Below are 46,726 nucleotides of genomic sequence, written 5' to 3' on the forward strand. Positions count from 1 at the left end.
CCACAGACAGGAAGTGCGCCTGTCTCTGTCTCCTTACTTCGCCTACCACAGCAGGCGCCTTCGTTAGATAGTGTGTAGGACAGTTCATACACTTCACTCGCAAGAAACAAGTGATAGCTATCACCATGTCACTGTTTTTCTCTTTGCTAGAAACACAAACTAATTCATTCACCCACAGTAGCACAGGCACAACTGCGGGGGAGGCCGTGGCCATGAGACAACTGGCAGCCCCATCGCCAGCTGGCTCATGGCTGTAGGCAATCCCCTACGTGCCTGCGCGGGTCCGAAAAGCAAAGACTCGCTAATGTTAGTACCCAACAACCAGTCGAGCGACGACCCCAACAAAAAGTGAGCAAGAAATACATGATAGCTATCACAATGTCATTGTTTTTCTCTTTGCTAGAAACACAAACTAATTCATTTCCCCACAGTAGCACAGGCACAACTGCGGGGTAGGCCGTGGCCATGAGACAACTGGCAGCACCATCGCCAGCTGGCTCATGGCTGGAGGCAATCCCCCACGTGCCTGCGCGGGTTCAGAAAGTGAACACTCGCTAACTTCAGAATCCAAAAATAAGTCGAGCGACGTCCCCAACAAAAGTGAGCAAGATGGGCAGCGGGGTAATAGTTCTGCCAAAAGCGTTTCAAGGTTGCATAATAGCTGATGTCCCTTGTTTTGCTAGCATCTTCGGGGCACTTCATTCGCAAGAAACAAGTGATAGCTATCACAATGTCACTGTTTTTCTCTTTGCTAGAACCACAAACTAATTCATTACCCCGAAGTAGCACAAGCACAACTTCGGGGTAGGCCGTGGCCATGAGACAACTGGCAGCCCCATCGCCAGCTGGCTCATGGCTTTAGGCAATCCCCACGTGCCTGCGCGGGTCGAGAAAGTGAACACTTGCTAACTTCAGAACCCAAAAATAAGTCGAGCGACGTACCCAACAAAAGTGAGCAAAAAATGCATGATAGCTATCACAATGCCGCTGGTTTTCCTCTTGTTAGAAACACAAACTAATTCATTACCCCAAAGTAGCGCAGGCACAACTGCGGGGTAGGCCGTGGCCATGAGACAACTGGCAGCCCCATCGCCAGCTGGCTCATGGCTGTAGGCAATCCCCCACGTGCCTGCGCGGGTCAAGAAAGTGAACACTCGCTAACTTCAGTACCCAAAAATAAGTCGAGCGACGTCCCCAACAAAAAGTGAGCAAGACGGGCAGTTGCATAGACTTTGCACCAACCATGTTTCCGGGTTGGGTAGGGTACACAATTTATCATTTTATTATCCTACTAAGAACCAAAACCAAATTAAATCCCCCACGTGCCTGCGCGGGTCGAGAAAGTGAACACTTGCTAACTTCAGAATCCAAAAATAAGTCGTGCGATGTCCCCAACAAAAGTGAGCAAGAAATACATAATAGCTATCACCATGTCACTGGTTTTCTTTTTACTAGAAACACAAACTAATTCATTCCCCCAAAGTAGCGCAGGCACAACTGCGGGGTAGGCCGTGGCCATGAGACAACTGGCAGACCTACCGCCAGCTGGCTCATGGCTGGAGGCAATCCCCCACGTGCCTGCGCGGGTCCAGAAAGTGAACACTCGCTAACTTCAGGATCCAAAAATAAGTCGAGCGACGTACCCAACAAAAAGTCAGCAAGACGGGCAGCCGCGTAGTGCTTCTGTCAAATAGATTTCTAAGTTGGGTAACGTAAAAAGTCTTTTTTTCTAGTACTATCATCCACATCATCACTACTCAGTAGCGCAAGCAAAACTGCGGGGTAGGCCGTAGTCATGCATCTGCAAGTTTGAATCATGAAACTTTCTCTTGCCAACTAATCAGAAAATTCGTAGTATAGAGAAGAAGGAGTGTGAAGGCCTTGTTAACAGCTCTTACAAATGGCGAGAAGCAAGTCGTGCTAACACGGCAGTGGTCCCTGGCCGACTTACGAGAGTGGCGTAAAAACGAAACCTTTCATTGTCCACAGTGCAAAGAACAAGTACTCCTGAAAGTCGGCGATATTGTAATTCCACACTTTGCCCATCTGAAGCAAACCACTTGCCGGGACAGTTTCTCAGAAGGGGAGTCCCCAACCCATCTGCTCGGTAAAATCCAACTCTATGAACTATTTTCACGTCTGCATCTACAAACAGCAATGGAACCTTATTTGCCTGACATCCGGCAACGTCCCGATCTGCTTGTAACATGGCGAAACGAGCAAGTCCCTATTGAATTCCAATGCAGTACGATTCCCATAGCCCGTATCCTTGAGCGTAACGCAGGCTACGATATGGTAAATATGACGCCAATTTGGATAGTACTAACACCTCAAAAAGTGCAAGACTCTTCAGCGTTTGTTCTTACTCATCGATTCACGCAATTCCAACAACACTTTATCCGTCAACTTCATTCACCTAGTAAAGAAGTTTTATCCGTGTTCATAACGTACAATCCGCTAAAGCAACAATTTCACTACCTTAGTCATTTCATCCATCTTCGAGGCACCGCGTTTGCGGTATGTCACTCCATCATGCGAAGCAAACATCAAACCATTCCATTTGCTATTCCTGCCACTCCATCCATAAAAGATATTGAAGAACTGGCGCGTCAATATCAATCTGCACGCCGAAAGTATCTTCGGTCGGTAATTGGGTATAATCAAAGAGGTATCCAACATCGTTTTTTGCGTGCGTGTTATGAAATGCGTGTGCAACCCATTCAATTGCCTGCATGGATTGGCGTTCCGACATTTGGGCAAGCGGCATTTACAGAGTCTGATAGTGAATGGCAATTGCTACTTATTGCGGTTATGCGACAAATGAGGAATACACCCTTCCAACTAAATCTCACCATCCTTCATTCATTTGTCAAAACATTTGAAGGGGATTCAATCCAACAAGTGGAAGCTTGTCAAAGTTATGTGGATTTCTTGAGAGAGCAGCGCATAGATATCTATCGAATGGATAAATTCATGGGTAGAGATTTTGTGCTGGAAATACTTTCAGGGCGATTTCTTGCAATGCATGCCAGGAATTGAGAAAATACAAGAGAATCAAATAACGGTAAATGCAGGAGGAGGAATTGGATTGACGAATGATAACAAAGTATTGATGCGCGATGAAGTATCTGAAGAGGAAACATGGCGCTTGGAAGATATATTTTCATCTGATGAAGAGTGGGATAAAGAGTACAGCAAAATTGAAGAGATGGCCAAAGAAGCAGAACAGTATAAAGGGACTCTTGGAAATGGAGCACATCCACTTTTTGAAGCGTTAACATATCGTGACAAGTTGGCAGAACGTCTGCGAAGATTGTACACGTATGCGCATCTTAAAACAGACCAGGATACGACGAACAGCTTTTATCAGGCAATGGATGGTCGAATTAGAACATTAGTCGTGAAAATATCAACAGCGTTATCTTATTTCACTCCAGAATTACTCTCGATCGATGAAAAGAAATTGAATGAAACGATTGAATCGCATGAAGGCTTGCGTTTATATAAACAAGAATTTGAAGAGTTGAATGCAGAACGCGCTCACGTTCTGTCTTCCGAACAAGAGCAATTAATCGCGCAGTTATCTGAAGTAACGGGAAAGTCTTCTGAAACATTCAGTATGTTAAACAACGCGGATTTGACTTTCGGTATGGTCAAAGACGAAGAGGGCCGTGACATTCAATTAACACATGGCCGTTATTCACAATTTTTAGAGAGTAAAGACCCGAAAGTTCGCGAAGCGGCATTTAAAGAAATGTATGCAAGGTACGGAGAGTTCAAAAATACATTTGCTTCGACATTAAGCGGTAATGTAAAAGGGCATAATGTAAACGCAAGAATTAGAAATTATAGTTCAGCGAGAGCGGCAGCATTATCCAATAACCATATTCCGGAGCAAGTGTATGAAAACCTGTTATCTACCATCAATAAAAACCTAGGATTATTACATCGTTATGTAGCGCTGCGTAAAAAAGTATTGAATGTGAATCAGCTTCATATGTGGGATATCTATACACCACTAGTCGAAGATACAAAGATGAAGTACACATACGATGAAGCGAAAGAAACCATGCTTGAGAGCTTCCATCCGCTCGGAGAAGATTATCGGGCTGTTGTAAAAGAAGGGCTTGATAATCGCTGGGTTGATGTTCGTGAAAATAAAGGAAAACGTTCAGGTGCGTATTCTTCAGGTTCTTATGGAACAAACCCGTACATCTTAATGAACTGGCAAGATAATGTAAACAATCTATTTACGTTAGCACATGAGTTCGGACATAGTGTACACAGCTATTATTCCCGTAAGTATCAACCATTCATTTATAGTGGGTATTCTATATTTGTAGCGGAAGTTGCATCAACAGTTAATGAAGCATTGCTGAATGATCACTTATTAAAAGTGACGACTGACGAAGATCAGCGAATTTACTTGTTAAACTATTGGCTGGATGGATTCCGTGCGACGGTGTTCCGTCAGACAATGTTTGCGGAATATGAGCACTTAATTCATAAGCTGGATCAAGACGGTGTACCGTTGACTGCTGAAAAGTTAACAGAAGAATATTATGCTTTGAACAAAAAGTATTACGGAGAGGCGATTGTTAGTGACGAGGAAATTGGTTTAGAATGGGCACGTATTCCTCACTTCTATATGAATTATTATGTCTATCAATACGCGACAGGATATAGTGCAGCCGTAGCGCTCAGCAAGCAGATTTTAGAAGAAGGAGAGCCGGCAGTAGAGCGTTATATTACGAACTTCTTGAAAGCAGGGTCATCCGATTACCCTATTGAAGTACTTAAAAAAGCGGGTGTCGATATGACATCTGAAAAGCCTATTGAGGAAGCGTGCCGAGTATTTGAAGCACGATTAAATGAGTTGGAACAACTATTGGCAAAGAGAGGGTAATTTTTGACTACATGTTTCGACAGCGATCTGCGAAGACCGTGACATTTGGATGAAAGCTGTTATAATTTGTTGAAGTCATTAATCATTTATGATATGGTGTAATTGTGGAATAAATCACATACCAAACATACACCCCTTTTGTTTGAACGTGAACATTTCTCCCATTCCCTTTGAAGAAGAGCATTCACTCCCCCCCAGGAGAGGATGCTCTTTTCTTTACGTAAAAAAGCCGAAGTCCCAAGAAATGGTTGGACTTCGACTGGTATAAGGGCTATTTAATTAGCGAACAATTAGGTTGCTTTTTACGCCATAGCGTACGATCTTGGAAGGGAATCCGTTCGATTTCCTGTTTTAGTAAGCGTTTCTTTAATTCGCGTTCAGCTTCTTTTTCTGTCATATGACACATTTCCGCAATTTCTTTCGTTGTGAGTAAATCAAAACGATTGAATAACAAATCAATTGAAGGAGGTATTTCTGGTAGAAGTTGTCCTCCGGTTAGTTCTTCTAAAATCTGTTCGTAAATTGCATAGTCATAGAGGCCGCTCACTTTCAATCCTTCGTCTTCAATATTGCTATTGAAGAAGACAAAAGTGGGTGCTTCATCCACTTCCATTTCGTTACCTAAATACATATCGACTTGCAACGCACGCGATGTTTCTTCAGAAGTAAAATCTGCGATAAATTCATCTACGTCTAAATTAATGCGTGCAGCAATTTCAACAAGTACTGAATAGGATGCCACATCACGCTTCTTCAAAAAGGAATACTCAAGTAAACAGGATAAGTAACGGAACCCAGCTCGCTTACCTTGGAACTCTGCAGCTTTTACTGCAATATTAGGGAAACAAGGGTTTGACCGCTTCGTGGACTTGGCATCGTTTGGATCAAGTAAAGAAGGTGGATTCAATTTTGTCATCGGTGTTCGTAGCGCGATGCGTAACGTGAAATAGTGATCGTATTCGACTTGCATTTTACGTAGCAATGGTTGCAGTGACCAACAATCTTTACAATACGGATCAAGAAATACATAGAGTTCAATGGGCTTTACTGAAGCAGAGTAGTGTAACGTATCATCAATAACAGTTAGATAGTTCACTGATCTTCCTCCTCGTTCCTATTTACCATATGGTTGGCTGTTAAGACAAGGCGTTTATAGTAGACTTCCCGAAGTGGACCCTCCAGTCCTACATCGTCCATTGCCTCAGCCATGCATGCTAGCCATGCTTCTGCGCGTGTAGGTGTTATAGGGAAAGGGTTATGTCGAGCTCTCATCATAGGATGTCCGTGCTCTTCCGTGAATAGGTTAGGACCACCGAGATATTGTGTTTGAAATTGTTTTTGTTTCCTAATGGTTTCGGATAAATCATTAGGGAATATTGGAATGAGATCTGGGTGAACAGCCACTTTTGCGTAAAATGTTTCAATCAGTTCGTGTAATTTTTTCTCGCCGATCTCCTCAAAAGGGATGACAGGTTTTCGAGTCATTGAATTCACACCCCTTCGTGCTTTGTATCTGTATTCTATCAACGAACGAATTTCTATACAAATAAAAGAGCTTATTTTGTTTCTTGTTATATAGCAGATTGGATCGCTAAAGTCGGATTAACGGCGTAGCTAATCTTCTCGTAGTCGCCTTACGCTTACAATTGGCTAGATAGTGGTGGGGACACATTGTAAAAAAACAACGAAAAGTTTACACCGTTTGGTGGTAGTAGTTCATGACTTTTTTTACGTAGTTCTGGGTTTCTTTGAAAGGCGGGATGCCTCCGTATTTTTTTACGTTCCCAGGTCCTGCGTTGTAGGCTGCTAGTGCCATTTCGTTTGAGCCGAATTGGTTGAGCATGCTACGCAAGTATTTCGCTCCACCCATGATGTTTTGCTCCGGATCCATCGGGTTGGACACACCGAGGTATTTAGCTGTGCCTGGCATTAGTTGCATAAGTCCGGCTGCGCCTGCGTGACTTTTCGCATTACTTTTGAAGTTGGATTCTTGTTTGATGACGGCGGCAATTAGTTTTTCTGGTAGCTGATATTTTTCTGCAGCTTGTTTGATAATGTCTGCGTATGGATTATTGGTTGCTAGTGACGTGTTGTCTGGTGATACAGCAGCCGATTCTTTACCTGGCTTTGTCGATATATCAAATGGTGGTATGCTGCTTCCTTGGCTAAATAGTTGTGCGGATTGATTTGCGAGTTCAGGGCTTATGATATTGTCGTCCAGCAATTGCGTAAGCATCGTTTGGAACTGATTGGAGCTGGTCGGTGGATTAGTACTGAAGGATTGAACCGCTCCAAGAGTTTGTAGTGTATTGATTTCAAGGAGTAACCGAGTGTTAATGGGGGCGAGATTCATACTTTTTCCTCCTGTTTATTGAAGATAGTAAATGGGTTCGTTTATTATATCTATTATACCAACTTTCTTATCATAATGCACAATAACGAAATGCAACTACGTGTGGCATATGGTAGACTAAACGTAAAGACTTTAATTAAGGAAGTGGATGTCTTGGATATAAAAAATGAAATCATTGGAACAAGTAAAAATGGTAATGAAGTTCAATTTATATTGAATCCGGAGGCAGAGTGGCCGTTAGGTTCTCCAACTGGAAAAATGTTAACAGACACGGATCGTCAATCGTTTGTATATATTTTTGATCACGAAACAGGCTATCGGTATGCGTATTTCCCGATGGACAGTTGGAGTGGACTGGTCGATATGTTGTTGCACCAAGCAGAACCTGTGTTGATGTGGCAAGATGAGAAAATTCTATTAACAGGTGCTGCAGACGAATTGCAGGCGTTGATTTTTAATATTGAAGGTAATGATAACTACGGCGAGGAATTCAGTACAGCTGTAGAAGAAGTATTCAAGCCGGTGCTGGAAAAGGTGAATTGATATATGGCAAAAGAAATTCACAAAAAGAATGGAAGTGATGTTATGAAATTCACAATTCAGTCGCGAAATGACGAGATATCCAATAAGTTAATGAAAGAAGCACGTGTGTATTTACGCGATTTCGGCTTGAAATATGATGAAGAAGAACCGGATATTGTGTTGTCCATTGGTGGGGATGGAACGCTATTGCATGCTTTCCATAAATACATACACCGCTTGGATAAGACATCGTTTGTGGGAATTCATACGGGTCACTTAGGGTTTTATGCGGACTGGAAACCTTCTGAAATAGAAAAGTTGGTGATCTTGATCGCACGACAAGAGTACGAAGTCATCGAGTATCCTTTGATTGAAGTCACGATCAATTATCGTCACTCTGAAAAAAGTGCATCGTATTTAGCATTGAATGAATCCACAGTAAAATCACCTGAAGTTACGTTGGTGATGGATGTTGAATTAAATGGAGAACACTTTGAACGTTTTAGAGGAGACGGGCTTTGTATGTCGACGCCGTCAGGGTCAACTGCTTACAGTAAATCTCTTGGTGGAGCGATTATCCATCCTTCATTGCCATCCATGCAATTGACGGAAATGGCATCGATCAATAATCGTGTATTCCGTACAGTAGGATCTCCGCTCATTTTACCCGATCATCATATCTGTACACTGACACCTGTAAAAGGTCCCGATTTCATGGTGACAGTCGATCATTTGCAACTCCTGCATAAAGATGTCAAATCTATCGAATATAAAGTGTCCAATGAAAAGATGGGCTTTGCGCGCTTCCGTCCTTTCCCATTCTGGAAACGTGTAGAAGAGTCATTTGTAGCGAGTGATTTAATCTATGAACGTGAAGATGATGAAAAGAAAAAATAATACGCTGTTTCAATTACAATTCGTTGTGAAGGAAAGTGGATTGCTTCGTGAATTTTTAGCGCAGCATGAAATTTCCAAAACGACGTTAACGGCTATTAAATATCGCGGTGGCGAGATCTTGGTGAATGGACAGTCTCAAAACGTGCGTCATAAGTTGCAACCTGGTGATCAAGTCACTGTATTATTCCCTCCGGAACAAGTGAGTGATGGATTGATTCCACAAGAGGGCGCGTTATCCATTTTATATGAAGATGAAACCCTTTTGATGCTTGATAAACCAGCTGGACAGAGCACGATCCCTTCTCGCAATCATCCTTCTGGAACGCTTGCGAATTTTGTCTGTGGAAAATTTGAAACAGAAGGTATTCTATCAACAGCTCATATGGTGACGCGTCTTGATACAGATACATCGGGTATTATTTGTGTGGCAAAAAACCGCCATATTCACCATCTATTAAGCAAACAAATGGCGCAAGATTTGTTTCAACGTCAATATACTGCATTCTCGGAAGGTATAATTACTACGCCATTCTTGACTATCGAACAACCGATTGGTAGAAAAGAAGGCAGTATTATTGAGAGAATTGTGCGGGAGGATGGACAGTATTCAAAAACCGATGTGTCCGTAAAAGCGCATTATCGTAATGAAGCAGACTGTTTCTCCGTTATAGACTTGACGTTGCATACAGGCCGTACGCATCAAATTCGTGTGCACATGCAATGGCTTGGTCATCCACTCATAGGTGATGATTTATACGATGCGAATCCAGACGTATTCCCACGCCAAGCATTGCATTGTTCTAGCGTTAGTTTACTTCATCCGATAACGAAAGAGAGAATGCACTTTACTAGTCCGTTGCCGGAAGATATGCAATACTATTTACGGCAAAGTCAGCAAGTGTGCGGATTCTCTCAACAGCAACCACTCTGTTAATATAAAGCAGTACTCACGTTGTATAGAAACTTACTAGTACGTGTTAGCGTACCGTATGTACAGAAGGGAAGGTGTGAAATCATGACTACTCAACCAGAACAAATGAAAAGTGAGATCGTTTTGGATGCAGTGAAGTTGCGAGAATTGCTGAGCAACGAGGACATTCATTCGTTCAGAAAAGAATATTTGGTACTTCATCCGTATGATCGAGCGACTTTTTATGAAGAAGTTGGTGCAGAGCTTCGGGAGTTGATGTATTTTTATTTATCGCCAAAAGAACTTGCGGAAATATTTGAAACAAGTGAAATTGAAGAAGATGAATATGAAGAGTTCCTTGAGGAGATGGACGCGACATATGCCGCAGAGATGATTTCATACATGTTTGTGGATAATGCGGTAGATGTCCTGAAAGAACTAGATAAAAAGAAAGTCGTTAGCTATCTAACATTGATGGATAAAGAAGCAGCGATTCAAATTAAAGCATTACTACACTATGAAGAATATACAGCTGGTTCGATCATGACGACGGAATTCGTGACGGTTTCCGAAAATTCCACTGTTCGTTCCGCTATGACAATTTTACGTAGTGAAGCACCAAGTGCTGAGACGATTTACTATATTTTCGTTGTGGATGACTACCAGCGTTTAACTGGAGTCGTTTCATTACGAGACTTGATTATTGCCGATGAAGATACATTAATTCGCGCCATTATGAGTGATCGTCTCGTCAGCGTATCGGTTTCCGACGACCAAGAAGACGTTGCCCGAACGATTCAAGATTATAACTTCCTAGCTGTTCCAGTTGTCGACTTCCAGCAACATATTTTAGGGATTATTACAGTCGATGACATTATTGACGTTATCGATGAAGAAGCATCGGATGATTATTCCAAACTTGCCGGTGTCTCGACGATGGATACTTTTGATAAAAACCCATTTTCTGCTGCCAAAAAACGGATTCCATGGCTACTGATTTTATTGGTTCTTGGAATGTTAACGGCGAACTTAATTGATTTATTTACTGAAACGATTTCTCAAGTTGCTTTATTAGCCGCATTTATCCCCTTGATCGCCGGAACTGCCGGAAATAGTGGAACCCAGTCTCTTGCTGTTGCGGTTCGTGGTATCGCAACACGTGATATTGAAGATGAAAGTAAATTGAAGTTATTGATACGAGAAGCGGGTACTGGAATTATTACAGGTGTAATTTGCGCAATATTTGTCGTTTTATTAATTTTTATCTGGAAGCATGAACTGGTGATCGCTTTATTAGTAGGAGCAGCAATGATGGTTTCGATTTTCGTTGCAACGATTTCGGGATCATTTATTCCGTTATTTATGCATAAACTGAAAGTAGACCCGGCTGTGGCCTCAGGACCATTTATTACTACTCTTAACGACGTTATCAGTGTCGTCATTTATCTAGGTCTTGCAACAGTATTCCTTAGTTCTTTATGAACTGGGAATACTGTTTTTTTTTATATTTCGGAACGTTAGGCGTTTTACTTACATATGTTACTTAAAAGGAAGTGATGAAAATGCGTCATGAAAAGCCGTTACTGTTCATTTCAAGCCCTGTTATTAGAAGATATCGATATACCCCCATTGCCGAAGAAGAAAGCACATCCGTTTTTGAGCTAGAACACTCAAGAGGATTGGAGCATCCCGTCGTCTTACCCATTGCAGAAAGCTTGTCGGCACCAGAGTCACTAGAGGTCCAACAAGAATTATTAGCAACTCAACTCATTCGTCAAAGATTAGAATACTTGCAACACCCATTCCGTAAAGAATTATATGCTCCTTTAGAAATCATCACTGAAAAAGGTAGTATCAAAGGAAAGTTGCATGATTTAGAAAATGAAGTCGTCTGGATCAAATCGGACAAAGAAATCACTACAGTCCGCATTGAAGAAATCTTAGATATCCTTTGGAAACAGCAATCATTCACTATTTAATTCTTACTAGTAACAAGGCGAACCCGTTAAATGGGTTCGCCTTGTGTTGTTTACCGTGAAGATAGTGCAACGATGCATCCATTCTTCTGACATTACTATTGCTAAAACAAAAAGACGAACCCTATTCCTATAGGGTCCGCCATTTAGCATTGCAAGTAACAAATTAATCTTCGTCGCAGAAATTGATAAACACATCATCAATACACTGAATACCGCAGAAGCAACTCAAGTCGACCGTCAAGCATGTATTCGTAGGTCCGAAACCATTCACCTTACAAATTTTCTCGTAACAGATTTTTCCGTCTGTAGTAATATCAAACGGGTGTCCGTTATACAAAGGCTGCAATACTTGAATGGTAGCACAGCAAGAATCAAACACTGTCTGCACACGGAAAAAGACGGAAACGCAACTCGTATGCTTATGATGTGTTGACTTATGATTAACCAGTGATTCTTCTGCCGTCATTTTAGGATAATGCTTCCGTTTACCACCTCTGAATACTGCCTTGAAATAGTCCCCGTTACCCGTCAATAAACTGAATACGCGGGTGTTGACGCGTCCTCTAACCGGACTGACTAAACTGCCGAGCGGTGCCATGAAACAATCGGTATCACACTCAACACAATCCACTTCCGGACACGTATTCTGAACGCGTTGGATAAAGCGTACTACTTCACAAATACAATTCGACTTATGACAGCCACCATGTTTGCTGTCTTTTTTTTCACATCCCACTACTGTCCACCTCCTGTTTGTCGTTCTCTATACTTTATGCATAGGTAAACGACATGACAGGGCGCTTTCCTCAATATGCATAAATCCGACATAAAAGATACATGCTAGATAGAAGGGAGGCGTCGATTGTGAAGAAACTCAGTCTATTGTTACTTATTGTTGGTCTACTCACTGGTTGTAGTGAGAAAGGAACGGATATTAAAAATACTACTTCGTACGATGAGCGTTCGATAGAGAAAGTTTTAATGAATAATGAACATGTGAAACTAGCAAAGGTACTGCTATATGAAGATGAATTGCTTGCCGGGATCCGTGTCAATACGTTTTCCCGATTTCAAAAGAAGACTATTGCTGGAAAAATTCAAAAGAAATTGGAACGTGAATATCCTGATTTGAAAATCACGGTGTCAGCAGACAGTAAAATCTTGATGGAGACGGAGAAGCTGATAAATAAAAAAAGCGAAAAAAATTATCGAAAGAAAATAGATAAAATCAAATCAATCGAAAAGGAGCAAACCTAATGCAACAGGAAAAGTATGCCCAAATAGAGAAAGAGTTATCACCTAAACCACCTATTATGAAAAATGTAATTAGAGCGTTCTTGACTGGTGGATTGATTTGTTTGATTGGACAGTTTATTGCACTATTTTACATTACGTACTTTGACTTTACGGAACGCACAGCGAGTAATCCAACAGTTGCCACTATGATTTTTATTTCGATGCTGTTAACGGGATTTGGATTATATAAAAAGATTTCTCAATTTGGCGGAGCGGGCGCAGCGGTGCCGATTACGGGATTCGGCAATGCGGTCGTCTCAGCTGCTATTGAACATAAATCGGAAGGATATGTCCTAGGGGTTGGCGGGAATATGTTTAAATTAGCGGGTTCAGTTATTTTATTCGGTGTATTCTCTGCCTTCGTCGTAGCGCTGATCAAGACCATCTTAGTGAAATTTGGTGTGGCTTCATGGTAAAACGAGGCGTGTTGACCTTTCAATCCAAGCCGAGTCTTTATGCTACAGGTGTAACGGCAGGTCCACTGGAAAAAAAGAAAAGCGTGTTTGCACAGAAATTCGATAAATTATATGAAGATGAGCGATGTGATTTACCGACAAACGAAGACGGTCATAAGCAACTAATGTATGATGCTGTGTTGATTGCACTTAGTAAAGCGAAGAAACAACCGGATAAAATGGATTTTTTCTTAACTGGTGATTTGGTCAATCAAATGACACCTTCTAATTTTACAGCCCATGCCCTAGCGATCCCCTATATCGGACTGTTTTCCGCTTGTGCTACTTCAGTATCTTCTATGATTACTGCGGCATTACTCGCGGATGCGAAGCACGCAAATTGGATCATTGCAGGTTCGTCTAGTCATCATAATGCAATTGAACGACAGTTTCGATATCCACTTGAGTATGGTTCGCAAAAAGGAGCAACTGCACAATGGACGGTCACGGCGGCTGGGGCAGTGTTGATTGGACAACATAAACAAGGAACGCCCGTGATTAACTGCGCCACTGTAGGAAAAGTGATAGATATGGGGATGACAGATCCGTTGAATATGGGATCTGCGATGGCTCCAGCAGCCAGTGATACATTGATGAATCATTTAATAGGACATGGTAGGACGATCGATGATTATGACACCATCATCACAGGGGATTTAGGAAGTAATGGTTTCAACATCTTTAAAGCGTTAGCGAATGAAAATGGTTTACCGCATACGAAAAACTTTCGGGATGCCGGAGAAGAGTTTTATGGAAATGACCCGTCCTTTAAAGCAGGAGCCAGTGGATCTGGGTGTTCAGCAGCGGTATTTTTTTCCGATGTCTATCAAAAAATGCTGGCAGGTGAGTATAAGCGGGTTTTATTGCTAGCAACGGGTGCTTTACTATCCCCCTTGTCATTTCAACAAGGAGATACGATTCCGTGTATCGCTCACGCTATTGAACTGACAATGGATGAGGTGACGGCAGAATGATATCTATATACATTACATCGTTTATAGTGGGTGGCTTGATTTGTGTCATCGGGCAATTACTGATGGATGTCGCAAAGTTAACGCCTGCTCACACATTATGTTCATTGGTTGTGGCGGGATCGGTCCTCGATGGTATTGGCTGGTATGAACCATTTATTGATTTTGCTGGCACTGGCGCTACGATTCCAATTACTTCATTCGGTAACGCATTGACACATGGCGCGATGGCAGAAGCTGAGAAACATGGCCTAATCGGTGTGGTAACTGGCATGTTTGAAGTGACAAGTTCGGGAATCAGTGCGGCAATCATTTTCGGCCTAATCGGCGCATTGCTCTTTACTTCAAAAGGAAATATTTAAACTACTCAAACGCCCTCTCCAATTCGTTCTCCTCTGCATATAGTAGAGAAGAAAGGAAGGAGGGGTTTTTCATGTACGGATGTTATCCATCTCAAGGTGGCTACGGATACGGCGGAGGATGTGGTGAACGTTATGGCGGTTCTTCATTCGTCTTGATTGTAGTTCTGTTTATTTTATTAATCATTGTAGGCAGAAGCTATTTCTAAGGAGGAGAACTGAATATGAACGATTCATTCTTTAAAAAAATAGAATCTAAAACGGGTGTGCCGATGGAGGAAGTATTCGCATTAGCCAACGCAATCCAATATGCCGATTTCAAAGACGAAAAACAAGTAAGAAAAATCATTCAAAAAGTTAGTCAAGTAGCTAAAAAAGATGTGCCACAATCAGTAGAAGATGAATTAGTTAACTCCATTGTGACAAGTGGTAAAGGACTGAATTTGAACGATATATCACAAATGCTAGGTGGTAAGTAAAATAAATATACTAAAACATGTTTAGAATGCTTGTAAAGTGGATAAACTACTAACGAAGCTAGATTGAAAAGGGAGGTGCACGTCGTGGGTTATATACTACCAATACAAAATTACCAAGCGCAACAGTATGCAGAACGCATGAACAATGAACGTCATAATTTTGCTTATATCGGACGAGTGAGTCCTGTGCGACTGAACAATGGAGAATCGAGCTATTGGGAAGATGTTCTGGCAGACGAGGAAAGACGTCGTGAAGAGCAGATGAAACAACGAAAAAATCGTGCACCTCAACCTTTAGTTAAAAAAGGATTTATTGCGCCAAATCCAGTCCAATTATCATCTGAAATTGCAGATGTAGTTGGAAAGGGCCAATCGATTAACACGTATGTCTGACGCAATAAATAAAATACCCTTTACCACTAGTTATTAAAGTGGTAAAGGGTATTTTTTACTGTCCAATCAGTTGTGCAACAAACTCTTCTCCATGGCGCGATGAGGTATATCAGCGTCCATGAATTCAGGCGATATGACGACGTAGCCCAGCTTTTCGTAAAAAGGCACAGCATAGGACTGTGCATTCAAAATCAGTTTTTTCATAGATTTCTTTATTGCATGTTCTTCTAATGTATTCATAATCAAACTCCCAAGATGTTTACCACGGTGTTCAGGTAAAATACAGATTCTCTCTATTTTACCGTGGGCATTTACTAACCCTCTCATGCGGCCAGCACCGATTGGTTGATCCGCCCCGTCGTAAACAACGAAGTGGATCGCTTCTTGATCGTGTTCGTCCAGCTCGAGGATCAGCGGGACGCCTTGTTCTTCCACAAACACTTTTTTGCGGACGGAATACGCGTCTTGCTGACCTTTTTCATCTGAGACGATTTTTACTGTCATCTGCAAATCAAGACTCACGATCAAGACGGAACGTTTCATACACTGTCCACGATCCGTCTTCTAATTGATAGAGTAAATGAATACGATCGATGACTTCGGTGTGGTCGACACCTACCATTTTCATTTGGTTAATCACATCATCGTGTTCACCGGAAGTCAGGTTTTGCGCAATGGTAATATGCGGGACAAAAGCATAATTATTTTCATCATGATAAAAGTCTACATTTAAATCCTTATGCAATGTAAGAATTTCTTCATTCGGTACAACTTTAAAGTAAATTGTGTTCGTCGTTGGCGCGAACGAGCTAACTTTTGTAACCTTCATCTCAAAAGGACTGTTTTTGATGGTGATTTCTTTTAATGCATTAGCTACTTCTTCAATTTCCTTATCATTCGCTTCGAATGGATTTTTCAGCGTCATGTGAGGTGTGATCAGCGCATAATGCGGATCATATCTCTTCCGATAACCGTTTGCTAAGTCTTGAAGTTTCTTTGAAGGGAATGCAACAATACCGTATTTCATTTAAGATTGCCTCCTTGTGAATTGACTGAATTTTAGGTACATCTATTTTAGTATATCAGAAAATAGTCTAACATGTCTCCTTCTATTACTAAAGGCTATTTATTTCGATCAAAGCGCGGCGAATATCAGGTTGCCATGATTTCCATGTATGATCTCCATCCAGTTCTTCATAATAGTAAGGAAAACTTTTTTCTTTAATAACTTTATGCAACTCGCGGTTAGGCGTTAAAAAATCCAATCTACCGTCAGCTGTTGTAGGTACATCCGTTTCTTTATCACCGATCACATGGTAAATAGAAAGGTTGGCAGGGTTTTGATTGGCTTTAACTGCTTCGAGTACTTGTTCGTTAACAAATGGTGAATGTAACACTACCTTTCCAAAGCAGTTTGGATATTTCAAAGCGGTTAATAAGGAAATCGATGCTGCCAATGAATCGCCCATTAGCATTCTTGAAGAGCCCATTTGGTATGTTGGGTAGGTTTCATCAATATACTGAATTAACTCGTGCGCTAAAAAACGGATATACGCTTTGTGTCGATCACCTTCTGGATGATACATACGTCTGCGTTCTTGCACGGTTTTGTATGGAATACCGACGATGATGACTGGTTCAATGATTTCGTCTTCCATTAATTCATCGGCAATTCGGCCAATCCGTCCAAGTTGAAAATAATCTTTGCCATCAGAGACGAGCAGGACATTATGTTTGTATAAAGGAGAGTAGCGTGAAGGTAAATATATTAATAGTTCCATTTCTTCCTGTAGTTCATTACTGTAAAAACGGACTTCTTCAATTTTTCCTGGATTCATTTTGTAGGACCTCCATAATTAATGTACACTTACTAAATATCATACCGATAAATAACAGTGTAAAGCTAGTGAAAACTATTGCTTATGAAGAGAGAGAGGGGAAATAGTATGGATGAAGGTAAGAATATTGTTCATTCGGACGTTGTGACAGCTGCAACAAAAGACGCGTTGATTCGCCGTGGGGTTAAGATTGAAGATATTGCAAAAATTGTTTATGAATTGCAAGTGCCTTATAACAAAGGATTGTCACTGGAACAATGTATCGACTCTGTAGAAAGTGTTCTTCGCAAACGTGAATTGCAACACGCAATATTGGTCGGGGTGGAATTGGATGAAATCGCTGAACGAGGTCAGTTATCGCAACCACTTCAGCAAATTGTTGAATCAGATGAAGGCTTATTTGGGGTGGATGAAACGATCGCGTTAGGTGCGGTCTACACGTATGGTTCAATCGCAGTTACTACATTCGGTCACTTAGACAAAAACAAAGTCGGTATCATCAACGAATTGGATACAAAAAAAGGAATTGGTATCCATACGTTCTTAGATGATTTAGTGGCCAGTGTAGCGGCGTGTGCGGCATCTAGAATTGCGCATAGAACGCGCGATTTGAAAGAAGCGGGTCTAACGTTTAAAGATGTACAAAATGGCAAGAGATCATAACCGAATCGAACTGCTCTAGATCATCATGTCTAGCGGCAGTTTTTTGTTTTAAATGAAGTTGTCGGGTGCGTACCGGATTGCAGTTCTGTTAGGAGTTTGTGGTTTTGCTGGCGGTGAGAGTTCATTATACCCACTACACCTACCACAGCAGTTGGGTAGGTGTTTGGCAATACCTGATAAAAGCTATATAGACGAGGGTGAATAGCTTAAATGGAACATGCGATAATATATAATTTAATATTATATTGACAAGTTAAAGCGCTTTCATGGTAGAATGGTAGTGTCTATGACTACAAAATGTAAAGGGGAGATGGTCACATGAAGAAAAACTCAATTCGCCTACTGGCGTTAGTTTCCATGCTCGCGCTTCTTGTGCTCGCGGCTTGCGGTACCGACGAAAAAGCTGACGGGAACAAAGATGCAGACGGAAACAAAGATGACGGTAAGACAGAGCAAGACTACAAGTTCTTGAGTTTACTTACTGGGGGAACACAAGGAACTTATTATCCACTAGGTGGATCTTTTGCTGAATTCATTACTGAAGAGACAGGAATCAAAACGACTGCTGAAGTATCTCAAGCATCTGCTGCGAACATGACAGCGCTTAAAGATGGAGATGCAAACATTGCATTCGTACAAACAGACATTGCATATTACGCTTCTAAAGGTGAAATGATGTTTGACGGAGATGTAATCGACGAAGTATCTGCTATTGGTGCACTTTATCCGGAAACAGTTCAATTGGTTACGTTGAAGAAAAACAATATCAAGACATTTGAAGATCTAAAAGGCAAAAGCATTTCGATAGGAGCGCCAGGTTCAGGAACAGCTGCTAACGCTGAGCAATTGCTTGAAATCCATGGTTTAGCTTTAAGCGATATTAAAGCACAAAACTTGGACTTCGGTGAGTCACAAGAAAGTCTACAAGCTGGACAAATAGACGCAGCATTCATTACAGCTGGAACGCCAACAGGTGCTGTTGAAGGTCTAAACGCTACTTCAGAAGTTTTCATTATTCCAGTAGAAGACGACAAAGCTGACGAATTAATCGAGAAATATCCGTATTATACTAAAGAAATAATCCCTGCCGGAACTTATGGTTCTGAAGTAGAGACACCTGCAGTATCAGTAGGTGCAATGCTTGTTATGCAGAACGATATTTCTGAAGAACTTGGTTACCAGATCACAAAGGCAATTTATGAAAACGCTTCGAAAATCCAACATGCTAAAGGTGCTTTGATTAAAGCAGAAAACGGTTTGAATGGAATTGGTATTCCTGTACACCTAGGTGCACAGAAGTACTTTGACGAAGTGAACTAATAAACTGAGTAAGTCATCTGATAGGATCATGAGGGACGGTAAAGCGAAAGCTTTGTCCGTCCCATTCTTAATTTTTTAAAAACAATTGGCTGAATACATAAATTACTATGCTGATTGCAAGTAAGGGAACAGAAAGGATTAAGCGGATGAAATTACGAAAAATCGTTCTTCTGCTGACATTTCTAATAGGAATTGTAATGGTGATCGTATGGTTTTATCCATATAAACAAATGATCATACTTGAAGAGGTTCGGAGCGAACAGCCAAAAGCTTATTATCTTCCATTACACGAGAATCGAAATTTTCAAATACACTATATTCACTCGATCCATTTGTCCAATGTGAAGGAGCAATATCGCATTACTGACAATGGAAAGCTCCGTTTCGAATTTATGCAGTATGAAGACGTAGCCATCGGACTGCCAGGTTATGCAGAAGAAGGTGAAGCACTGCAAGTAGAAGATGGTGTTTATACGCTTACATTCGAAAACCGCGTGATCGATTCGTTTATTCTCTATGTAGGTAGGGTGAATACAGATCTGTTTTTGCGATATGAGCAACAAGATTATCATCTAAAAGAATTTCTTCAAAAGGGGCATTCTTATGAATTTCATGTGGCAAAGGTGTCAAATTATAAGATGTTTAAAGGAGTCAGATTAAATGGAAAACAATAAACATCGGGAAAAAGATATTCCCGCCATCTCCAATGAAGAAATGGGTACGCTTTCTGAACAAGAGCAACTCGAAATTCTTCAAAAGTACGACCCAGAATCTAATACAAGAGATCTAAAAGGCCTTATTGGCAAGATTGTATTTTTCGGTTTATTGGCTTTTTCAATTTTCCAGTTATATACGGCCATTGGTAAACCATTTACAGCTCAAATTCAGCGATCTATTCACTTAGGATTTGCTTTATCCCTTATTTTCCTGTTGTTCCCTGCTAGAAAGAAAATTGGTGTGCGTCGTGACAAAGTACCGTTTTATGATATTATTCTATCTTTATTGGCGGTAGCAGTTGGTTTATACTGGCCGCTATTTATCGACGAGCTAGTATTTCGTGTGGGACGCGTATCCGATCTCGATTTAGTTATCGGTATTTTAGCGGTTTTACTGACACTAGAGGCAGCGAGACGTGCGGTAGGAATGCCGATCACGATCATTTCAGTAGTGTTTTTGGTGTATGCGTTCTTTGGACCGTATTTCCCAGGGTTCCTTGCACATAGAGGGCAAAGTGTAGAAAATCTCGTTCAACTAATGTTCTTTACAACGGACGGGATCCTCGGTACGCCAATTAGTGTATCCGCGACCTTCATATTCGTCTTCTTGTTGTTTGGAGCGTTCTTAGTGAAGACTGGCGTTGGTAATTACTTCAATGACTTGGCAGTAGTATTGGCGGGACGTTTGACTGGTGGACCAGCAAAAGTCGCCATTTTCTCAAGTGCTTTGCAAGGTACAATTTCAGGTAGTTCCGTAGCAAATGTTGTTGGATCCGGTTCATACACGATTCCGATGATGAAGAAGTTAGGTTATCGAAAAGAATTCGCAGGCGGAGTAGAGGCAGCCGCGTCTACAGGTGGTCAGATTATGCCACCGATTATGGGGGCCGCTGCATTCCTGATGGTTGAATTCATCGGCGGCGTTACCTATTGGGAAATTGCCAAAGCGGCAGCTATCCCTGCATTGCTGTACTTCACTGGAATTTGGATCATGACTCATTTCGAAGCAAAGCGTGTTGGTTTGCAAGGAATGGATGCGTCGCAAATTCCTAATCGAAAAGAAACGCTGAAAAAGATTTATTTATTACTACCGATTATAGGTATTATCGTTTTCCTCTTGGTGGGTATTCCAACGATGAAAGCGGCATTACTCGGTATCGTGCTAACCATTGCAGTGAGTGCAATCAGTAAAGAAACAAGAATTGGATTTAAAGATATGATTGATGCATTAGTAGACGGTGCTCGTACAGCATTAGCTGTAGCAGCAGCGACTGCTTGTGCAGGTATTATTGTCGGTGTTGTCGTCAAGACGGGTCTCGGGCTCAGCTTGGCAACGGGCCTGATCTCAGCAGCTGGCGGTAACATCTTGCTCACATTGATTTTCACGATGTTTGCAGCGATTATTTTGGGGATGGGTTCTCCAACGACAGCAAACTATGTTATTACATCTACAATCGCAGCACCTGCCATCATTACGCTATTGATGATGGATGAGCCTACAGGTGCCGCTGTGCCGATTGTAGTGGCGGTATCTGCCCACTTATTCGTATTTTACTTTGGTATCATTGCGGATATCACACCGCCTGTTGCATTAGCTGCCTTTGCAGCTTCGGGTATTTCTGGCGGAGATCCGATCAAAACGGGTGTCACGTCTGCAAAACTAGCGATTGCTGCCTTCATCATTCCATATATGTTCGTCTTTAATCCGGCTATGCTGATGCTCGACTCGAGTATTACGGAGATTGTATGGGTGACTGTGACCGCCATTATCGGTATGGTTGCAATCGGGGCAGGCATAATTGGCTTCTGGTATAGTAAACTGAACTGGCTTCTACGAATTATCACGATATGTACAGGTATGTTGTTAATCTACCCAGAAACTATTACAGATATTATCGGTTTAGTATTATTCACTATCTTACTGGTGTCCCAGTGGATGGGGAATAAGAAAAATAATACGCCTACATTCGCTTCAAATTAAATAGCTTTTAAAAGACTTGTCGGCTTGAAACTGAGCTTGCAAGTCTTTTATTTTACTAATGAAAAAAGAATTTTCAGAGAATATATATGTTTTTTGTTATTTACTATTCTAGTTGAGTGAAAAGAACTAGAGTAAATAGATTTTTTACTAGAGGACGAGTCTAGGATGTACAAGGGTTTCCTAAGGAAAATAAATTTCGGAACACATGACAAAATAAAAGTCAAGAAGCCGAAGGACTAAAAGTGAATCGAATTATTTTGGACTAATTACGCAGTTTTACCAACGCGGGTTCTGTATATACTACATATAAGCGAATAAGTCATAACGAATAAAATATATAGATCGGTACAGAAACCAATCAAATCAAAAAGGAGAGAACATACTATGAATACACAAGAGACATGGTGGGAAAACGTATTTGAAGGGCATTTGGCACATGGTTTTAACAAAGAACGTATGAGTGAGCTGGATCATGAAGAGTTTTTATATTTTGAGAATGAATCAGTTGAAGAACAATTAAACCCCATGCAGTAAGTGAAAGGAGAAGCGTCTCTGAATAATGTAATGAACTTCCATAAAAATCGGTAATTTTTCTGATAGCATAGAAAAATTATCGATTTTTAATTTCGTTGTTTACAACTAGGAAAGAAAATGCTATTATAGTATTTGTGCTTGAGAGCCTAACTGGCTCACTTCAAAACGCACATCCTAGTAAGATCGATTCCGTAGCTCAGCTGGGAGAGCGCCACCTTGACAGGGTGGAGGTCGCTGGTTCGAGCCCAGTCGGAGTCATAGGTGCCAAACCTAAGTTATTTACCGTAGGAACACGGTTTATAACAATAAGCAGTCCTATTAGACCGAATGTCTAGGGGCTGTTTTTTTTATGTCTAGATTTATTTTTCGCAATTACTGTCAAATGATATTCGAGCGCACCACCCGTCAAGCGGTGTATACTTATCATGCGAGTACCTATTTAAATAAGCAGGAGGCTAACATATAATGAAAAGAAAACAAGTAACATCTAATGTAAAAGAATATACAGTGGAACAACCGATAGAGTTATTGCCATACTTATTGAAGGTAATGTCAAAAAGCAGTAGAAATTCGGTAAAATCCATTCTTACGCGTGGTCAAGTTATGGTGGATGGTCAAATGACAACCAAACATAATCAGCCGTTAGCGCCTGGACAAAAGGTGGAAATACAAAGTAATAAAACAGCTATAAATGTCTCGAAGTTAGTCGGTGTATCTATTCTCCATGAAGATGACGATATCATCGTGATCAATAAAGAAGCGGGTATTCTTTCTGTAGCTTCTGAAAAAGAAAAAGATCAGACAGCCTATAGAGAAATCACAAAGTACGTGAAGAGGAGCCATCCTGAAAACCGAATTTTTGTTGTGCACCGTCTGGATCGAGATACATCAGGTGTGATGATGTTTGCCAAAAATGAAGAAACCCAGAAAGCTTTGCAAAGTACATGGAATGAATCGGTAAAGGAACGTTTGTATACTGCGCTTGTCGAAGGAAAAGTACGAACAGAATCAGGGACTATTTCGTCTTGGTTAACCGAAAATAGTGCGTTTAGAGTATATTCAAACCCAACTGATAATGGCGGCCAGCATGCCATTACACATTATAGAAGAGTACAAGCGAATAAAGATTGCTCATTGCTAGAAGTACTTCTAGAAACGGGTCGGAAAAACCAAATCCGTGTGCATATGGAAGAATTGGGTCATCCAGTGATAGGTGACAAAAAGTATGGTGCTACAGGTAACCCTTTGCGCAGAGTGGGACTTCATGCCACAGCTCTGTCTTTTCTACATCCACGTACAGGAGAATTAGTCCGATTTGAAGCAGAAATACCTCAGATCTTCATTACGCGCTCAAAATAATAAACCGTTCATTTTGCAGTTCCTTGGATTATCTAAGGAACTGCTTTTTCACGTCATTCATTCAAATAATCATTTGAATGAAGAAATTGACAAAATATCTAGAATTGCATATACTAAATTAAACAATCAAACGAACGATTGAATGATTAATTTGTTAAAATGAACGATTTTTCGAGGGGACTGATCACATGGCTTCAGAGAAAAATGTCTATCGCCTGCAAAATTTATCATGCACAAGTTGTGCTGCGAAATTCGAGAAAAATGTCCGACAAATTGATACTGTGGAAGATGTACAGTTAAACTTTGGCGCTTCCAAATTAACGGTGGCGGGAAATGCTTCTATTGTACAATTAGAAGAAGCGGGTGCATTTGACGGTATTAAAGTGTTCCCTGAAAAACAGCGGATTATTAAACAGCATACTCCTTTTTGGAAAAAACGTGAAAATCAAACGACTATGGCTTCGTTAGTTTTATTGCTAGCAGGGTATGCGGTATCTACCGCGAATGGTGATAATAATTGGCTATCGATCGCTCTGTTTCTCTCTGCCATTATAATCGGTGGATTCAGTTTGATGAAGGAAGGATTAACGAATCTTTTCAAACTTGAATTTGATATGTCTACATTGATGACCATCGCAGTCATTGGGGCTGCACTCATTGGTGACTGGGCGGAAGGGGCGGTCGTGGTCTTCCTCTTCTCCGTCAGTGAAGCATTGGAAAGTTACTCGATTGATAAAGCCAGAAATTCCATTACCTCACTCATTGAAATTGCCCCTACGACGGCCACTGTACTTCGCGGGAATAATGAATTTGAAGTAGATGTGGGAGATTTACGTATTGATGATGTGATTTTGATTAAACCGGGACAAAAGATTGCGATGGATGGCGAAGTGATTCAAGGTGATTCATCGGTTAACCAAGCCGCCATCACTGGTGAGTCTGTGCCTGTCCATAAAGTGCTTGGAGACGAAGTGTTTGCAGGGACTTTGAATGAAGAAGGCGCAATGCACGTCCGTGTGACGAAGCTTGCTGAAGATACTACCATTGCCAAAATCATTCACTTGGTCGAAGAAGCACAGGCGGAAAAAGCACCGACACAACAATTTGTCGATCGCTTTGCGAGATTCTATACACCAGCTATTTTAGTTATTTCTTTACTGATTATGATCATACCACCACTTTTAATGGGTGGAGTATGGGGTGAATGGTTCTATAAAGGTCTTGTCGTATTAGTAGTTGGTTGTCCTTGCGCTCTAGTCATTTCAACACCTATTGCGATCGTTACAGCCATTGGAAACGCTGCACGTAACGGTGTGTTGATCAAAGGCGGCATTCATTTAGAAGAGACAGGACAAATCAAAGTCGTGGCCTTCGATAAAACAGGTACGTTGACTGAAGGGCGTCCCGAAGTAACAGATGTCGTGACAGTTTCTTCATTGACTGAAGATCAAATCGTGCAAAGAGCAGCTTCTATCGAGAAGTTCTCCCAACACCCATTAGCTTCATCGATTATGCGAGCAGCGAAGAAATTACCGCTTGGATTACTACCGGTACATCAATTCCAATCTATTACAGGCAAAGGTGCAAAAGCTATGATTGGAGAGCATTTGGTGCATGTTGGCAGCCCTAAATTATTCAGGGAAATGAACACAGTGGAAGAATCCATTGAACAGCAGATTCTTACATTACAGAAACAAGGCAAAACAGTTATGCTCGTCTGGTCAGAAACAGGTCTAGAAGGAATTATAGCGGTTGCTGACCAAGTTCGTAAAAGTAGCTTGAATGTAATCCAGAAGCTTCATGAGATGGGCAAGAAAACAGTGATGCTAACAGGGGATAACCAATCGACCGCTTTAGCAATTGGAGCGCAACTCGGCTTAACAGAAGTCAAAGCAGAATTATTACCTGATCAAAAAGTCGAAATGATTAAATCGTTGAGTCAATACGGTAAAGTGGCGATGGTGGGTGACGGAGTGAACGACGCGCCGGCATTAGCTACCGCAAATATCGGTATTGCGATGGGTGGTGCGGGAACAGATACTGCACTTGAAACGGCGGATATCGCCTTGATGGCAGACGACTTGGAGAAACTTCCATATACAATTAAATTAAGCTCACGCACTAAACAAATCATTCTCCAAAATATTTCGATCGCACTTGGTTTAAAAGTGATTGCACTGCTTCTTATTATTCCAGGCTGGTTGACATTATGGATGGCAGTCATGTCGGATATGGGTGCAACTGTCATTGTAGTATTAAATTCATTGCGACTTATGAAAAATAAAATATAAGTATATAAATTGAATTAAAGATTTTAGAATACACTAAGTTGATTGGAGAGGAAGGCGGCGACTCCAGCGGGAACAGCACGAGCTGAAAGCCCCGCAGGTAGCGAAAGCCGTAACGAAGAACGGTTTTTGCGAGTAAAAGCGAAGCGTTAGGAGCACGTCTTTGCACGTAGCGGACGAGGAGATTGAGGCCGTGCCCGCGGAACGCGTCCGCCTGGAACGGAAATCAACGGTTCCCATGAGATGATTACTTCTTAAGTTAAACTTATATAGAAACTTCAGTCGAATCAATCGTCTGAAGTTTTTTCTATTGAATAAAATGGTAGACTGATAATAAGAATAATTATGAGGAGTGTGGATAATTTGGCAATGACCGGTCTAGAACTTGAAATGATTATGAACAAACAGAAACAATATTATGTATCAGGAGTGACGCGTAGTATTTCATTCCGAAAAATGATGTTGGAAAAACTGTATAAAGCGATTCAAAAGCACGAAAAAGAAATCTCGGATGCATTGCATAAAGACCTACACAAACCTCCGCTCGAAGCGTATGTGTCAGAAATAGGCTTCGTGTTATCTAGTATTACTCATATGATGCATCACTTGGAAGAATGGGCAGAGCCTGAAAAGGTGAAGACACCACTCCATTTACAACCAGCGACGAGCTTTATCGTAAAAGAACCATATGGCACCGTATTGATTATCGGACCATTCAACTATCCGTTCCAACTATTGATTGATCCGTTAATAGGTTCGATCGCAGCAGGGAACTGTACAGTGTTAAAACCTTCGGAAGATGCATTGCATACAGCTGCTGTCGTAGACAAAATCATTGCAAGTGTATTTCCGGTGGAGTATGTATCCGTTGTGCATGGTCACAAAGAAGAAACGCAACTGTTACTTGGCGCACCATTTGATTATGTATTCTTTACCGGAAGTGCAAAAGTAGGGAAAATTGTCATGAAAGCTTGTGCGGAGAGATTGACTCCATTGACACTAGAGTTAGGCGGGAAAAGTCCAGCCGTTGTTGACCATACTGCGGATATCAAAAAAGCAGCGGAGAAAATCGTTTGGGGTAAGTATATGAATGCAGGTCAAACGTGTGTAGCACCCGACTATGTGCTAGCTGACGTTTCGATTTACGATGAATTATTAAATGAAATGAAGAGTGCGATCCAACGCTATTACGGGAAAGACGCACAGAAGAGTGCTGACTACGGTCGCATCATTGCGGATCGTCATTTCGATCGATTAGCGAAAATATTAGATCAAGATCAAGCATATATCGTAGAAGGCGGAAAGACAGACGCTGCGGATAAATACATCGAGCCGACGATTTTAGCGCTTTCGGATTGGAATAGCGCAAGTATGCAAGAGGAGTTATTTGGCCCGATCTTGCCAGTCCTTCCGTATGATAATTTAGGTGTTGCAATTCAACAAATTAGCATGTTGCCAAAACCACTAGCAGCATACCTATTCACAGAGAACGATGAAGCAGCTAATCATTTCATCGAAGTTTTACCATTTGGCGGTGGTTGCATCAATGACACCATCTCACATGTTGCCAATATTCATTTACCATTTGGTGGAGTAGGACCTTCTGGAATAAATCAATACCATGGAAAAGCAAGCTTTGAAACATTCTCCCATTCGAAATCGATGATGAAAAAGAGTACTGCGGTATCGGTGCCTATAGCATTTCCTCCATACAAAGGAAAATTATCATTAGTAAAACGGTTCATTCGCTAACGGTAGGGAAATCCAAACTTTTGACCACGCGCTTTGCTGGCTGTTGACCAGCAAAGTGCCTTTGTGGTGAACAATAATTTTTAAGCAATTTAGCGGCATTTAATAGAAATTTCATTCTATAGTCCAGGCTGGATGTGATAAGAAAAGACGGGTATGATAGGAATAATAGATAAAGTATATAACACTTTATTTTCCAAAATAAAAAGCCTTTTTGAATTACGATTCGCTTATTTGTTATAATTACAAGAGTTATTCACCAACATATTGGAGGAACCCATATGAACACGAAAGAATTATTATCCGTACTCCCTGTAAAAACAATAAAAGGAACATTGCCGGAAAATGTGACAGACGTGGCAGTGGACTCAAGAGCAGTTCAAGATGGAGGAGTATTTGTTTGTTTGAAAGGCTATACAGTGAACGGTCATCAATTCGTCAAAAGTGCATTGATGAGTGGCGCACGAGTTATTATCGCATCAGAGCCTATTATGATAGATGAAGACCGTACAGCGGTTGTGTATGTAGAAAACACATCAAAAGCGATTGAGTTATTGGCATCTAAGTACTATCAGTATCCTTCGAAGAGAATGACAATGATCGGGGTTACTGGAACTAATGGAAAAACGAGTGTCGGCAATATCATTCATGATATGCTACGACAGAATGATGAAAAAACAGCCGTTTCAGGTACGATTGGTTTTAAATTAAACGACATCCTCTATGAAACGGAAAATACAACGACTGATGTTTTGACTACACAGCAAATGATTGCGCAAGCGGCCAATGAAGGTTGCGAATCGATGATCATGGAAGTTTCTTCACACGGATTAGTTGAAGGACGACTGGCAGGAACGGAATTTGATATCGCGATTTTCACTAACTTAACACATGATCATTTGGATTATCATAAAACGATGGAGAATTACAGTGCAGCGAAAGGTTTACTGTTTGCTCAACTGGGTCAGCAACTTGATCAACAAAAATTTGCCATCATCAATGCGGATGATCCGTGGAGCAGTAAAATGATCGAAATGACTTCTTTCCCAATTTACACATACGGTATTCACGTGAAGTCTTCATTCCAAGCAACAGCGATTGAAATGCAGTCGAACTTTACGAAATTCGAATTGCAAGCACCGGATGGAACGTTCCTCGTTAAAATGCCGTTGATAGGAGAGTTTAACGTCTATAATTCCTTGGCCGCCATTGCAGCGTTATATGCTAAAGGAATGCCGACAGCAGATATTTTGCCATTACTAGCGAATGTATCGACAGTGAAAGGCCGTCTGGAAAAAGTAGAAACCTCTCTACCACTGACCATTTTCATTGATTATGCACATTCGCCCGATGCAATTGAAAAAGCGATTGCTACAGTACAACCATTAAAAAAGGATGGTAACCGTCTTCTATTCTTAATAGGAACGGGAGGCAATCGGGATCGTCTTAAGCGTCCGATCATGGGAGAAAAAGCGGCAGCGGCAGATTATGTCGTCTTTACGACAGATGATCCACGTGATGAGCCATATGAGTCCATCCTATCGGAACTCAGTGCTACTATGCCGCATAATCAGTACGCATGTATAGGAGATAGAGAAGAAGCAGTACGTCATACTATTATGCAAGCGAATGCGGGAGACATCATTATATTTGCGGGAAAAGGTCATGAAGATTTTCAAATTATCGGCAACACGAAATATGCGCATTCGGATGCAACTATTGCACTTCTTGAAGCAGCTAAAAAGTTCGGCGATACACCCATCAATAAATGAAGTACAGTTTGGATTTGAGAGTTTATAGTTTTTTAGTCAATTCAATGAAAACCATTGAAATGCATCCCTATTCTCTCTATGATAGAAAACGTAAGCAAAAGGAGAGTACGATTGATGCAAAAGAATAAACATGATGAAATTACTTCGCGACGAACATTTGCGATTATTTCTCACCCCGATGCCGGTAAAACGACCATTACTGAAAAGTTACTATATTTTGGCGGAGCGATTCGCGATGCAGGAACAGTTAAAGGAAAGAAATCAGGAAAGTTCGCTACGTCTGACTGGATGGAAATTGAAAAACAACGTGGAATATCTGTAACTTCTTCCGTTTTACAATTTGACTATGCAGGCAAACGTGTCAATATTTTGGATACACCAGGACACGAAGACTTCAGTGAAGATACGTATAGAACATTAATGGCAGTGGATGCTGCTGTCATGATGGTCGATTCGGCGAAAGGAATCGAGCCCCAGACAATCAAATTGTTCAAAGTATGTAAAATGCGTGGAATTCCCATCTTCACATTTATCAATAAAATGGATAGACAAGGTAAAGAGCCATTGGAGCTAATGGAAGAATTAGAAGAAGTTTTAGAAATCCAATCTTACGCAATGAATTGGCCGATTGGTATGGGAAAAGAGTTCCTAGGTATTTACGATCGCTTTAATGAACGTATAGAGCTGGCGCGTCCAAATGCAGATGAAGAACGTTTCCTCCCAATCGACGAAGAAGGCGAGCTTGCAGTAGAACACTCGATGAAAGAGACTTCTTATTATAAGCAGGCACTAGAAGATGTCATGCTATTAAATGAAGCTGGAAACGACTTCGATGAAGAACGTATCGCTAAAGGCGATTTAACACCTGTCTTCTTCGGTAGTGCGTTGACTAACTTTGGGGTTCAGACATTTCTTGAAACATTTTTACAGTTCGCACCTGAACCTCAACCTAGGTTAACGAAAGATGCTGAATACGTAGATCCTGAGTCTGAAGTTTTTTCAGGCTTCATCTTCAAAATACAAGCGAACATGAATCCAGCGCATCGTGATCGGATTGCGTTTGTTCGGATCGTATCAGGCGAGTTTGAGCGTGGCATGACGGTAACGGTTCCACGTCTTTCCAAAAACTTCAAGTTAACACAAACGACTCAATTCCTTGCAGATGATCGAGAGACTGTCAATCAGGCAGTAGCAGGCGATATCATTGGGTTATATGACACGGGTAACTATCAAATTGGTGATACGGTCATCAGTGGTAAAGCGAATTTCCAATTTGAAGCACTTCCTCAATTTACTCCCGAGCTATTCGTTAGAGTAAATGCTAAAAACGTGATGAAATCCAAACAGTTCCACAAAGGGATTTTACAGCTTGTACAAGAAGGAGCCATTCAATATTACAAAACATTGCATACAGAAGAAGTCATTCTCGGTGCAGTAGGGCAACTTCAATTCGAAGTTTTTGAACATCGTATGAAAGCGGAATACCATGTAGAAGTTCAGATGGAGACAATGGGATCCAAAGTAGCACGCTGGATTGAAAACGAAGAAGATGTAAAAGAGTCAATGGCAGGACAACGGGCATTACTCGTAAAAGATCGACATGATCACAAAGTTTTCTTGTTCGAAAACGATTTTGCGATGCGCTGGTTCCAAGATAAATTCCCAGATATCAAGCTGTATAACCAATTATAAATTATAAAACAAATAACCCGGTCGGATTCATTGTAATCCTTCCGGGTTATTTGTTAAAATTGTGAATAATTTTTGTGTTTATTCATTAATATTCGAGCATATTACGGTGAAAGTAAGCTATTCAGGTGTTATGGTGGAAAGATGAACAAGTTTCTCCAGCTAGAGCGCTGAGTAAAGAGAGGAATAGATCAATGAAGATTAGTAGTTTTTCAGTCAAACGACCCGTTTTTACGTTAGTCACTATGTTTCTCGTCATTATTTTAGGTGCAGTATCTTTCTTTAAAATTCCCGTTACACTAATTCCTGACCTAAATCCGCCTGTAGCGGTAGTTGTTACGAATTATCCGGGCGCTTCACCAACGGAAGTGAGCGAGAAAATCACCAAGCCGTTGGAAGAAAGTTTATCAACAGCACCTGGATTAAAGTCCATGCAGACTTCTTCCCAAGAAGGAGCCAACTTAGTATTCCTGCAATTTGATTGGGATTCTTCGATTGATGATGTTCAAATGGATATCCTCCAACGGATTGATCAAGTAGAAGTGCCCGATGGTGCTAATAAACCGCGTTTCATGAAGTTTGATCCATCTCAATTCCCAGTCATTCAATTATCTTTACGTTCCGTCGATAAAGATACGAATATCCGGAAGATTGCAGAAGAGCTGGAGAAAGAATTACGCCGTATTGAAGGTGTAGCCAGTGTGAACGTGTCAGGTAAGATCATTGAAGACGTTCAAGTTATTTTAGATCCCGATAAATTAAAAGAATTTGGTTTAGCGCAATCAGATGTCGTGCAGGCAATACAAGCTAGTAATGTATCTATGCCGGGTGATCCGATTGACACGAGTGATGGAAGAAAGTTGACTACGAGAATCTTAAGTACAGTTCAAAACATCTCGGATGTACGAAGTATCCAAATAGGTGCTAATCCCAAGACAGGTGACATGATCAACGTCTCTGACGTGGCGGATGTAGCATTGTTGGAGCCGAAAGTACAAACGGAAACACGGGCTAATGATGAGCAGGCCGTATTATTGTCTGTACTTCAAGAATCAGGAGCGAATACTGCCACTGTATCTAAAGAGTTTAAAAAATCATTGGATACGTTATTGGAGAAAGACGCATACAAAGATATTGAATCTGATGTTATTTTTGACCAAGGGGACTATGTACAGCTTGCAATCGGCAATATTGGTCAGTCACTAATTCTCGGTGGCTTGTTCGCAATGCTCGTATTATTTGTCTTCTTACGTGGAATTAAAAGTCCGATTATCATTGGGGTAGCGATTCCTTATTCAGTAATTGTTACGTTTGTCCTTATGTATTTCTCAGACTTCTCGTTAAATATCATGACACTTGGTGCTCTTGCATTAGGAATTGGTATGTTAGTTGATAATGCCATTGTCGTAATAGAGAATATTGAGCGACATTTAGCAATGGGGAAAACTCCAACGGAAGCAGCAAAAGATGGGTCCAAGGAAGTGGGCGGAGCTATAACCGCTTCTACGTTAACTACTCTCGCTGTATTTGTACCGATTATCTTTATTACGGGAATCATTGGTCAAATCTTCACCGAGTTCGCGTTAACGATTTCATTCAGTTTATTTGCATCACTAGTCGTTGCATTGACTGTCGTACCAATGCTTGCGAGTCGTTTATTGAAGACGCCTACTGAAGAAATGCTTGAGAAAAAGAATCGTGTAAAGAAAAATCAGAGATTCGAAAACTCTGTCAAGTGGGCTTTGAGCCATCGTCTACTTGTGTTACTAATCACAACTGCTTTACTTGTAGGAAGTGTATTCGGAATTCTAAAAGTAGGAACGGAATTCCTACCTGCTACGGATGAAGGATCTTTCAGCATCAATGTTAAGTTACCAAACGGTGCTTCATTGGATGCGACAAACGATGTAGTAGAACGAATTGAAGAAGAGATGAAGAAACAAGACGACGTCGAAGTGTATGTCAGTCTAGTGGGCGGAACCCAACAAAGTATGGCCCAGGGTGGATCAGAGAGTAATATGGCGGAAGTGTATGTGAAACTTATACCATTAGATGACCGTGACCGCTCTGTCTTTGAATTCGTAGACAAAGTACAACCGATCGTAGAAGACGAAATCGGTGATGACGCAGAAATTAGTTTCAACTTGCAGACTGCTGCTGGTTCGAGTCCGAATACGTTAGCATTCTCCTTAAACGATACGAATGAAGAACGTTTAAGTAAAGCAGTGTCACAAATTGATGAGAAGTTGCGTGAGATGGATACTGTGACTGAAGTCACAAATGATTTAGTGGATACGGTAGAGGAAATAAAAATTGAAGTAGATCGTGAAAAAGCTTCAGAAGTCGGATTAGCTCCTTATCAAATAGCGCAAACGGTTAGTGACGTTACGCGAGGTGTCTCTGCTTCACAAATCGTCTTCGAGAAAACAGGCGAAGTAGTTGGAGTTAACGTTAGCTATGATGAACGTTTCCGCAATAGTGTAGATAAGTTAAAGGAATTGGAGTTAAAAACCCCGCTAGATACATTTGTTAAGTTGAAAGACGTAGCGGATGTGGAAATCGCAGAAGGTCCTGCAACGATTGTACGCGTAGATCAGGCACACTCCATTGCATTTACTGTGAAATATCTATCCAGTGAATCATTAGGAGATATGACGAAAAAGGTAAATGATATGGTAGAGGATCTAGACCTACCAAGTGAAGTGGAACTTTCATACGGGGGAGATCGCGAACTATTTGAAAATGCGATTGACGATATGCTATTGGCAATTATACTGGCAGTGGTATTAGTATATATCGTAATGGCTGCACAGTTTGAATCGTTCAAATATCCATTCGTTATCATGTTCTCCGTACCCCTTATGCTAATCGGTGTAGCGTTAGCGTTATTCTTCACGAATACACCAGTCAGTGTAACGGCAGTCATAGGTCTTCTCATATTGGTGGGGATTGTGGTCAACAACGGAATTGTGTTGGTTGATTATATCAACCAGCGTAAAGAAGCAGGACTCAGTTCGTACGACGCTATCATGTCGTCTGTACGTGATCGTGTGCGTCCGATCCTTATGACAGCCCTCACCACTATATTGGGCTTACTACCATTAGCGCTGGGCTTAGGTGAAGGTTCTGAGTTGAATCAACCAATGGGGATTGCAGTAATTGGCGGATTGATTAGTTCCACGTTCCTGACGTTGTATATTGTTCCGATCATTTACAGTTTGTTGGACCGGGAGACGCGTCGAGGTAGGAATACGCCTAACAGAGAACAAGCAGTAACGGTAGATCAACCTGTCAAAGTAACAGAAACTGTAACCGTGACAGTAACGGAAACTGTAACTGTAAGAGAGACCAAGTAATGCATATTGCCGGCAGATGGAACTTTCATTTGCCGGCTTTTAACATTGTGTAGAATAAACGGTGCGATAGGAAAGTATAGTAGTATGAGTGATCTGTAAAATAGGGAGTAGCTTAACGATGCAACTGACTTTACTTCATACTAGTTATGCACATTTAATTTAATAGTACGGCGGCGTCATTTTAATCATTTGCAAATCAAAGTTATCATGTTATAATACTTTAACAGTATCTGATATCTTAATAACTTTTGACGCAATGTCAAAGGGGAGTAGCTATAGGGAAACCTATTTCATAATCGTCAATACGTGACTGCCACAATGGTCATCGGTTATGATAGCTGGATTTTGAACGTGAAATTCCGACTTAGCGAGACCTTTGCCTATTTTATTAGGTGGGGGTCTCTTTATTTTGTAGAAAACAAGGAGGCATTATGTTGGATCCGATTTTATTAGAATATGCATGGGTACTCTTAGTACTAATCGTACTCGAGGGCCTATTAGCAACAGACAACGCAGTAGTAATGGCTGTAATGGTCAAACACTTACCGAAACCCCAACAAAAGAAAGCACTATTTTACGGTTTATTAGGGGCATTCGTCTTCAGATTCACCGCACTTTTTATGATTACGTTTTTAGTGAAGTTCTGGGAGATCCAAGCAATCGGTGCCATGTACTTATTGTTTATATCCGGTAAAAGTATATATGATAAAATTACCCATAAACCAGAAGGGCATCCGAATAAAAAGCCTAAAAAACAATCTGGGTTCTGGATGACCGTATTAAAAGTGGAACTTGCTGATATCGCATTCGCATTGGACTCTATGCTTGCCGCTGTTGCACTTGCGGTAACGTTACCTGAGTTAGGTAACTTCCATATCGGTGGTATCAATGGTGGACAGTTCGCTGTCATGTTACTAGGTGGTATGATTGGTTTAATCATGATCCGTTTTGCAGCGAAACAATTTGTAGTAATGCTTGAAAAGTATCCAACATTGGAAACAGCAGCATTCTTAATTGTTGGGTGGGTAGGTGTAAAGCTAGTTGTGTTAACTCTTGCACATCCTGAACTCCTAATCATTCCAGAAGCATTCCCACACTCTACATTGTGGAAAACGACATTCTGGGTTGTATTGTTAATCTTGGCAATCGGCGGATATCTACTGGCCGTGGCAAAATCTAAAGTGAAAGCTAATAGATAATACGAAAACAGTCTCTTCTATGTGAATTGAAGAGACTGCTTTTTTTTGCTACTTTAGTTTAGAATTGTATAAAGAGTGTAAAGTTCTGTGTATAGCTATCTTTTCACCAAGGGATTTGATAAAGTAGGAAAATGAAGTTTCCGTTATGAAAGGAATTTGAAAAAGATGAGGCTTTCCAGGGAATTTTTTCATAAGTTTACTCCAGCACAGATTATCGCTTTCTATTACTTTTTGGCCATTGCGTCCTCTTTTCTCTTATTGAATTTGCCAGGTGTATATAAACCAGGTGTGAAGGTGGCCTTTATAGACAGTTTATTTACCGCAGTGAGCGCAGTGAGTGTCACGGGGTTGTCACCTATTAGTATAGGGGAAACTTACTCTGTATTCGGCCTTTGCATGATCATGCTCGTACTTCAGCTCGGTGGTATCGGCATCATGTCGTTAGGAACGTTTTTCTGGCTACTTGTGAAAAAGAAAATCGGCATGAGAGAGCGACAACTGATTATGATTGATACGAATCAGTACACATTACAAGGCGTCGTTCAATTAATTCGTCAAATCATCCAAATTATCGTTGCCATCGAGATTATTGGTGGTGGTATTCTAACGTTATATATTTATCGTTTTTATAATTCGTTTAGTGAAGCACTATTGAACGGCATGTTCATGGCAGTGTCTGCAACTACAAATGCAGGTTTTGACATTACCGGTTCGTCGATGGTGCCTTATCATGATGATTATTTCGTGCAGCTCATCCTCATGATATTAATTATTTTAGGTGCGATTGGATTCCCAGTACTGATTGAAGTAAAAAGCTTTTTTTCGAAAAAAGTACCACATTTCCGCTTTTCACTTTTCACCAAGATTACGACTGCGACATTCGGGATTCTGTTACTGGTAGGTACATTAACCATTTGGTTACTAGAATCATTTAATTCATTTAAAGGAATGAACTGGCACCAGCAGTTTTTCACAGCGTTATTCCATTCAGTTTCTGCACGATCGGCAGGCCTCGTGACTTATGATGTGACGCAATTTAGTGAAGCAACAGATATTTTTGTCAGTGCGCTCATGTTTATTGGGGCTTCACCAAGTTCAGTAGGCGGTGGTATCCGTACGACGACCTTTGCTATTGCGCTATTATTTCTTATTAACTTTGCAAGAGGGAATGACGTCATACACATTTTTAAACGCCAAATCAAACTGATTGACGTATTCCGATCGTACGCGGTTATTCTCGTAGCATGTTTTATGGTGTTGGCGGCTTTATTGTTGCTGTTACTTACGGAGCCAGGGATACCTGTCATCCCGCTGTTATTTGAAATTACATCCGCCTTCGGAACGTGTGGTATGTCGCTTGGTATTACAGGTGATTTATCAGTGACCGGCAAATTGATCATCATGGCACTCATGTTCATCGGTCGAGTAGGACTGATATCGTTCATCTACACGATAGGTGGCAAGTCGAATAAAACACCTTATCATTATCCGCAAGAGCGTGTTATTATTGGGTAATATAAAATATAAAACCGCAGCAAGCGAATTTTCGCGTGCTGCGGTTTTATTATGGATAAACGGTTTCTATCACCTGTTCAGACAGATGATAGTGCTGTGCTTTTTCACCTGGCGTGTATTGGACAATAAGATAACCAGGATCTTTAATTATGGAGAGATCTTCTTTCAATTTAGCTGAGGTCTTCGTGACGAAAACTTGCTTTCGAATCGTTCGTTCAGTATAACTACTTGACTCAAACGTATCACCGAGCAAATGTGGAGAACGTAAGAGTAACTGATAGACCTCTTTTAACTCTTCTTCGGGCACCTCGGAATTCCACCATATCTTTCTTGGTAAAAACTTTTGATGAAGTAAATAATCCATCTTCAATAGACTTTCTGCAATGGAAGTATCGATGTTTAATATTTCTTCTAGGAAGCGTTCCAAGCGGGTGAATAAGTCTTCGAACTGATGGCCGATTCGTGACCAGCCTTGCTTCTCCCAATAAGCTCCGAATAATTGGAAAAAGTCAAATGGCGTATCGACCAATTCTGTGACAATATACTCCATAGAGTGTATGAATCGACCTGAATTCCAATATTTCTCGAGAATGTCTTCTGTTTGTTTAATCTTCAGCATATCATCAAAAGACAGCACATTATTTGATACAATTTCATAAGGAGCGGTGTCGATGTAACGATAACCATATTGCTCGGCTTGGATACGTAAACCGGTTCCACGTAATAGCTTCAAAAAGCCTAACTGTAATTCTTCGGGGCGTAAAGCAAATACTTCGTTGAACGTATCACGGAAAGATGCATAATCTTCTTCAGGGAGTCCGGCAATCAAATCAAGATGCTGATCAATTTTTCCGCCTTCTTTTACCATTGTGACTGTTCGGGATAATTTAGTGAAGTTTTGTCTTCTTTTAACCAATTCATTTGTTAAGTCATTAGTGGATTGGACGCCAATTTCAAATCGGAATAGGCCTTTAGGTGCATTATCATTTAAAAACTGAATTACTTCTGGTCGCATGATATCGCCTGTGATCTCAAATTGAAAGACAGTTCCGGGTAGATGTTCATCTATTAGGAACTGGAACATTTCCATGGCATAACTTCTACTAATATTGAATGTACGATCGACGAATTTAATCGTTTTGGCGCCGTGTTGCATTAAGTAGCGAATGTCTTCTTTTATAGCGTCTCGATTGAAGTATCGAACACCTACTTCAATTGAAGAAAGGCAAAATTGACAAGAGAATGGACAGCCGCGACTTGTTTCGATGTACATTACACGATTTGATAGTTGTGGAACATCCTCCGTAAAACGAAAAGGGGAGGGGAGTTCACGAAGATCCAATTTAGGACCTGGAGCTGTAATTTTTAACTTTCCTTCTGCACGATATGCAATGCCTTGTACCGAAGAAAGATCAGTTTGTCCATCGACCGCTTGAAGAATATCCTTAAATGTCTTTTCGCCTTCTCCTATCGCAATAATATCGATTTCCGGTACTCTTTTTAACCATTGATCATAGTCATACGTTACTTCAGGTCCGCCACAAACTATAACGGTTTTAGGACTCGTCAGTTTCAGCAGACGGATTACTTTTATAGTTTCTTCTATATTCCAAATATATACACTAAAACCCACGACGTCTGGAGAATGTTGATATAGCTCTGAAACGATAGAAAGTGTAGGATCATGAATGGTAAATTCATCCAGTTCACAATGGAATTCAGGTTCTGCATATGCTTTCAAGTAGCGAATTGCGATATTGGTATGTATATACTTAGCATTTAAGGTAGATAAAACGATGTTCATGACAAAACTCCTAATCTGAAAATAATATAAGTAGATGAAAAAAACAAAATAGACTATAAGCCTATGTGAACAAGTACGTCATTATGGCATAATTAGAATCAATCAGAATTCACTTCCAAATAAGAATAAATTTACAAGTAAGTGGTTGATAGTTGCTATTTCATTGAGGGGGTACTGCTATAGTGCTAAATACACTAGATATCAATCGTTATCTAGAAAGTTCGCTTTTTAAGATCGTCTTAGATGAAGATGGCGATATACTTGATATGACGGAAGCTGTTAAATTACTCATACCTAAAGATTTCATACCACACCATATATCTGAAATATTTGATCCTAATTTGTCTGAACAAATAGAGAGACGGTTGTTTCTGTTGAAGACAGAAACGATAGCCGATCAAACTGTATTGACTGGTCATTTACATGTGCCGAATAAAAATCTTGAACCTTGTTATATTATATACCAGCAATATAACGGAAGGGCGATATTAACAATAAAAATTGGTGAACAAAATCACAAATTGCATCAACTTTATGAAAGTGCTTATTTAACAGCCACTATCCCAATGGCGCTAGTGAATGAATCGGGGTATATTATTTCGACGAATGATTTGTTTTCGGAAATGTTCCCAGACCAAATTTCTAATGAATTATTACATCTACAAGATCTTTTTAATTTAATGGTTCCCACCTCTTCATTTTCTTTTGAAGAATATATCCTAAAAGCATTAACACAAGAATCTTCGACAGTGAAAATGTCTTACACATATAATGGAATACAACGTTGCCAAGAAGTAATGTTGAAATTGGACTGTAGAACACAAATGTTCGTCTTACGAATTGTTGACATTACTGAAAAAGAACGTCTATTTGAGCAACTGGCACACTCCGACCAATTATGCACGACTGGAGAAATTGCTGCAAGCATTGCACATGAAGTACGCAATCCGATGACAACGTTACAAGGATTTCTCCAACTACTGGAACACGAAGTAACCGGAAATGCACAAATGTATGTAAACGTCATTCAAGATGAAGTCAAACGTATGAACGAAATATTGAACGAAATGCTGGCACTATCAAAACCAGTTGTTGACGAAATCACGATATTTTCATTATCCGTTTTAGTAGAAGACGTACTTATATTGCTTCGCCCTAAAGCATTGTTGGATCAAATTCATTTAGTGAACGAATTTAATGCAACGGGGTCATTATTAATTAAAGCAAATCCTAACCGTATTAAACAAGTATTCATTAATCTTCTTAAAAATGCAATGGAAGCCATGAGTGCAAATGATACATTGTCTGTCTTGATAAGCGAAGGTGATCATCGTAATATAGATATCTTTATATCTGATACAGGGATTGGAATGGAAAAAGAACAACTTGATACTATTTTCTTACCGTTTATTACAAACAAACCGGGAGGAACGGGTTTAGGCCTTCCATTTGTTAAGAAAACCATTCAAGAGCATGGCGGTTCTATATCAGTTACTAGTGAAGTAGGTAAAGGAACGGTTTTTCATTTGACATTTCCAAAAATCTCCGTCCCAGAATCAGAATGATTGAAAGTCTATATAGAAAAAAGGCCTATCCTATGGGATCGGCCTTTTCTATATAGAAATATCACTTAATTGTAGCTGCCATATCTTTAAAATCTTTTATATGTTCGTTGTCTTCTTGTGCGTAAATTGTTACACGAATTAACTTGTCTTCACGCTCGATGACATAGCCTGTAAAATATCCTTCAGTAGAATCTACTACTGCACCTTTAACAGACTGGATACCATCTGCTTGTGGAAGATCTGTTTGCTCTGTTATCTCAACAGGTGTTTCACCGTCACTTGAAGCTGTCAACAATTCTTCCATATTTTCATAGAGTTCATCAAAAGTATAAGATTCCTCGTCTTTAGGCATAGTCTCGATTCGCATGAATGTTTCGCTGTCCTCTTCTACATATAGACTATCTCTACCTGGTTCTTCACTTGTAAGTGTATATCCAGGAAGTACCTGCATCGAGTAATCTTGTTCATCGCTTGTTGTTTCCACAGCATCTTTCATGGCATTTTCGCCTGTTTCTGCTTCATTTTCGGGAGAAGTGCTATCTTCCACATCTGTTTCGGGAGCAGCAGGTTCTTCGATAGCATTACCTGTTGTATCTTTTTCCGGTTCTGCATCAGATGTTCCGCATGCAGCAAGCATGATAGAGGCTGTCAGTGAAGTGAAAATTATACGCCATTTGTTGTTCATATCGTACCACTCCTTCATATACTATACTATTCTATTGGACGGATCACAGGGAGGAAGGTTTCCTTTTTGCGAATTACTACTCAAAATGATATAACGTTTATGATTCACCACGGTTTTCTCCTGCATTAGCAATTCATCGAAGTTCTCCATATACGTTAAGTCTACAATTACAGAGTTTTCGTTCACTTTCTCAACAATTCCTTGTAAGCCCTCTTTGAATTCTATGATATCACCTATTTCTGCAATCGTCATGCTAACCATCCTTTCTTCAAACATCATTTACATTAAGCAAAGTGATGAAATGATAATATTGGTAATTCCATTATAGTTTGCCTTATAATGTTCAAAACGTAAAGTCTTATTTCTAGAACTAAAGGAAATATATGCATATACATCATGTCGTAAAGTGTCGATAATATTTCGGTTTAATAAAATTAAGTTGTTGGTATATTACAGAATAGAGTAATTATAGATGAGAGGTGTGCAAGTAGTGCATAATTGCAATTTAGAAATTGAACGTGTGAGAAAACAACTAATACAGACGGCCGAAAAACATGGTATGAACGCTAAGAATACCATTGAACTTAGTCGTAAATTAGATATATTAATTAATGAATTTAACAACAAGAAAAAAACACAACTACCTTAAGTTAATGTGGAAATGAATGTTTAACTTAAAGTAAAAGGGGGAAAGATATAAATGAACACAGCAACATTCTCATTTCCCCCTTTTGTGGACCAATCTTGTATTGGTCCTCTTTTTTTGTCTCCTCAATTGTAAAAATATTTGAAATTCTGTACGATGGAGATGATCGTATACAATGAGGAGTGAGAATGTGCGAAAAGAAAAAATATCATTTATTGGTACGGGTGTTATGGGTTCTAGTATCATTAAGCATTTGCTTAACGCATCATATGAAGTAACAGTATTCACTAGAACGAAAAAAAAGGCCGAACCACTGGTAGCTTTAGGAGCAAAATGGGCCGATAACGTTGCCGAAGCTATTCAAGATGCGGACATTATTTTCACGATGATCGGCATGCCTTCCGATGTGGAAGAAGTTTATTTATCAAATCAAGGTATATTTGCAAATGGTCGACCTTCTCAGATCGTAGTAGATATGACAACGTCAAGTCCAGAACTAGCCATTGCCATAGCAGAAAAGGCTGCTTCTTTACAAATGAATTCTCTTGATGCTCCTGTATCTGGTGGAGATATAGGGGCTCGGAATGGTACACTTTCTATCATGTGTGGAGGTCAAAAAGAATTATTTGAAAAGGTATTACCTATTTTGTCTGTTTTCGGCAAACAAATTGTCTATCAAGGACAAGCTGGAGCTGGGCAACACGCCAAAATGTGCAACCAAATTACTGTCGCTGGAAATATGATAGGGGCATGCGAAGCGATTGCTTACGCAATGAAGTCGGGCCTTGATCCGGACACGATGTTACAATCCGTCACTTCGGGTGCGGCGAATTCCTTTAGTTTATCGGATCTGGGCCCACGAATTATTAACGAAAATTATGAACCAGGATTTTATGTAAAACATTTTGTAAAGGATCTAAATATTGCCTTACAGGAAACGGAAAGACTGAATCTGAAATTGCCGGGATTACAACTAGCCCGCGATATGTATACAGAGTTACTCGCTAAAGGTTATGGGGAAAATGGAACGCAAGTCTTGATTAAAAAGTATATAGAATGAAATAGAAGCAAATCATAAAAACTTCTTTATGCATATTTTATAAAAAATCGCAAATAACTATTTGCGAATGATTTGCTGAAAGTTCAGTACGCATACTTACTCACTTATTGCACATGCTCTTTACTATAGTATGTGCGAAAAGGAGGGAGTTATGATGTGGGATATTTGGTTGTGGCCTATGGTGTTTGTCTCCGCCATTATGCTTGGAATTGGAATAGCTGGAGTAAGGAAAACGAGTCGTTCATTCCAGTTAAATGAAAAAGATCGTATACCAGATGTTGTAGCTAAGAATCCATATACTATGAACCCATTACTGTGGATTATCATAGTCGCTTCTATTTTTATCTTTATCATCATATTTTATTATTGGGCCTCTTTCTATTAAAGAAAGAGGTTTTTTGTTTTATGAATCCGCTTTCTTTTGAGGTGATAAATGGCTTTTTGTGGTATGATGGATGGGAAGCAGTGAACGGACTTTTAGGTAAATGTATGTAGATGAAGAACAGAAGGAGCGATCACCTATGGTTTCTATAAACAATAAAGATTTTCTTACCGCGCCCATCGCAAATCAAATTATTTCTTCGGAAAAAGTTGCTCATGTACAAATTGGCAATAATGCAGAGCATGCGCTGCTTGTCTTGACGAAGACTGGCTATTCTGCCATTCCTGTATTGGATAATCAATATCATTTGAAAGGGCTTCTTGGCATTGGTATGATTACAGATTCTATTTTAGGTATGGAACGCATTGAATATGAGAGATTAGAAGATATAAAAGTAGATGAAATTATGGATACGAATCTGCCGACGATTCGTGTGAATGATCGTTTTCAACGTGCAGTAGATCTATTGATTAATCATCCGTTTTTATGTGTCACTGAAAAGGATGGAACATTTGCGGGTATTATCACAAGACGTGTAGTGATGAAAGAATTTAAAAAGTATATTTACAGCATCTAATGAACTTATTTAGATAAAGCAGCGAAGCAAATGCTATAGTAAAATGTTAAAGGGCTCCGATACAGGGGTCTTTTTCTAATAGAAGGAGTTGAAATAGCTGTGCGTAAAGAAACTAATCGGCCCTTTGTGCTCGCTGCTGTTATGCTCGCTATGTTTGTGGGGGCAGTGGAAGCGACTATTGTTACTACTGCGATGCCGACTATCGCCTCTGAACTAGGTGGGTTTTCGCGATATAGTTGGATATTTTCATCTTATTTATTAATGAGTACTGTGACGGTATTGATTTATGGAAAGTTAGCCGATTTATTTGGTCGAAAGCCGATTTTTTTTATGGGCTTGACGATTTTTTTGATTGGTTCCATCCTTTGTGGATTCGCCGGCTCTATGGAGCAATTGATTGTCTATCGTCTCATACAAGGTGTGGGAGCGGGAGCCGTTATGCCCATTGCGACTACGATCATTGGTGATATTTATTCAACAGAAGAACGTGCGAAAATACAGGGGTATTTGTCGAGTGTATGGGGCGTTTCTGCAGTTTTAGGTCCTGTTATTGGTGGATTGATTGTGCAATACGTTAGCTGGCAATATATATTTTGGGTGAACGTACCACTTGGACTGCTTTCGATGGGTGTCATTTATTTCTTTTTGCATGAACCAAAAGAAACCCAAAAAGCTTCTGTCGATTACAAAGGTGCTTTTTTCCTGACATCTGCATTGTCGACGATCTTAATCTGGTTGGTAGAAGGAGGTCAAGGGTTTGGCCGTTTTTCAGCTTTCGGTGTTGCTTTGATCATACTGTGCGGAATTTCATTTTGGTTATTTTTCAGACAAGAAAAGCTGGCGGAAGATCCACTTATCTCTTTTAGCATTTGGAAAAATCCCGTTATTTTATATGCGAATCTTGTCTCGCTAACTACTGGAGTTATTTTAATAGGGGTTTCTTCTTATTTACCTACTTATGTATCGGGAATTATGGAACAACCAGCGATCATAGCAGGTTTCACATTAACTGCTATGTCAATTGGCTGGCCTTTAGCTTCCTCATTGGCGGGGCATTTACTCATACGTTTCGGCCCGTTTCTCGTATCGTTTATCGGTGGCGTGTCCCTTGTAATTGGCACAACGATGTTTGTCTTCATGAACGCGACGCTGGGACCGGTATGGGCGGGATGTTCTAGCTTCTTCATTGGTGTCGGAATGGGGCTGACTAATACATCCTTCATTGTAACGATTCAAGGAGCTGTGCCGCGTCAACAAAGAGGCTCGGCTACTGCCACTAATATGTTTATGAAAAATTTTGGCAATACAATTGGCGCTTCTGTGTTTGGAGCCATTTTGAATGCTACACTTATTGCCTATTTTGCCAAAGAAAAATTGCCTTACACGATTGATGACGTCAATACATTGTTAACGAAAGACGGACGCTCAATGATTACATCACAAGAGCTAGTCAGTTTACAAAGCGGTTTAGACATCTCCTTGCACTGGGTGTACATAGCGATTACTCTATTTGCCGTCATCAGTTTATTATTGATTTTACGAATTCCACGGGGGAAGGTGCAGGATCATGTCAACAATTGAACTGGATATTATTAAAGCATTGGCTGAAGAGGGCAACATGCGTAAAGCATCAGAACGCTTGCATTTGTCTCAGCCTGCTTTGTCACAACGCCTCCAGACGATTGAAAAAGAATGGGGCATGCAGTTGTTCATCCGTTCACAAAAAGGTCTGGAACCAACGCCAGCAGGTGAACACGTCATTAACTATGCGAAGGAATCCTTGGCAAAGAAAGATGAGACGATGGAATTGATCGCCTCCCTTGAAGATAAAGTACATGGCACATTGAAGATTGCCTGTGCCTCGATTATCGGTCAGACTTGGTTGCCTCAAGTATTAAAAGACTATGTAGCACTTTATCCTGATGCCAAGATTTCATTGATGACGGGATGGAGTTCGGAAATCTCCAAAGCTTTGTACGAAGGAGAAGCGCATATCGGTATCGTTAGAGGGCAAACGGACTGGAAAAGTAATCGTGTCTATTTATTCCGTGATCAGCTATATCTAGTGGATTCTGAAATCTCGACAATTGATGAATTAAAAGACACCAATCGCCACTTTATTCAGTATAAAAGTGATTCGAACTATTATATGGAAATTCAACGCTGGTGGAACAAACACTTCAATCAAAATCCAAGCCGTCAGATCGTAGTGGATCAGATTGAAATGTGCAAGCAGCTCGCGTTGAAAGGTATTGGCTATGCCATACTGCCTTCCATCACATTATCGGGCGATGAAAAAGTCAATCTAATACCACTGCTGAATAGTGAAGAAGAGTTTGAACTGACACGTGATACATGGCTAATTGGTTATGGCTCTACGTTTGAATTGAAGCAAGTGAAGGCATTTGTAGATATCGTACAGGAGTACGCGGAGTTATTGAGAAAAGATCAGTAAAAAAGAGGTTGGGACAGAACAGAAAAAACGTAAGGGCAATGAGTCCTCTACGC

At 40.5% G+C, this 46,726-nt stretch carries 44 protein-coding genes and 1 tRNA gene; 35 read left to right on the top strand and 10 right to left on the bottom strand.

Annotation, left to right across the window (positions count from 1 at the left end; all coding sequences use genetic code 11):
- The first annotated feature begins 1,881 nt into the window (after positions 1–1,881).
- Positions 1,882–3,039 (top strand): competence protein CoiA, encoded by a 1,158-nt coding sequence (locus CSV73_RS14660; RefSeq protein ID WP_158232361.1) that lies wholly within the window; start codon positions 1,882–1,884, stop codon positions 3,037–3,039.
- 73 nt (positions 3,040–3,112) lie between these two features.
- Positions 3,113–4,906, top strand: coding sequence for an oligoendopeptidase F (gene pepF, locus CSV73_RS14665; protein WP_233202911.1), 1,794 nt, complete (start codon positions 3,113–3,115; stop codon positions 4,904–4,906).
- 271 nt (positions 4,907–5,177) lie between these two features.
- On the opposite strand, the gene CSV73_RS14670 is transcribed toward pepF, so the two are convergent.
- The 3 genes from CSV73_RS14670 to CSV73_RS14680 all read right to left on the bottom strand — a co-directional run bounded on the left by CSV73_RS14670 (position 5,178) and on the right by CSV73_RS14680 (position 7,259).
- The gene (locus CSV73_RS14670) at positions 5,178–6,002 is read right to left on the bottom strand and encodes a DsbA family protein (protein WP_085133056.1); all 825 of its coding nucleotides are present in this window, start codon (positions 6,000–6,002) and stop codon (positions 5,178–5,180) included.
- On the bottom strand, positions 5,999–6,391 hold the full coding sequence (locus CSV73_RS14675; RefSeq protein WP_085133057.1) for a globin domain-containing protein: 393 nt from the start codon (positions 6,389–6,391) through the stop codon (positions 5,999–6,001). The genes CSV73_RS14670 and CSV73_RS14675 overlap by 4 nt, the downstream gene beginning before the upstream one ends.
- Positions 6,392–6,599: 208 nt before the next feature.
- The gene (locus CSV73_RS14680; protein WP_099627961.1) at positions 6,600–7,259 is read right to left on the bottom strand and encodes a lytic transglycosylase domain-containing protein; all 660 of its coding nucleotides are present in this window, start codon (positions 7,257–7,259) and stop codon (positions 6,600–6,602) included.
- A gap of 153 nt (positions 7,260–7,412) precedes the next feature.
- On the opposite strand from CSV73_RS14680, the gene CSV73_RS14685 reads away from it, so the two are divergent.
- The 5 genes from CSV73_RS14685 to CSV73_RS14705 all read left to right on the top strand — a co-directional run bounded on the left by CSV73_RS14685 (position 7,413) and on the right by CSV73_RS14705 (position 11,567).
- Entirely contained in the window at positions 7,413–7,802 is a 390-nt protein-coding gene (locus tag CSV73_RS14685; RefSeq protein WP_099627962.1) for a UPF0738 family protein, read from the top strand.
- 42 nt (positions 7,803–7,844) lie between these two features.
- Entirely contained in the window at positions 7,845–8,678 is an 834-nt protein-coding gene (locus tag CSV73_RS14690) for an NAD kinase (RefSeq protein WP_029052471.1), read from the top strand.
- A complete protein-coding gene (locus CSV73_RS14695; protein WP_233194250.1) occupies positions 8,647–9,612 on the top strand; it encodes an RluA family pseudouridine synthase in 966 nt (321 codons plus the stop codon). The genes CSV73_RS14690 and CSV73_RS14695 overlap by 32 nt, the downstream gene beginning before the upstream one ends.
- 81 nt (positions 9,613–9,693) lie before the next feature.
- Positions 9,694–11,070, top strand: coding sequence for a magnesium transporter (gene mgtE, locus CSV73_RS14700; protein WP_085133060.1), 1,377 nt, complete (start codon positions 9,694–9,696; stop codon positions 11,068–11,070).
- Between the two features lie 80 nt (positions 11,071–11,150).
- On the top strand, positions 11,151–11,567 hold the full coding sequence (locus CSV73_RS14705) for a hypothetical protein (protein WP_099627963.1): 417 nt from the start codon (positions 11,151–11,153) through the stop codon (positions 11,565–11,567).
- A 163-nt stretch (positions 11,568–11,730) separates the two neighbouring features.
- On the opposite strand, the gene CSV73_RS14710 is transcribed toward CSV73_RS14705, so the two are convergent.
- Complete coding sequence (locus tag CSV73_RS14710) at positions 11,731–12,303, bottom strand: CotY/CotZ family spore coat protein (RefSeq protein WP_099627964.1); 573 nt, start codon at positions 12,301–12,303, stop codon at positions 11,731–11,733.
- A 128-nt stretch (positions 12,304–12,431) separates the two neighbouring features.
- Here CSV73_RS14710 and CSV73_RS14715 point away from each other — a divergent pair, with 128 nt between their 5' ends.
- The 7 genes from CSV73_RS14715 (at position 12,432) to CSV73_RS14745 (ending at position 15,520) form a co-directional block, all read left to right on the top strand.
- Entirely contained in the window at positions 12,432–12,824 is a 393-nt protein-coding gene (locus CSV73_RS14715; RefSeq protein ID WP_099627965.1) for a hypothetical protein, read from the top strand.
- Positions 12,824–13,279 carry a stage V sporulation protein AC gene (gene spoVAC / locus CSV73_RS14720; protein WP_099627966.1) on the top strand — a complete coding sequence of 152 codons (456 nt, stop codon included), beginning with the start codon at positions 12,824–12,826 and terminating at the stop codon, positions 13,277–13,279. Before CSV73_RS14715 ends, spoVAC begins: the two co-directional genes overlap by 1 nt.
- Positions 13,273–14,292, top strand: a complete 1,020-nt coding sequence (locus CSV73_RS14725) for a beta-ketoacyl-[acyl-carrier-protein] synthase family protein (RefSeq protein ID WP_099627967.1) — start codon at positions 13,273–13,275, stop codon at positions 14,290–14,292. The genes spoVAC and CSV73_RS14725 overlap by 7 nt, the downstream gene beginning before the upstream one ends.
- Positions 14,289–14,651 (top strand): stage V sporulation protein AE, encoded by a 363-nt coding sequence (gene spoVAE, locus CSV73_RS14730; protein WP_085133066.1) that lies wholly within the window; start codon positions 14,289–14,291, stop codon positions 14,649–14,651. Before CSV73_RS14725 ends, spoVAE begins: the two co-directional genes overlap by 4 nt.
- A 71-nt stretch (positions 14,652–14,722) precedes the next feature.
- The gene (locus tag CSV73_RS16875; protein WP_085133067.1) at positions 14,723–14,857 is read left to right on the top strand and encodes a YjcZ family sporulation protein; all 135 of its coding nucleotides are present in this window, start codon (positions 14,723–14,725) and stop codon (positions 14,855–14,857) included.
- Positions 14,858–14,872: 15 nt separating this feature from the next.
- Positions 14,873–15,127: a stage VI sporulation protein F gene (locus tag CSV73_RS14740; protein ID WP_085133068.1), complete on the top strand. Its 255-nt coding sequence runs from the start codon at positions 14,873–14,875 to the stop codon at positions 15,125–15,127.
- Positions 15,128–15,211: 84 nt separating this feature from the next.
- Positions 15,212–15,520 carry a hypothetical protein gene (locus tag CSV73_RS14745; RefSeq protein ID WP_085133069.1) on the top strand — a complete coding sequence of 103 codons (309 nt, stop codon included), beginning with the start codon at positions 15,212–15,214 and terminating at the stop codon, positions 15,518–15,520.
- Between the two features lie 66 nt (positions 15,521–15,586).
- On the opposite strand, the gene CSV73_RS14750 is transcribed toward CSV73_RS14745, so the two are convergent.
- The 3 genes from CSV73_RS14750 to CSV73_RS14760 all read right to left on the bottom strand — a co-directional run bounded on the left by CSV73_RS14750 (position 15,587) and on the right by CSV73_RS14760 (position 17,358).
- Complete coding sequence (locus CSV73_RS14750) at positions 15,587–16,063, bottom strand: GNAT family N-acetyltransferase (RefSeq protein ID WP_232319164.1); 477 nt, start codon at positions 16,061–16,063, stop codon at positions 15,587–15,589.
- Positions 16,032–16,547 carry a YjcG family protein gene (locus tag CSV73_RS14755; RefSeq protein ID WP_085133070.1) on the bottom strand — a complete coding sequence of 172 codons (516 nt, stop codon included), beginning with the start codon at positions 16,545–16,547 and terminating at the stop codon, positions 16,032–16,034. The genes CSV73_RS14750 and CSV73_RS14755 overlap by 32 nt, the downstream gene beginning before the upstream one ends.
- Before the next feature lie 88 nt (positions 16,548–16,635).
- Positions 16,636–17,358: an alpha/beta hydrolase gene (locus CSV73_RS14760; RefSeq protein ID WP_085133071.1), complete on the bottom strand. Its 723-nt coding sequence runs from the start codon at positions 17,356–17,358 to the stop codon at positions 16,636–16,638.
- 108 nt (positions 17,359–17,466) lie between these two features.
- Between CSV73_RS14760 and CSV73_RS14765 the strand changes: the two genes are divergently transcribed.
- From CSV73_RS14765 to CSV73_RS14825, 14 genes are all read left to right on the top strand, one after another.
- Positions 17,467–18,021 carry a phosphatidylglycerophosphatase A family protein gene (locus CSV73_RS14765; protein WP_085133072.1) on the top strand — a complete coding sequence of 185 codons (555 nt, stop codon included), beginning with the start codon at positions 17,467–17,469 and terminating at the stop codon, positions 18,019–18,021.
- A gap of 318 nt (positions 18,022–18,339) precedes the next feature.
- Entirely contained in the window at positions 18,340–19,341 is a 1,002-nt protein-coding gene (locus CSV73_RS14770; protein ID WP_099627968.1) for a TAXI family TRAP transporter solute-binding subunit, read from the top strand.
- Positions 19,342–19,487: 146 nt separating this feature from the next.
- On the top strand, positions 19,488–20,015 hold the full coding sequence (locus CSV73_RS14775; protein ID WP_158232362.1) for a DUF1850 domain-containing protein: 528 nt from the start codon (positions 19,488–19,490) through the stop codon (positions 20,013–20,015).
- Positions 20,016–20,055: 40 nt separating this feature from the next.
- On the top strand, positions 20,056–22,038 hold the full coding sequence (locus tag CSV73_RS14780; protein ID WP_099627979.1) for a TRAP transporter permease: 1,983 nt from the start codon (positions 20,056–20,058) through the stop codon (positions 22,036–22,038).
- 384 nt (positions 22,039–22,422) lie between these two features.
- Positions 22,423–22,572, top strand: coding sequence for a hypothetical protein (locus CSV73_RS16635; RefSeq protein WP_198166024.1), 150 nt, complete (start codon positions 22,423–22,425; stop codon positions 22,570–22,572).
- A 185-nt stretch (positions 22,573–22,757) separates the two neighbouring features.
- Positions 22,758–22,830: transfer RNA gene (locus tag CSV73_RS14785), tRNA-Val, on the top strand.
- A 207-nt stretch (positions 22,831–23,037) separates the two neighbouring features.
- The gene (locus CSV73_RS14790; protein WP_099627969.1) at positions 23,038–23,931 is read left to right on the top strand and encodes an RluA family pseudouridine synthase; all 894 of its coding nucleotides are present in this window, start codon (positions 23,038–23,040) and stop codon (positions 23,929–23,931) included.
- A gap of 188 nt (positions 23,932–24,119) precedes the next feature.
- Positions 24,120–26,222 carry a heavy metal translocating P-type ATPase gene (locus tag CSV73_RS14795; protein WP_099627970.1) on the top strand — a complete coding sequence of 701 codons (2,103 nt, stop codon included), beginning with the start codon at positions 24,120–24,122 and terminating at the stop codon, positions 26,220–26,222.
- Between the two features lie 360 nt (positions 26,223–26,582).
- Positions 26,583–27,971, top strand: coding sequence for an aldehyde dehydrogenase (locus tag CSV73_RS14800; RefSeq protein WP_369802599.1), 1,389 nt, complete (start codon positions 26,583–26,585; stop codon positions 27,969–27,971).
- A gap of 278 nt (positions 27,972–28,249) precedes the next feature.
- Positions 28,250–29,740, top strand: coding sequence for a UDP-N-acetylmuramoyl-L-alanyl-D-glutamate--2,6-diaminopimelate ligase (locus CSV73_RS14805; protein ID WP_085133087.1), 1,491 nt, complete (start codon positions 28,250–28,252; stop codon positions 29,738–29,740).
- Positions 29,741–29,854: 114 nt separating this feature from the next.
- A complete protein-coding gene (locus tag CSV73_RS14810; protein WP_085133088.1) occupies positions 29,855–31,432 on the top strand; it encodes a peptide chain release factor 3 in 1,578 nt (525 codons plus the stop codon).
- Between the two features lie 191 nt (positions 31,433–31,623).
- Positions 31,624–34,785 (top strand): efflux RND transporter permease subunit, encoded by a 3,162-nt coding sequence (locus CSV73_RS14815; protein WP_099627971.1) that lies wholly within the window; start codon positions 31,624–31,626, stop codon positions 34,783–34,785.
- 434 nt (positions 34,786–35,219) lie between these two features.
- Positions 35,220–35,984, top strand: a complete 765-nt coding sequence (locus CSV73_RS14820; RefSeq protein WP_085133090.1) for a TerC family protein — start codon at positions 35,220–35,222, stop codon at positions 35,982–35,984.
- Positions 35,985–36,149: 165 nt separating this feature from the next.
- Positions 36,150–37,499: a TrkH family potassium uptake protein gene (locus CSV73_RS14825; protein WP_099627972.1), complete on the top strand. Its 1,350-nt coding sequence runs from the start codon at positions 36,150–36,152 to the stop codon at positions 37,497–37,499.
- A 49-nt stretch (positions 37,500–37,548) separates the two neighbouring features.
- Here CSV73_RS14825 and CSV73_RS14830 read toward each other — a convergent pair whose 3' ends face one another.
- The gene (locus CSV73_RS14830) at positions 37,549–39,303 is read right to left on the bottom strand and encodes a B12-binding domain-containing radical SAM protein (RefSeq protein WP_099627973.1); all 1,755 of its coding nucleotides are present in this window, start codon (positions 39,301–39,303) and stop codon (positions 37,549–37,551) included.
- 182 nt (positions 39,304–39,485) lie between these two features.
- On the opposite strand from CSV73_RS14830, the gene CSV73_RS14835 reads away from it, so the two are divergent.
- The gene (locus CSV73_RS14835; RefSeq protein WP_099627974.1) at positions 39,486–40,868 is read left to right on the top strand and encodes an ATP-binding protein; all 1,383 of its coding nucleotides are present in this window, start codon (positions 39,486–39,488) and stop codon (positions 40,866–40,868) included.
- A 61-nt stretch (positions 40,869–40,929) separates the two neighbouring features.
- On the opposite strand, the gene CSV73_RS14840 is transcribed toward CSV73_RS14835, so the two are convergent.
- Both CSV73_RS14840 and CSV73_RS14845 read right to left on the bottom strand, forming a co-directional pair.
- Entirely contained in the window at positions 40,930–41,553 is a 624-nt protein-coding gene (locus CSV73_RS14840) for a hypothetical protein (protein WP_099627975.1), read from the bottom strand.
- Positions 41,554–41,574: 21 nt separating this feature from the next.
- Positions 41,575–41,805, bottom strand: a complete 231-nt coding sequence (locus CSV73_RS14845) for a YkvS family protein (protein WP_085133095.1) — start codon at positions 41,803–41,805, stop codon at positions 41,575–41,577.
- A 220-nt stretch (positions 41,806–42,025) separates the two neighbouring features.
- Here CSV73_RS14845 and CSV73_RS14850 point away from each other — a divergent pair, with 220 nt between their 5' ends.
- From CSV73_RS14850 to CSV73_RS14875, 6 genes are all read left to right on the top strand, one after another.
- Positions 42,026–42,202, top strand: coding sequence for an aspartyl-phosphate phosphatase Spo0E family protein (locus CSV73_RS14850; protein ID WP_085133096.1), 177 nt, complete (start codon positions 42,026–42,028; stop codon positions 42,200–42,202).
- A gap of 172 nt (positions 42,203–42,374) precedes the next feature.
- Entirely contained in the window at positions 42,375–43,259 is an 885-nt protein-coding gene (locus tag CSV73_RS14855) for an NAD(P)-dependent oxidoreductase (protein WP_085133097.1), read from the top strand.
- A gap of 151 nt (positions 43,260–43,410) precedes the next feature.
- Entirely contained in the window at positions 43,411–43,644 is a 234-nt protein-coding gene (locus CSV73_RS14860; protein ID WP_143560916.1) for a hypothetical protein, read from the top strand.
- 136 nt (positions 43,645–43,780) lie between these two features.
- Complete coding sequence (gene cbpB, locus CSV73_RS14865; protein WP_085133099.1) at positions 43,781–44,218, top strand: cyclic-di-AMP-binding protein CbpB; 438 nt, start codon at positions 43,781–43,783, stop codon at positions 44,216–44,218.
- Between the two features lie 141 nt (positions 44,219–44,359).
- Positions 44,360–45,799: an MDR family MFS transporter gene (locus CSV73_RS14870; RefSeq protein ID WP_199093165.1), complete on the top strand. Its 1,440-nt coding sequence runs from the start codon at positions 44,360–44,362 to the stop codon at positions 45,797–45,799.
- Entirely contained in the window at positions 45,786–46,673 is an 888-nt protein-coding gene (locus CSV73_RS14875; RefSeq protein WP_085133101.1) for a transcriptional regulator CcpC, read from the top strand. Before CSV73_RS14870 ends, CSV73_RS14875 begins: the two co-directional genes overlap by 14 nt.
- Positions 46,674–46,726: the final 53 nt, after the last annotated feature.

Source organism: Sporosarcina sp. P1 (assembly GCF_002743155.1).
Taxonomy (GTDB): Bacteria; Bacillota; Bacilli; order Bacillales_A; family Planococcaceae; genus Sporosarcina; species Sporosarcina ureae_B.

Excerpts from the sequence above, each read along its gene's own strand:
- CSV73_RS14795 (WP_099627970.1), top strand. The coding sequence starts at position 24,120 with ATGGCTTCAGAGAAAAATGTCTATCGCCTGCAAAATTTATCATGCACA.
- CSV73_RS14765 (WP_085133072.1), top strand. The coding sequence starts at position 17,467 with ATGGATGAAGGTAAGAATATTGTTCATTCGGACGTTGTGACAGCTGCA.
- CSV73_RS14775 (WP_158232362.1), top strand. The coding sequence starts at position 19,488 with ATGAAATTACGAAAAATCGTTCTTCTGCTGACATTTCTAATAGGAATT.
- mgtE (WP_085133060.1), top strand. The coding sequence starts at position 9,694 with ATGACTACTCAACCAGAACAAATGAAAAGTGAGATCGTTTTGGATGCA.
- CSV73_RS14815 (WP_099627971.1), top strand. The coding sequence starts at position 31,624 with ATGAAGATTAGTAGTTTTTCAGTCAAACGACCCGTTTTTACGTTAGTC.
- CSV73_RS14755 (WP_085133070.1), bottom strand. The coding sequence starts at position 16,547 with ATGAAATACGGTATTGTTGCATTCCCTTCAAAGAAACTTCAAGACTTA.
- CSV73_RS14690 (WP_029052471.1), top strand. The coding sequence starts at position 7,845 with ATGAAATTCACAATTCAGTCGCGAAATGACGAGATATCCAATAAGTTA.
- CSV73_RS14770 (WP_099627968.1), top strand. The coding sequence starts at position 18,340 with ATGAAGAAAAACTCAATTCGCCTACTGGCGTTAGTTTCCATGCTCGCG.
- spoVAC (WP_099627966.1), top strand. The coding sequence starts at position 12,824 with ATGCAACAGGAAAAGTATGCCCAAATAGAGAAAGAGTTATCACCTAAA.
- CSV73_RS14845 (WP_085133095.1), bottom strand. The coding sequence starts at position 41,805 with ATGACGATTGCAGAAATAGGTGATATCATAGAATTCAAAGAGGGCTTA.
- CSV73_RS14780 (WP_099627979.1), top strand. The coding sequence starts at position 20,056 with ATGGGTACGCTTTCTGAACAAGAGCAACTCGAAATTCTTCAAAAGTAC.
- CSV73_RS14760 (WP_085133071.1), bottom strand. The coding sequence starts at position 17,358 with ATGAATCCAGGAAAAATTGAAGAAGTCCGTTTTTACAGTAATGAACTA.
- CSV73_RS14790 (WP_099627969.1), top strand. The coding sequence starts at position 23,038 with ATGAAAAGAAAACAAGTAACATCTAATGTAAAAGAATATACAGTGGAA.
- CSV73_RS14680 (WP_099627961.1), bottom strand. The coding sequence starts at position 7,259 with ATGAATCTCGCCCCCATTAACACTCGGTTACTCCTTGAAATCAATACA.
- CSV73_RS14675 (WP_085133057.1), bottom strand. The coding sequence starts at position 6,391 with ATGACTCGAAAACCTGTCATCCCTTTTGAGGAGATCGGCGAGAAAAAA.
- spoVAE (WP_085133066.1), top strand. The coding sequence starts at position 14,289 with ATGATATCTATATACATTACATCGTTTATAGTGGGTGGCTTGATTTGT.
- CSV73_RS14855 (WP_085133097.1), top strand. The coding sequence starts at position 42,375 with ATGAGGAGTGAGAATGTGCGAAAAGAAAAAATATCATTTATTGGTACG.
- CSV73_RS14740 (WP_085133068.1), top strand. The coding sequence starts at position 14,873 with ATGAACGATTCATTCTTTAAAAAAATAGAATCTAAAACGGGTGTGCCG.
- CSV73_RS14810 (WP_085133088.1), top strand. The coding sequence starts at position 29,855 with ATGCAAAAGAATAAACATGATGAAATTACTTCGCGACGAACATTTGCG.
- CSV73_RS16875 (WP_085133067.1), top strand. The coding sequence starts at position 14,723 with ATGTACGGATGTTATCCATCTCAAGGTGGCTACGGATACGGCGGAGGA.
- CSV73_RS14725 (WP_099627967.1), top strand. The coding sequence starts at position 13,273 with ATGGTAAAACGAGGCGTGTTGACCTTTCAATCCAAGCCGAGTCTTTAT.
- cbpB (WP_085133099.1), top strand. The coding sequence starts at position 43,781 with ATGGTTTCTATAAACAATAAAGATTTTCTTACCGCGCCCATCGCAAAT.
- CSV73_RS14825 (WP_099627972.1), top strand. The coding sequence starts at position 36,150 with ATGAGGCTTTCCAGGGAATTTTTTCATAAGTTTACTCCAGCACAGATT.
- CSV73_RS14840 (WP_099627975.1), bottom strand. The coding sequence starts at position 41,553 with ATGAACAACAAATGGCGTATAATTTTCACTTCACTGACAGCCTCTATC.
- CSV73_RS14860 (WP_143560916.1), top strand. The coding sequence starts at position 43,411 with ATGATGTGGGATATTTGGTTGTGGCCTATGGTGTTTGTCTCCGCCATT.
- CSV73_RS14705 (WP_099627963.1), top strand. The coding sequence starts at position 11,151 with ATGCGTCATGAAAAGCCGTTACTGTTCATTTCAAGCCCTGTTATTAGA.
- CSV73_RS16635 (WP_198166024.1), top strand. The coding sequence starts at position 22,423 with ATGAATACACAAGAGACATGGTGGGAAAACGTATTTGAAGGGCATTTG.
- CSV73_RS14695 (WP_233194250.1), top strand. The coding sequence starts at position 8,647 with ATGAACGTGAAGATGATGAAAAGAAAAAATAATACGCTGTTTCAATTA.
- CSV73_RS14830 (WP_099627973.1), bottom strand. The coding sequence starts at position 39,303 with ATGAACATCGTTTTATCTACCTTAAATGCTAAGTATATACATACCAAT.
- CSV73_RS14850 (WP_085133096.1), top strand. The coding sequence starts at position 42,026 with ATGAGAGGTGTGCAAGTAGTGCATAATTGCAATTTAGAAATTGAACGT.
- CSV73_RS14875 (WP_085133101.1), top strand. The coding sequence starts at position 45,786 with ATGTCAACAATTGAACTGGATATTATTAAAGCATTGGCTGAAGAGGGC.
- pepF (WP_233202911.1), top strand. The coding sequence starts at position 3,113 with ATGCGCGATGAAGTATCTGAAGAGGAAACATGGCGCTTGGAAGATATA.
- CSV73_RS14750 (WP_232319164.1), bottom strand. The coding sequence starts at position 16,063 with ATGAAACGTTCCGTCTTGATCGTGAGTCTTGATTTGCAGATGACAGTA.
- CSV73_RS14805 (WP_085133087.1), top strand. The coding sequence starts at position 28,250 with ATGAACACGAAAGAATTATTATCCGTACTCCCTGTAAAAACAATAAAA.
- CSV73_RS14870 (WP_199093165.1), top strand. The coding sequence starts at position 44,360 with ATGCTCGCTATGTTTGTGGGGGCAGTGGAAGCGACTATTGTTACTACT.